The organism is Arthrobacter zhaoxinii (assembly GCF_024385505.1).
Lineage (GTDB): Bacteria > Actinomycetota > Actinomycetes > Actinomycetales > Micrococcaceae > Arthrobacter_B > Arthrobacter_B zhaoxinii.
On the sequence record NZ_JANFLT010000007.1, the window covers coordinates 114,716 to 172,386 of the forward strand.

Below are 57,671 nucleotides of genomic sequence, written 5' to 3' on the forward strand. Positions count from 1 at the left end.
CGTCGTATCCCCAGGACAACTCCTGCCCGCCGCGGGTGCGGGAGGTCAGCTGGTTACGCCGGTTGAACACGAGTACATGCTCGACCGCCAGTCCGTCGGGTCCGGTGTGGTCGCTGATCACCGCACGACGGTTTTGCAGGTCGCGGTTAATGGCGCCCAGCAGCTTTCCGTTGCGGGAGGTACTCGCCTCCCGTCCGGCTGCGTCATAGGTCCAGGTGGTGGTGTTGCCGTCCGGATCGGTCTGGGACAGCTGCCGTCCTGCCGGATCATAGGTGGCGGTGGTGACCCGGCCCAGCGGATCGGTGACGGCGTTGACCTTATCCGTGTCCGTATAGGTGCGGGTGGTGACCCCGCCCAGCGGGTCGGTGATCCGGATCAGCCGGCCACGGACGTCGTATTCGAACCGGGTCCGCCCACCGACACCGTTGACCGTCTCCACCAGTTCCCCGGCAGTGTTGTATTTAAAGCGGCGGGTCCCGTACCAGGAGTCCTGGGAAAAAGTCAGCCGGCCGGCCTTGTCGTACCCGTACCGGGCGGTCCCGCTTCCGGGGGCAACCCGTAGGACCAAGCGGCCGCAGGCGTCATAGTCGAATCTCTCCACCTCACCGGTGGGAAGGGTGCGAGCAACCACGCGCTGGTCGGCGTCGTAGGCCAGCTCGGTAACCGCGCCCAGCGGGTCAACGGTCTTCCAGGGCCGCCCGCAGACGTCGTACTCGTAGCGGGTGACCGCACCCGACGGCGCCGTGACCGAGGTGATCTTCCCCGCCACGTCACGGCCCAGGACAGTCAACCCGCCCTCGCCGTCAATCAATTCCACCGGGTTCCCGGCCGCATCGTAGGTGGTCAGCTCCGCGGACCCGTCCGCGGTTTCAGCCCGGACCGGACGCCCGTATTCGTCGAAGCTGTAGGTGGCGGAGGAGAACGCGTCGGCAAGGGTCGCAGTGCCGGACTTCCGGTCGGTGGTCACTTCTGCGCGCACACCGGTCGGGTCGACGACGGCGGCCAGGTTTCCGATCTTGTCGTACTCCCGGACCCAGTCGTGGCCGGCGGGGTCGGTGATGCCCGTCAGGCGGGAGAGGGTGTCGTGGGTGAACCCCCAGCGGGCACCGTCGGGCAGGACCGCCGCAACGACGTTGCCGAGTTCATCAAAGATGCGTTCCAGGCTGCGGCCCAGCGGGTCGGTCCTCCGGACCAGTTCCCCGTTGGCGGCGTATTCCACTTCGGTCCGGCCCCCGTCGGGAGCAACAGATGCGGTGATTCGGCCCGCAGAATCGTGTTCAAAGGACCAGACGGCACCGTCGGGGTCTTCCCGCCGGGCCAGGAGGCCCGCCTCGTTATAGATGAAGCGGGTCGCCGCTCCGGACGGGCTGACCGCGGAGACCGGGCGCCCGGCGGAGTCACGAAGGATCTGCGCGGTGTCCCCCAGGGCGTTGCGGGTGGCAATGAGATCGCCGTATTCGTCGTACTCGCACTCAACGGTCACTCCGGCCGGGTCCGTGATCCGGGTCAGAAGCCCGTCCTGCCAGCTGAGTTCCGTGCGGCCACCCAGCGGATCGCTGATCACCGCGGGGTCCCGGCTCAGATCATCGGCGTATTCATAGGTCACGACGGATCCGGATTCGGTGACCAGGGTGGTGATCCGGTCCTGCTCGTCCCACCCGTAGGTGAGGTCCGCCCCTTCCGGAGTGACGGTTCGGGTTTTCCGGCCCCGCGCGTCGTAGGCGTGGACGGTGACAGACCCGTCGCGTTCGGTGAGCGAGACCAGGTTGCCGTGCTTGTCGTAGGCCATCGACTGGCGCTGGTCATGGGAATCCAGGACGCCAACGAGGCGGCCCTTGGGATCGGCGATCCAGGAGTTGGAGCGGGTGCCGTCTTCATCCGAGACGACGGTGACCCGTCCGGGCAGGTAGGCGAAGCGGATGCGGCGGCCGTGCTGGGTGATCTGCAGGATCACCCGGTCCTGCTCGTCGTAGGTGTTCTCCGCTTCCAGGACCCCGGCGGCGGAGTAAACGGCGTCGATCAGACCCTTCCCGTTCCACCGGTAGGTCCGGGTTCCGGTTTCGGTGGTGACCGAAACGAGCCGCCCGGCGTCGTCATACCCGTATTCGGCCCGGCGCCCATCCGAGGCCCGGACCACGGCGGCCAAGCCGTTCACGTAGTCGATGTCCAGGAACCGGCCGCGCACATGGGAAAGGCGGGACACCTGGCCGGCGCCGTCGTCGTCGGTCTCTTCCCGGTGCACGGAGACCGTCCGGCCGGGGCCCGAACCGGTCCCAAGCCAGACACCGGCCAGGCTGTAAGCCCACCAGGCGCCCTGGTTGTCCCGGACCACAAGCAGATCGGTGCTGCCCTCGGGTACGGAAGCCAGTTCCGCGAATGCAGCGGCGCCGGCAGGTTCGCGGGTCAGCCAGTAATTCTCCCCCACCGCCCGGCCCCAGGCCTCGCCTTCACGCGGGAAGTCCACGGCGCGGCCGTCAGCCAGCACCCAGCGGCAGCCCTCATCCGAGAGCACCAGGTGCTGGTCCAGGACCGAGGCCCAGCCCGGGCCGAATACACCTGGAGTCTCCAGGCCTGAGGCCAGCGAGTTGTACATCCGGGAAAACACAAGGTTTGCGGCTGTTCCAGCGAAGCCCAGGTCGGTTTCGGGCTCGATGAAGTTACCCGTGGCCGTGTTCACCGGGTCACTGGCGTAGCCGGTGGTTGGTTTCGCACCCGAAGCGGTGGGCGGATCGATCGTCAGGGCTTGGCGGTTCGCGTCCACCCCAGCGGCTGCCAGCGCAGCCTCCAGGGCAGCATCCGAGAGAGTCGAGACGTCCCCGTTGCTCCCGGCAGATGCGAAAGCCTCTGCAAGGACGTCAGCCCACCGGGCATCGTTTTCATTGGCGTCCAGGTATTCCTTGTAAGCAAGGAGGACTCCGTCAGCGTCGAGGGTTGCCCAGGAGCAGAGCCCCCGGAACGAGGCCAGGTTGCCCTGAAGGCGGGATATGTCGGTCGCCAAGCCGGCGTCAAGCGCACGGGAGCCGGATGCGAAAGAGCGCAGGTTATCCGGTCGCGCCGAGGAGGTCCCTCCCCCGGATCCGCCGCCGGTCCCCAGCACCGGGACCTCCCTATACGCGATGAGGGGGGTGAAGGGGGTAAACACCGGTGCTTTGCCCGGCACCATATCGGGCATATCTTCCACCCCGAAGCGCTCGTCCCAGAACTTCTCCCAGCCGGAACGGGATTTGTATTCACGGACCCACTCGTTGGCTTTCGCACGGCGGGCATCCTCTTCATGGGCGAAGTGGATAAAGGTTCCTAAATACTCGGCCACTTTCCGCAGGGCCCGCTCAAGCTCGTGGGCATCCGTGTACGCCGTTGTGGTGTTTCTTTGAAATATCTCCGAAAAAAGTCCCTTGAAGTCCGCCCTCGCCTGGGTGACCTGGGTAACCCGGGAATATTTAGTCTGTTCCAGAGCGTCAGCGGCGTCCCTGAATGCCCGCTGCATCGTCTCCGCATGGACGTAGCTGAATCGCCCCCGGTGGGCCGTCTCCGCCGGCAACATAGGCATTTCAACTAAATCAATATCGACATCAGACATAATCAGCGCCCCCCACTGAACAAGAACTGGAATAGAACAACCACCAACACCGGTACACCCACGCTGGCATCAACCACGGTGGAAAGCGGCCCGCGGCAACGGGCCGGAAACGAACAGCGGTGCCGGGTTCCCGGCACCGAGGCCGGCAACGGCCGGGCAGCTGACGACCATAGCGGCGTCCGCTGCCCGGCCATTACCCGGCGATATGGACGCTCTAGGCGCCGCCGCCTGCGGAGAAGATGTTTTCCGAGATCTGCTGGAGCTGGGTACGCAGCTGCTCCAGCTCCTCCCGGGCCTTATCCAGGGCCGCCTTGGTTTCCGGCCACGTGGATCCGCGGAACTGCGTGGCCAGGGGGCCATCCCAGACGTTCGGATCGGAAAGAATCTTGCCCTGCGCATCCAGCGCTGCAATCTGTTCCGTGAAACCGCCGTTGATGATGGACTGAACCTGACCAATAGCAGTCTTAGCCTGCTCGGTAGACAACACACGTGACATAAGAATCCCCCTCTAGAGACAACATGTTTTCCGCCGGGCAGGAAAGCGCCGGCGACCGGACGGTCGTGACCATACCAACAATCGTCACCAAAGCCAACAAGATAAATTCCGCGGTTTTTCAGAGGATCTGTACGCTTCGGGAACCCATTATGAATAAGTAGCTTATTTTCGCCGTTTTACCCCTTATGATGCTCAAGGCACAGCGAACGCAACAGGGGGACGATTCACCATGCCTGGACGACCTAATACACTCATGCATAACCCGGGGCGCAGCGTTGCATCCCGCAGGCGGCTAGGCGCCGTTCTTGTTGCCATTGGACTGTTCGCCACCACGTCCTGCACCCAGGAACCTGAGCCGGAGCCGGTATCCAACCCAGTCAAACTCCTGCAGAACGTGCGGGTGGACCTGTCCAACGCTGCCGGTGTGGAGACCATCGAAGGCACCACCATCTCCGTCGCGGCGGACGGCACCTCTTCCGCCGAGGATGCGCAGTACAACACCGACGAGACGGTGGGTGAATTGCCGGTTCGGGTAAGCCTGCAGTACCGCGCCGGCGAGAAGTCCGGCTCCGACCTTGCCGAGCTCGAGGGCCACTCCGGGCCGGTCGAAATCAACCTCACGCTGGAAAACCTCACGGTCAAACCGCAGGTCATCGACTACGACGCCGCCGGCCGGAAACACTCCGAAACCGCCCTCGTGGGCGCCCCGCTGACCGTAGCTGCGTCCACCACGCTCCCCGGGGTACGGGCCGACGACGTCACTCCCGGTTCCGCTGACGGTACAACCGGCACCAACGGCGTCCTGAGCAGCACCGAGGACGGCGCAACCGTGGTGCAGTGGGCCACCGTGCTGGCGCCGCCCCGTTCCGGTGCGAGCGCCACCCTGCGTCTAGTTGCCGACGTCAAAAACTTCCAGGTGCCCGCCATTGAAGTGGCGGTCCAGCCCGGCCTCAATACGGACATGACCGCGGACGGCGTGGTTGCCGGTGCCTTCTCCTCCGGAGCCGGCTCCGAAATGGAGCTGCAGCGCCGCACCATCGATCTGGTGGCCGACGTTAACATCGTCCTGATCAAGGCCGGCTCCACCATCACCGAAGTCCGCAGGAACCTGCAGGAAACGTCGCAGACCCTGGGTGTCCGGACCGCCGAAGAACTCAGCAACAACTCCGAGTCCCTGGCATCAACCATGACAGGTCTGAAAGACCAGCTGACCGTCCTCGGCACCGATCTGGAAACCGCCACCAAGGGCACACAGTCCGTCTCGATGTCCCAGCTGCAGCAAACCGTCGCTGCCGTGGACTCCATGCTGGGCGACACCACCGCCGTGCCGCCCACAGTGACGGTCACCGGCGACGGTTGTGTGGCTGAGGTAGCCAAACCGCAGCAGTCCGCCAGCGTTTACGGCAGCATTCTGACCATGGCCTCGCAGCTCGACGCCTACGCGACGGTCAGCGCGGACTGCCGGAACTTCGTGGCCGGTGAACTCATAACCGCCATCGGCCCGGAGGAACCCACAGCGGATATATGCGAAACGGAACGGACCGAGGTAGAGGAAAAGGGCCGCGAGGCCGTTTCCATGACCTGCTCCCTCTTCGACTCCAAGGTGATAATCGACGGAGCGTTGGCGGGGCTGGTCACAAAGGGCGCAGAGCTCGTCGCGGAGCTTAATCCGGTGGTGGTCGAGACAGCGATCTCGAAGCAGAAGGTCTCCGCGGACACCCTGGCTGAAGCGCAGACCCAACTCACTGAGATCCTTGAAGGTCCGGAAACCCCCGACGCCTATGAGGATGCCCTGGCCAACCTTAAGAGCGCCATCGCGGACGCCGAGGCGAACACACAGGTTTCCGTGAAGGCCACCCGCGATGCATCGGCGGTGGCACGCAGCAGCATCGACGGCCTGCGGACGAATCTGGCCAGCATTGGCACTTTTGCCGAGGACGCACAGGATGAACTATCCGGCGGGCTGCCCTTGGACGGTTCCATGACGGACCAGAACCAGGCACTTGCCGAGCAGCTGTGCCGGATAGCCCGTGAAAACCCCCGCGATGGCCAGCTGTCCATCAGGGATGCTGAGCGCCTCCGCTCCTACCTGACCTCCGTTCCGTGCGAGGCAACAGACGAGGAAGGCAACCCCGCGGAGGAACTGGAACCTCCGCTCGGGTTCCAGGAACCACTGGACGTCCGGCTCACCGACCAAAATACTGCGTGGGCCGAGGTCCTTAAGCTGACGGACACCGCCAATCCGGACCAGGCCATCAGCCAGGCCTTCACGGCCCTGGATGCATCCATTAACGGCATCGACACCAAGCTGACCGAAGTTAGTGACGCTGTGACGGCCCTCGACGGTGTCGCCACAGACAACGTCACCGGCACCAGGCGCGGACTTGAAATGCTGAATAAGACGCTTACTGAAGCCGTCATGGCTTCCGCCGAGGTCCAAACGAACCTGCTGGAGGTGAAGGATGAGCAGACAGCGGTCCGCGACGGCGTCGAAAAGGCGTTGGCCGATGTTTCCGCGGAGACCGCGATCGAGGTACAAAAGGCCGTCGACACCCAGACCCGCCAGGTCACCGACATCGGCGATGAAAGCACCGAATCCGTCACCACCGCCTTCAACCGCTCCATTTCCGGCCTGAAGTCCACCTCCGACGACGTTGTCAAGGACGCCAAGGGAACGGTGGACAAGCAGCGCGGCGAGCTGAACGAGGAGGGCGAGGCCCTGGCCGCGGCCCTGTCCGAGAGCACCGAATCCGCGCTGGCAAGCATCGCGTCCCGCACAACAGGCTCCACCCGCGACGTTGAAGGCGCCAACGCCCTGCTGTCCGCAAGCCTGAACAAGGTGATGCTGGACCTGGGCGACCGCACCGTGAACGGCTCCGGCCTGCTCGGCTCCATGGCCACAAACGCCGCCAAGGCCGACACCGCCGACTACCAGCTGGCCCTGGCCGCGCAGAACGCCGAGGGGTACGCCAACATCCGGTCCCAGGACGTGGCGGGGCTGCTGCTGCGCCAGGCACAGTTCAAGGCCTCGCTCTCGGCCGTCGACGAACTGCCGGCCTTCCACCTCGAAGTGCCCAACGGGGCAACTTCGCAGACCCTGTACACGCTGACGATCGGCGGCGGCGAATGAACTCCCGGACCAAGCTCCTGACCCTGATCATTGCCGGGGTGGTGGTGGTTGCCGCAGCGGCGATCGTGCTGGCCACCACGCTGCACCGTCCCAAGGAGGTGGCCAAGCCGGACCCGGTGGCCGCCACGGTTCCCGTGGCGCTGGATGCCGAGGGCCTGCCGGAGAACTTCTCCATCGGCGTCGTGATGACGTTCGGGTCCTCCGGCGAGCCCGGCTCCGAGTACAACCGCGCGGCGCAGGGCGCCGTCGTCGCCGCCCATCGCTTCGCCCAGGACGGCGCCGACGTCGCCCTCCCGACCCAGAATGACAGCGGAACCGAAGACGGCGCACGCGCCGCGGTCCGTGCGCTTGCCGACCAGGGAGTGTCCGGCATTGTGGTGGCCAGCACCGGGCCGCAGGCCGTGGCCGCGGCGAAGGCCGCCGAGGAGCTCAACCTCCCCGTGATCCTGCCGTACGCCGAACCCGTGGACCCGGCACCTTCCACCTGGACCACGAAGCCTTCCGCCGCTTCCGTCGAGGGTGCGCTGGGTGCCGCACTGGCCGGGAAGACCCGGGTGCTGCTTGTGAACGACGGCGGCCCCGTCCCCGCATCGGTGCAGCCAACGCAGACGTTCAACCTCGGGGATTTCGAGAACGTTATGGCCGCGGCCCAGGCGGCTGCCGTCCAGACCGGCGACCAGCCGCTCCCTCTGGCCGAGGATGCTCCCGAAGGCACCGAGGCCATGAATGTTGCCGAGCCTGCGGATGCGGTGGTCGTTTCGGCTGCCACGCCCCAGCGGCTGGCACGGTTGGTCCAGGCACTGCAGTCCCGCAACGTTTCCGTCCCCCTGGTCCTTCCGGACGGAGCGAGCGCCCCGGCTTTTGCCACCGCGCTTGCCGAGCTGGATGGAACGGCCTCCGGACAGCTGGTCACGGTTGCCCCGGCCGGCGGCGACGGCACCGCCCTGCAGCAGGACGCGCAGGGGCGCGGAATGTCCGCCTTCCTGTCCGCAGTCCGTTTGGCTGCCGGCGAGTCCACGGTCCACAACCTGACCGTTGATGCCCCGTTCTCGGGGGATGCCTGGGCAGCGGACACCGCCAGCCACGATGCCGTCGTCGCCCTCGTGCGTGCAGCCGCCACCGCCGAAAGCGGGGATCCGGCAGAAGTGAGTGCAATGCTGCGCACCATGTCCTTCGGCCCGGGTGAGGGCATGGGAGGTCCCGCACTGAACTTCTCTCAGTCCAACGCGCTGGCCGTTGAGGCCGTCCCGGCCTACGCCTCCCCCCAGGACCTGGGGCTGCGGCCGGCCGATGAAGAGGCTCCCCGCCTCGTCTGGGTACCTGCTCCGGCAACTCCGTAACCATCCTGTCCCGTCTCCTCAACGGACGGGTCACTGTTCCACCATGGAAGGACCGCCCCGGTGCGTCTGCTGATCGATTTGGACGAGAGCCGCTTCGAGTGCGAGGTCGCGCACGCTGCGCCGGCCACCACACTGGCGGATCTGGTGGAGAAGGCCGGCGGACCCCGCCTTGAGCCCGGCGAGGCAGTGTTCATTGACGAGTCGGAGGTGCGCGCCTCCACACCCGTCTCTGAACTGGTCCTCCTGGAGGGCAGCCGCATCTCACGGGCACCCTGGCCTGTGCCTACACGCCTGCGTGGCTGGAGTGTGACGCTCGCCGGAGGCCAGCGGGCCGGCAGCGTGATCGAAGTGCCGCAGGGGCGCGAGATGCTCATTGGACGGTCACCCCACGCAGACCTCACTCTTCCCGCAGACAGTGCGTCCTGGGACCACTGCCGCCTGCGCCGGGAGGACGAGGGACTGCGGGTCTTGGACTGCGGCTCTACCAACGGCACGCTGGTCAACGGTGAAAAGGCCGGCGACGACGGGATCCTGGTTGAGGACACCGCCACGATCACGGCCGGCGGCACGGTACTTCTGCTGCGGAAGTCCCTGGAGGAGAGTCCCGCACCGGCACCCGGCACCCTGCACAACCTCACCCCGGCGGGAACGGCACCTTTCAACCGACCGCCCCGTCCCGGGAAGGCACCGGAGGGTGACTCCCTGGTTCCGCCGACTCGCAGGGACGTACCCCCGGCCAACAAATTCAGCTACATCACCGTGCTGGCACCGCTGGTGATGGCGGGCGCGATGGTCATGGTCCTGGGAAGCATGCGCTTCGCCATGTTCGCCCTGCTGAGCCCGGTCATGGCTATCGGAATGTGGTTCGAACAGAAGCGCCGCCACGACCGCGGCGTCAAGGAAGAGGAAGAGCGTTTCAACGGGGCAGTCGAGGAGTTTGAACAGCAGATCCGCACGGCAGCCGAGGCGGAGACCGCCCGGCGCCACCGGATGATTCCCGATCCGGCCACGGTGCTGCGGCGCCCCGCCCTTCCGGCCACCTCCCTGTGGCAGCGCCGTGCCGAGTCAGATGATTTCCTGGCCCTGCACGCCGGCACCGGCGACGTCCCGTGGAAACCCGAGGTGGACCGGAACGCAGCGCCCCGGCTCGATCCGAAGGTCAAGGACTCCCTCGCTGCCGCGCGGCTGCTTGCCGCACCCGTGCTCGTGGACCTGACCAACGCGGGTGTGGTGGGCATGGTCGGCCCCCGGGAGGGGGCACTGGCCCTCGCCCGGTCCCTGCTGGCCCAGGCCGCCGTCCACGTGGGCCCGGCTGACCTGACCATCGGCGTCTTCTGCGACGCCGGCCGCGCCGATGAGTGGGAATGGGCATCATGGCTGCCCCACACACGCCAGGCAGGCAGCAGCACCGGCCAGCGCTGGATGTCCGCGCACCGCGAGTCAAGCGTCGCCATGCTGCGCGCGCTCAAGGACACAGTCGAGGAGCTGCCGACGCCGGCCCTGCTGGTGGTCCTGGACTCCGAAGTCCTGACCGAGGGCCGGGACGCGCCGGCACGCGCGCTGCTCGGCATGGGCCGCTCGGAGCAGGGGTCGCGCTTCAGCTCGCAGCAGCAGCAGTCCCGGGTGGCCGGCATCGTGATCGCCACGTCTGAAGAGCAGCTGCCGGCTTCCTGCACCACGATCATCCGGGTGGGTGAGGACTCCGCGGCCACGCTGGAGCAGCCGGAGGACCTGACGCGGGTGGAGGACATCATCCTGGGCGGCCTGGACCGCGAGGAAGCGCTGCGCTGCGCCATGCGCGTGGCCCACTTTGAGGATCCGGAACTGAGCGTCCCGGGGGCGTCGCTGCCCTCGCTCGTGCGGCTTCCGGCACTGCTGGGCTACGAACGTCCGGACCCGGCCACCATCCGTCAGCTGTGGCAGGCATCCACAGGAATCTCCACCCCCATCGGCACCGGCGAGAACGGGGATCTCAGCCTGGATCTGGTCAAGGACGGCCCGCACGGGCTGGTCGGTGGAACCACCGGCTCCGGCAAGTCCGAGTTCCTCCGTTCCCTGGTGGCCGGCCTCGCGGCGCGCAACGACCCGACGCGCCTGAACTTCATCCTCATCGACTTCAAGGGCGGGGCCGCCTTCAAGGCCTGTGAACGCCTTCCGCACACGATCGGCACCATCTCCAACCTGGACGAGCAGCTCGCCGACCGCGCGCTGCTGGCCCTGGAAGCGGAAATGGAACGCCGCCAGCGGGTGTTTGCCGCGGCAGGCGAGGGCATCGACAACCTGAACGCCTATCTGGCCACGAACCCGGCCGAGCCCATGCCCCGGCTGCTCCTCGTGATCGACGAGTTCGCGATGCTCGCCAAGGACTTCCCCGACGTCCTCAAGGCCCTCGTCAGTGTGGGCGCCGTGGGCCGAACCCTGGGCGTGCATATGATCCTGGCAACCCAGCGCCCGGCCGGCGTCGTCAATGACGACATCCTCGCCAACACGAACCTCCGGGTGGCCCTGCGCGTGCAGAGCCGCGAGGACTCCAACAACGTCATCGGTGTGCCCGCCGCATCCGCGATCGGACGCGCGCAGATGGGCCGCGCCTTCGTGAAGCTGGGCCAGGACGACATCTCGCCCGTGCAGACGGCGCTCGTGACCGGCCGGGCCCAGCTCGGCGGCGGAGCGTCGGTGGATGTGCGTGAAATCCGCCAGTTCGGCGTCCCCGCTCCTGCAGCGGCACCGCCCCGGTCCGAGGTTTCCGACGAGAATGACCTGGACCTCCTGATCGAGGCCGTTGTCGAAGCCAACAGCGAAGCCGGGTACGCCCCGCCGCGGCAGGTCTGGCCGGAGGCGTTGGGTCATCGGGTGGAACTGGAGGGTTACCGCGCCGAACCGGAGGACGCCGAAAACACTGAAGAACCCGAAACACACGCCGACCCCGCCGCCCGGATCCTGCCGCGGGTGGGCGGTGTCCGCGGTTCCACAGTCATGGTGACGCTCATGGACGAGCCAGAACTGCAGCGCCAGTCCGCGGCCGGATGGGACATGTCCATCGGAAACCTGATGCTGATGGGCGTGGCCGGCTCCGGCACCACCACCACGCTGGCGTCGATTGCACTGGCCCTGGCCAAGGACACCGATCCGGCAGACGTGGACCTGATGATCCTGGACATGGGTTCCCGCGGACTCGAACCTCTGGCACGCCTGCCCCACACCGTGGCGTATGTGGGGACCGGAGGCGGTGCCAAGGAGCAGCAGGCCCGCTTCCTGCGGCACCTAAGCACGGAACTGGAACGCCGCCGCGCGGACCCGGACGGGCATCGCCGCACGGTGGTGCTGCTCGACGGCCTGGCCTCGCTCCGCGACGAATTCCAGGACTATGAAGGCCAGCAGCTGCTGGACCTGCTGTACCGCGCCTACGCGGACGGTCCCGCCCTCGGACTGTCCTTCGCGGTCTCCACCACCCGGGCCAAGGCCATCCCCACAGCCATGAACGAAGTGACCCTGCAGCGGTGGCTTTTCCGGCTGGCGGACACTTACGACTATTCCTCGCTCGGTGTCCGGGGCAAGCAGATCCCCGCCGAACTTCCGGGCCGCTGCGTGGATCCCCGCACGGCGCTGCAGATGCATGTGGCCACCCCCGGGATCGGCGTTGAAGCCGCCGTCGACCTGGTACGGCAGAGCTGGGCCGAAGCCCCGGCCAAGACCCCGGCGATCCGCCGCCTGCCCGGCAACGTCACCCTCTCGGAACTGGAGGTGGCGCCGCGGCTGGATTCCGAGCCCTGGCTCCTCCCGGTCGGTATCCGGGAAACGGACTTCGCCCCCGCGTATCTGGAAGTCTACGAGGGCGAGCACGTACTGATCGCCGGCTCTGCCCGGTCCGGTAAGTCAACACTGCTGCTCGCCCTGGCCGCTGCCCTGCAGGGAGCGGCCACCTCCCAAGGACCGGCGCAGGTCTGGGGTATCTGCGACCGCCGCTCGCCGCTGGCCACCGCGGATCTCGACCGGGTAGCGGTGGGCGCCGACGAGGTGCCGGCCCTGCTGGCTTCCCTGCGGCTTGAGCGAACCCCCGTTTTCCTGCTGATTGACGACGCCGAGCGTATTGACGACGCCGATCAGTCCATTACGGGACTGTTGGCTTCCGGACAGCCAGGGGTGTGCGTCATCGCGGCCGGACGGTCGGCCGACCTCAGAAGCCTGTACAGCCACTGGACCAAAACGCTTCGGAAATCCCGCCTTGGCGTGCTGTTGCAGCCGGATGTGGATTACGACGGTGAACTGCTGGGGGCCACACTCCCCCGCAAGGCGCCGGTAGCCCTGACCACCGGCCGCGGCTACATCGGGGTCGGCGGACAAGTCGCACTGATCCAGTCGATCAGCCCGGAGAGCGGTTCCGCGGCGGTGACCGCCTAGGATGCAGTGAGACCTTCAGAGACGGTCTCGGGAAAATCAGATCAACGGCGTTGGGGAGTACGGTATGCAATTCGCACAGACGGGGCAGGCGCTTGGAGCGTCGTACCGCTTCGGCGAGCGGGTGGGCTCCGGCGCCGTCGGCGAAGTCTGGACCGTCACCTCCGTTGATGGCCAGACGTATGCCGCCAAGGTCCTGCGGCCGGAACACGCCGACGATCCCTCGCTCGTGGAGCGGTTTGTCCGTGAGCGGTCCGTGCTGCTCGAGCTGCAGAACTCTGCCATCGTTACAGTGCGGGACATGGTCGTTGAGGGCGCGCGGCTGGCCATCGTTATGGACTACGTTGCCGGCGGCTCACTGCGCGACGCCGTTGCGAACCTTGGCCCGCTGCCCCCCGCAGATGCACTGAACGTCGCTGCCGAAGTGTTCGACGCCCTGTCCTTCGCCCATTCCCGGGGCGTGACGCACCGCGACATCAAGCCCGACAATGTTCTCCTCACCCGCCCGTGGACGCAGTGGGCTCCCGGCGACGTCCGGGTCTCCGACTTCGGCATCGCCGACGTCGTCGGTGAACGCATCCGCCAAACCACCGGCCTCATCGGCACGCCCCAGTACATGCCGCCTGAACTCATCACCTCCGGCAGATCGGGCCCGGCCGGCGACGTCTACTCCACCGGCGTCCTGCTCTACGAACTCCTTGCCGGACGGACGCCTTTCGCCGGACCGGGCACGGACTTCACCATCGCGTACCGCCATGTGTCCTCCCGCCCGCCCCGGATTCCGGTGGACGACGACGTGTGGCAGGTTCTGGATACCCTGCTGGCCAAGGATCCCGCCCGGCGTCCGACGGCGGCCGAAGCCGCGGCAACGCTCCGGCGTCTTGCACCCCGGCTTGCCGGGAACGCTCCGATGGACCGCGGTGAGGCCCCGGCGGAATTCGACGACGTCGAACGGCCCGCCACCATGGTCCGCGGCGCCTTTACCGACGCCGAGCTCACCGAGCTGGCAGCCGCGCCGCCGTCGGACGAGGACCTGGCAGTACCGGAGCTCGGGGAGGCGGGCAGCGCGACCATGGTGCGCGCCATGCCGCGCCGCGAGATACGCCCCGTGACCGAGACCGGCGCCGAGGAGGCCGCCGCCACCCCGTTCTGGCGGACCCGCAAAGCCCTTCTTCTGGGCGGAGGCGGGGTGCTGTTGATTGTGGCGATGATCGTAGGGTTCGTTGTCCTTACCCCTGAAGATGGTCCAAAGGACGAGGGCGCGGCTGCCGGGGAACGGCTCTCATCGCGGCTGCAGGATGTCACTCTGCCCACCGGCCTGACAATTTCCCGGGACGCCTCCTTCGAACCGTCCTCCGGTGAGACCCGCTTGACGGTCGGGTACGCGGCCCAGAAGGCTCCGCTGTCCGGAGATTTCCTTGAAGTCGTCCCGGGCCTGGCCGAAGGGGATGACTGCCCGGCCGTCACGTGGGACGGAGCCGAGGTGAACCGGAACCAGGGGTCGGTGACCGGCCTGGACGTTGACTGCGGCTGGAAGCTCTCCGGACTGGAAATCCCGGCCGGCGGCTCAGTGCAGGTTACCGCGACGGTCTCGGTGGCCCCGGAGGACCAGGAGGCGATCGACGCGTGGCTGCGGACCGGGTCCGAGGCGACCACGGCGGCGACGCAGGATGCGGAGGTCAAGAGCACGGCGTACCCGGTCCAGCGTCTGGTGGACGTGGAGGTGCGGACGGCGGCCCGTGTTGTGACACCCAGCCCGTTGACCATCACCCTGGTTCCGGTGTGGGCCAGCGGCGCCGACGACCTAAACCCGCTCTATGTCAGTCCCGCCACCGGCCAGCCGTCACAGATGCTGACAGCGGTGACGGGCGGCGAGGAGGGCCTGCGGTTCTCCGACGGGTGCGGCGGAGCACTCGCGGTGGACGGTACGGGGCTCACGGTCACTGCACTGCAGATCTCACCGCAGTGCACGGTCCGCGCCAGCGTCGGGAATTTCACCGAGCTGCAGTCCCAGAGCTTCGCCATCACGTCCCGCGAAAATGCGGGCGACTAACGCCCGCAGTCAGTCTATTTTTTCAAACGAGAAGGCTTCAGTCGTCATGCCCAGACGATCTGTTAGCCAAAGGAAGTTTTTGGAACCCGCTCCGATTTCAAAGGTAAAGCGCCCACCCGGTGTCAGCTCTGCTGCCACCGCTTCGTTGTTGGACTCATCAATGCCTTCCATCATTATTAGCTGGCCGCAGTCGGAATTTCTGATGATCACGCGCCAGGACGCCCCCACCCTATAACTGCCCGGCTCATAGCTTCCCTCCGCCTCTCTTACGGTGCACTCGATCGATCCCCGATGACCGGCATCCCATGCAGTGATCGTTAGAGGGCCACCGACGACTAGCAGGCCCAGAAAAACAACACCGAGCATCACCGTCCGGAGAAACCAGATCTGCCCCCGTGACAGCTCCGGAGACTTCCCCGGTGGATGCCCACTCGCGCGCTCAAAATTGTTGACCGTGTCCTCAGGCCGCGTATTGCGATCACCGCTCATTTTCGTCTCCCTGCTCTAGGGCACATTCCTCGGTACACCTACTGCATCTTCCGCGCCGCTAGCCGGAAAGTGCCCCGCCCCGAACCAGAAGCGTGTACGCGAGGTAACTCTCTATAAGGACTACCGCCAGCGGGACCAAGAGCACGAGGATGTAGTCACGGATCTCCACCGGCTTATCGACCCGGCGCTGCCTTTTCCTCAGTAACCGCCAAACGAGGGAGAGGAAGAGCAGCGGGGTAATCATAAGTGCCGGCAGCGGCAGTGTCGCGGTGCTGAGCCTGGAGGAGGAAGGGGTCCCCTCGGACATCCGGGTGTCCCAGGGCAGGGTCTGAAGGAGATAGATAGCTATTCCCAGAACAATCAGAAGAGCAACCGCATAACCAATATTGGTAACTCGGGCGATGCCCTTGCCAGTACCCCCGTTCGCTCCGATAGCAGTATCCGTCGATTTCACCCGCCGTTGAGACTTGAATTATTGTCCATCGTCCTACGATGCCTCCTGCTTGAATATGTGGAACCCCATTGATAATGCAGCTGACCGCTCGACGGTTGAGCGAAGAGCCGAGCTCTGCCCGCCCGCACATTTTCCCGGAAAGCGCACCACCCTCACCTCCGTGAGAATACGGCAGCGGATGTCTGCAGGGAGAGGAACCAACGGTTCAAACTCGACAGAAACGGCAAGCCTACTGACCAGTGCCAAATGGTGTAGAAAGTAGGAATGGCTGAAACCGGAGCAAGTGCACAAGACGCAACAGCTCCATGGGAAACCCGCGCGGGCCGGTCGGAGGAAGACCGGAAGAGTACGGCAGATGACCTGGACCTCTTCCTCGTGGAGCGGCTGCAGGACCTGACTCTTTCCAGCGTCACGGTGCAGGAGTTCCTCCACGAACTTGCGGCGCTGACCGCCAAGGCGTTCTCCATCCCTGCGAGTCCCGTCGAATGCGCCATGACCATCGCCCGGGACCACAAACCCGTCCGCGCGGCTTTCAGCGGCGCGCCCTCCGGCTCCCTGGACGACCTGCAGTACGACTTCGCCGAGGGACCCTGCCTCACCGCAATCCATGAACGGACCCTGGTGCACATCCCGGATCTGCACCGGGAAAAGCGGTGGGAGCAGTATGTAGGTGTGCTGGAGCAGGCCGGAATGCGTTCGGTCCTCGTTCTTCCGCTGGACCTCGAAACGGACGGCGTGGCTACCCTCAGCCTGTACAGCGCCCGCGCAGGTCACTTCGACACCGCGACGGTCGAGCAGATCCAGGACTTCGCCCGACGCATCACCAAGCCCGTTCGGTTGGCTGCCCGCCTGGCAGCCGGTGGTGAGCACTCCGCGGACCTGCGTGCCGCAATGGACTCCAGGACGGTTATTGATCTGGCCGTAGGGATTGTCATGGCACAGAACCGGTGCAGCCAGGATGAAGCCTTCACCATGCTGGTTTCCGCTTCCGGCAGCCGTAATATCAAACTTCGGCAAATCGCCGAGCGGGTGGTGGGTTCAGTCTCGGAGACTGAAGCGCAGACGCATTTCCGGCAATAGGACCTGAGGACTGCAGGATCAATGCCCGGACGGAAACCGTCCGGGCATTGAGCATTTTTTAGCGGATTACTCGCGGTTCAGCTTGTCCTGAACCGTGCCGGCAACCTTTTCCACGACATTGGGGATGTCGGTGGTGCCGTAGTAACGCGCATCCGGACGGGTGACGTCCGGCATGGGAGCCGTCGTCGTCGGCCCCTCGTGGTAGCTGAACTCGCCCTTGCCGTCCGGCGTGGGACCGGAGGCCCAGGAGCCCTCGGACGCATGCTTGCCGTCGGAGAAGTTCAGGTACTGGTAGGACAGCTCGCGGTGTTCCTTCTTGATCGGGAAGTTGCTCGGAACCGGAAGCAGCTCGTGGCCCTCTTCCTGCAGTTCCTTCGCAGCGGCCGTCCACATGTTCTGGTGCATCGTGTCCCGGGCCAGGAGGAACGCGAGCATATCGCGAACACCCTTGTCATCGGTCATGTGGTACAGGCGGGCGACGGCGAGGCGTCCCTGCATTTCGATGTTGGCGTTGGACGTGAAGTCAGCAAGCAGGTTGCCGCTGGCGGTCACGTAGCCACCGGTCCACGGGTTGCCGTTGCTGTCCACCGGACGGGCACCGGCACCGGCAACAATGGCGTGCTGTACGTCCATGCCACCGACTACTGCTGCGATCGTCGGGTCGGATTGGACGGCGTCATCGGTAATACCCAGGGGTGCCTTTTCCAGCAGCTGGGCGATCATGATGGCCAGCATTTCCACGTGGCCCATTTCTTCGGCGGCGATGCCGTAGAGCAGGTCACGGTACTTGCCGGGCAGGTGGGAATTCCACGACTGGAATCCGTACTGCATTGCTACGGTGATCTCGCCGTACTGTCCGCCGAGGACTTCCTGCAGCTTGCGGGCGAAAACAGCGTCCGGCTTATCGGGTGTGGCTGAGAACTGGAGTTCCTGCTTATGGAAAAACACTATGCACCTCCGCATATCAGGCCCGACATCGGTTGGGTCGCCTCTTATGGCGGCCCCGGGGGCCAGTAAGGGAAAACCTAGCCCAGCAGGCAACTCGTAAGCAAACTTAGTAATAGAATGGAATGGAATTGCCCGGCTCACAGCATTCCCTGCCGATCTCACAGGGCAGGCCATCATCAGTGCCGGGACCAGAGAGCGCAGCTAGGGGCGGACGATGGGTTTCGAGCAGGTGGAGCCGGAGCAACGGCAGTTGCTCAAGAAAGCGCTCGAGGACGCCAGGCTAAGCGTGCCCGAGGTTTGGCTGAAGTACTTCAGCATCGGCGGCGGGGCGGGCGAATACGAGGTGGATGCCTACATCAATTGCTCCCTGTCGCTCCCTCCCCTGCAGCGGGACATCCTCGCCCATGCGGCGAACGAGCTCATTGACCAACTGCCTGCGCGTCCGCGTGCACCCTCCAGCGCCGATGTGAGGCGGCGCCGGGCAGCAGAAGGGCCTCGTTAGGATGAAGCATGGACACCAACGAATCACAGCCCACCATTGCCCAGCTGCGTGCACGCCAGACCGACCTCGTGATGGCTTTGGCTACCGAGTCCCGCTCCGACCGCCTGCAGCAGTACAGTGACGAACTCGAGTTCCTCGTCAAGCACATCAACGAGCGCGAAAAAGCCGAAGCCGCTGCCGCATCAGAAACGGCTGCCGCCCCCTCCCCTGCCGCGGATACCGCCCACCAGGCCGACGGCGTCGAACAGCGCGAAGACGGCGTGGTGATTGAGCCGGGTTCCGATCTCGAGGCCGACGTCGACCGCGACAACCGCTAGTCCGGCACCGAGCGCTCAGTCCTCCCAGAAACGGCGAACGACGTCGGCAATTTCCTTGCCCTGCCGCCGGCCCGCCGCCACGGAGGGCCGGCGGGTGGAATCGAGCAGCATATTGGTGCCGAACGCCTGCAAGGCCTGTGCGTCAGCTTCGATCAACAACGGCTTTCCGTCCTTCCGGATGGTTTTCAGCGCCTGCGGCAGGGTGGGTCCGAAGGGGCTCTGCGGTGCCTCGAGTCCGCAGGAAACCACCAGCACCTTTGAATAGCCGGCAGCGACATCGGCATTGGTCCCTGACCGCATCCCGCCGTCCATATAGACCCGCCCGTTGATGTGCACGGGCGGCCACACCGTCGGAACCGTGCAGCTGGCGGTGACCGCCAGGCCAAGGTCCACGCCGGAGTCGCCGTCGAACACCCGGAAACTGCCGTCTTCAGCGTCCACCACGGTGACGCCCAGTGCCTTTTCCGGCCATGCCGGGTAAGGCACCAGCGAACGGATGCTGTTCACCCATGCCTCCTCGGTCAGCTGCGTGTCCGCTTTAAGCGCCAGCTGCCCCAGCCGTGCACGGGCGGCTTTCTCCCCGCCGCCGCCGAAACCGGCCGCACCCATCACGTTCATGAACCGCTCGCCGTCGAACGTGTCCGGTTCCTGGTAATCCGAGGCGCTGGTGCCTTCCGGAGCCATCTCCTGGGCGGCCATCGCCGCGGGCACCTGGCCGAAGCGCAGCGCCGTACCGACCACCGACCCCGCGGAGGTCCCCACCACCAGGTCCGCCTCGTTCAGGTCAATACCCTGATCCAGCAGCTCTCCCAGCAGACCGATCTCCCAGGCGATACCCGCAACTCCGCCGCCGCCCAGCACCACCGCACGCGTTTTGACCACTTGTAACCCCCTGGCTGACGCCGTCGAAGTGCTGTTCCTGTTCCCGCAGTGTAAGCCCGTCCTCCACCCGGTTACCGGACCGGCGTCATTCCGGGCTTGAATGGTTCCATGGCATTAAAAGTTCTGATGGTGGGCCGCAAGCACGAGGACTGGGTGGTTGACGGCATCCGCCGGTACGAAAAGCGGCTCAAGAAACCCTTCGACCTGACCTGGGTGCCCATTCCGCATTCGGCCCGCGAGGGCGACGCCGCCCGCCGGGAGGAATCCGAACGGCTGCTGGCGAAGGTCGGATCCGACTACGTGATCCTGCTGGACGAGCGCGGCAAGGCCATCACGTCACCGGCGCTGGCACAGACCCTGCAGAAGCCGCTGGACTCCTCACGCAACGTCACCCTGATCATCGGCGGGGCGTACGGCGTGGACTCGAGCGTCCATGACCGCGCCGATTTTGTCTGGTCCCTCTCTCCCCTGGTCTTCCCGCACCAGCTGGTCCGCCTGATCCTTGCCGAACAGGTGTACCGGGCGCAGGAGATTGCCGGCGGACGCCCGTACCACCACGAATAGCCAGGGGCCCGACGGCGCCCTCCCACGGCGTCGTGCGTGCCGCCGGCGCTGCGGCTGCACGGTAAAGTAGGAGCAGTTTTTCAGCAGTCCGGCAGGCTCCGCGCCGCGGCCGGCGGGACCGGAAAGGGAAGCATGCCCCAGCGCACCGACCCCTTCCGCCTGCTCCGCGCCGCCGTTGCCACTGCCGTCATTTTCGCGCTGGCCGCGGGTGCGCACCTGGCCGGCGGCGGGATGCTTCCCGATCCGATCCTCCTCATCGCCCTGGCGGCGTTCACCCTGGCCGGTGTCAGCATCACCGCCGGACACCGGTTCCGGCCCGGCAGCCTGATCCTGGTCCTCGGCGCCGCGCAGCTCGGCCTCCACGGAGCGTTCCGCGTCCTGACCTCCGGAGTCCAGTGCCTGCCCGGCGCGCCCGTGCATCACGGCGTCGCAGTTCTCTGCCCGGAGCCGGGCGCAGTTGCCGACGCAGGCGCAGCGCACCAACTGACCGGCCTCTCTTCACTGCATACCGACGCCGGCCCGGCACTGTTCCTCGCGCATCTGGCTGCCGTGGTGCTTTCCGCACTGGCGCTGGCCCGTGGTGAAGACGCCCTGCACGCGACGGCGGCGTGGCTGAGGCCGCTGTTCGCGCCCCCGGCTCCGGTTTCCCTGCCGGTCTTCCGCACAGCCGGAGCGATCACGGGCCCTGCCGCCGGCACCCCGGGCATGCGGTACTGCCCGGCACGCCCGCTGCGCGGACCGCCGTCGTACGCGTTGGCCTAACCTCTTTCCCTCACTTCCCCCGCCGCTGCTCTGCGGTCCCGGGCGCAGCTCACTGCGCCACCGAAAGGCTTTTTCCATGCGTACCTCCTCCTCCGTCCTCCTTGCCGCCGGCGGCACCGCCGCCCTGATGGCGCTCGGTCTGGGCCCCGCCGCCGCCCACGTGCACGTCACCCCTGACACCACTGCGGCCGGCGAATCCGCGCTGCTGACCTTCGACCTCTCGCACGGCTGCGAGGGCTCCCCCACGAAGTCACTGACGTTCACCCTCCCGGACGAGCTGGTGGACGCCACCCCCACGGCCCACGCCGGGTGGGACATCAAGAAGGTCACCGAGGAACTGGCCGAACCGCGGACCCTGCCCAACGGCTCGCAGGTCAGCTCCCGGACTCACCAGATTGTCTACACGGCCAAGGAACCACTCGCCGACGGCGTGCGGGACACCATTACCCTCGGGGTGGATCTGCCCGACGCCGAGGACACCACCCTTGCCTTCCCCGTGCTGCAGAGCTGTGAAAAGGGCGAGTCGGACTGGTCCCAGATTCCGGCGGCAGGCCAGACCGACCACGACCTGGACTCCCCCGCGCCGGCCGTGACCATCACGGAAGCGGACGACGACGATCACGGCGACCACGACGTCGATGACAGCCACGCCACCGCACCGGAACGCGCCTCCGCGGAGGACCGGAACGACGATGACGACGCCGCGGAGATTGCCGGCTACGTGGGACTCGGGGCGGGGCTGCTTGGCCTTGCCGCCGGTGTCACCGCGCTGATCCGCACCCGGGGCCGCAGCAGGGTCTAACCCTGCCGGCCGGGGCCGCGGACCCCGGACCGCACCCGTAACGGTTTCGCGTCAATCCGCCCCGCCCAGCGGGGCGGATTGACGCACCCCCGCCGGACGGCAATGGTGAGAGCATGATCACCTTGGTACCCGGCTCCACGTCCCCGAAAACTTCCCTGTCCCGCAAGGCACTCGCCCTTACGGCTTTGCTGGCCCTCTCCGGTTCGGTCCTTGCCGGATGCGGTTCCCGGGACGAGGAAGACGCCGCGGTATCCACATCCGCGTCACCCGCCGTTTCCTCGCCGGCTTCACCGTCGGTGTCCGCCGGTGACAGCGCCACTCCACCCGCCGCCGAGAGCGCCGCACCTTCCGCCTCGCCCGAAGCTGCCCCGGCTCCGTCACCGGCGGCCACGGACGGCGGAACAACAGCCGCCGGCCCCTGCACGGCTGACATGCTCTCCGGCACTGTGGAGAGTGTTGCCGGCGGCGCCGGAGCAGACGGCATTTCCCGTGTCCTGATGCTGACCAACGTCTCCGCCGACGGCACCTGCACCGTGTCCGGCTATCCCGGAGTCTCCTACCTTGACGCTGCCGGGCAGCAGGTAGGTGCGCCGGCCGCCCGCACCGAGGGTGCCGGGGCCCTCCCCGTGACCCTGGCGCCCGGCCAGTCCGCGGCTGCCGAGCTGCGGGAAACCGTGGCGCAGAAGTACGGCGGCTGCCAGGTGCAGGAGACCGCGTCCCTGCTGGTTTATCCGCCGGAGGACACTGCTTCCCTGACCGTCCCCTACCCCTCCACGGGATGCAGCAACGCGGACATCGAACTGCTGCAGGTAGGGACCCTGCAGGCCCGCTGATTTTCGGCCTGCAGCCGAACCCCCGGCGGCAGCGGCCAAACTGTCACCGGGGTGGGGAAGAATAGTGCCATGACATCGGCGTCTTCGGTGCTAGCCAAGTTCACCCCCGCCACCCGGGAATGGTTCGAGGGTGCCTTCACTGCGCCCACCCCGGCACAGGTAGGAGCCTGGGAAGCCATCTCCGAGCGGGCCAACGCCCTGGTGGTCGCCCCCACCGGGTCGGGCAAAACCCTGGCCGCCTTCCTCTGGGCACTGGACAGCTTTATTGCCTCTGCCGCCGCGGACCCCGCCGTTCCCGCCCAGCTGCCTCTGGCGGAACTGCCGGCCCCAAAGCCCAAAGGCCGGAAGCGGAACACCGAACCCAAGCGAAAAACCAAGGTCCTCTACATTTCGCCGCTGAAAGCCCTCGGCGTCGACGTGGAACGCAACCTCCGTTCCCCGCTGATCGGCATCACCCAGACCGCCAAACGCCTCGGACTTCCGGCACCGTCCATCACCGTGGGGGTCCGGTCCGGCGACACCCCGCAGAATGAACGCCGCGCCCTGCTCACCCGGCCGCCGGACATCCTCATCACCACCCCCGAATCTTTGTTCCTGATGCTCACCTCGCAGGCGCGGGAAACCCTGGCCGAAGTGGAAACCGTGATTGTGGACGAGGTCCACGCGGTGGCCGGCACCAAACGCGGCGCCCATCTGGCCGTGACGCTGGCCCGGCTGGACGCCATGCTGGATAAACCCGTGCAGCGGATCGGCCTCTCCGCCACCGTGGAACCGCACGAAACCGTGGCCCGGTTCCTCGGCGGAAACGCGCCGGTGCGGATCGTGGCGCCCCAGTCGCGGAAGAACTGGAACCTTACCGTCACCGTTCCGGTGGAGGACATGACGGATCTGGGCAACGCACCTACCACCGAGGACACCGTGGAGGGCGGCTATGCCCCGCAGGCGAGCATCTGGCCGCATGTGGAGGAGAAGATTGTCGACCTCATCGAGGCCAACCGCTCCACCATCGTGTTCGCCAACTCCCGGCGCCTCGCCGAACGCATCACCGCCCGGCTGAACGAGATCCACGCCTTCCGGCTGGAGGCTGCGCAGGCGGCCACGGGAACCGACGGGATCTCACCGCCCGTGTCCCTGCCCGTGTCGCCGGCGCATCCGCCGGCCCAGGTCATGGCGCAGGCCGGGGTGTCCGTGCTGCGCCGTGCAGACCTGGCGGTGGAGGACGAGACCCCTGTCCTGGCACGCGCCCACCACGGCTCCGTGTCCCGGGACCAGCGGGCCCTGATCGAAGACGACCTGAAATCCGGCCGGCTGCGCTGCGTGGTGGCCACCAGCTCCCTGGAACTGGGCATCGACATGGGCGCCGTGGACCTGGTGGTGCAGGTCGAATCCCCGCCCTCGGTCGCCAGCGGCCTGCAGCGGGTGGGCCGGGCCGGGCACCAGGTGGGCGAGATTTCCCAGGGCGTGATGTTCCCCAAGCACCGCGGGGACCTGCTGAACTCGGCCGTCACCGCCGAACGGATGCTCGCCGGGCAGATCGAACCGCTCGCCATTCCGGCCAACCCGCTGGACATCCTGGCCCAACAGACCGTGGCCGCCGCCGCACTGGGGTCCATCGATGTGGAGGAATGGTTCGACGTCGTCCGCCAATCGGCACCCTTTGCCGGCCTGCCGCGCTCCGCGTTCGACGCGACCCTGGACCTGCTGTCCGGGCGTTATCCCTCGGACGAGTTCGCCGAGCTGCGGCCGCGGATTGTCTGGGACCGCACCGAAGGCACCATTACCGGCCGGCCCGGTGCGCAGCGCCTCGCCGTCACCTCGGGCGGCACCATCCCGGACCGCGGCCTCTTCGGGGTCTATCTGGTGGGTGATTCCGAAGGCAAAAACAGCCGCCGCGTCGGTGAACTCGACGAGGAGATGGTGTACGAATCCCGGGTCGGGGACATCTTCGCGCTGGGCGCCACGAGCTGGCGGATCGAAGACATCACCCACGACCGCGTGCTGGTTTCGCCCGCCTTCGGCCAGCCCGGCAAGCTGCCGTTCTGGCGCGGGGACTCCCTGGGCCGGCCGGTGGAACTCGGCCGTGCCCTGGGCACCTTCGTCCGCGAAATGGCCGCCGCGGATGACGCCGCGGCACGGGAGCGGCTGGCCGCCGTCGGCCTCGATGAGTGGGCCGCCGGGAACCTGATCACCTACCTGCGGGACCAGCAGCAGGCCACCGATGTGGTGCCCAACGATCGGTCGCTGGTGGTGGAACGCTTCCACGACGAACTCGGCGACTGGCGGGTGGTCCTGCACAGCCCCTACGGCATGCCGGTGCACGCACCCTGGGCCCTCGCCGTCGGGGCACGGCTGCACGCCCGGTACGGGCTGGACGGTTCAGCCATGGCCTCCGACGACGGCATTGTGCTGCGGGTGCCGCTGATGGAGGACGAGCCGCCCGGCGCCGAACTGTTCCTCTTTGACCCCGAGGAACTCGACTCCATTGTCACCGCCGAAGTGGGCGGGTCGGCCCTGTTTGCCTCCCGGTTCCGGGAATGCGCGGCGCGGGCGCTGCTGCTGCCGCGGCAGAACCCGTCCAAGCGCACGCCCCTGTGGCAGCAGCGGCAGCGCTCCGCGCAGCTGCTGGATGTCGCCAAGAAGTACCCCACGTTCCCGATCCTGCTCGAAACGGTCCGGGAATGCCTGCAGGATGTCTACGATCTGCCGGCCCTGAAGGACATTGCGTCCGGCATTGAGCGGCGCGAAATCCGGCTGGTGGAAACCACTACGCCCTCGCCGTCGCCGTTCGCCCGCTCCCTGCTGTTCGGCTACATGGGCGCCTTCCTGTACGAGGGCGATTCTCCGCTGGCGGAACGGAAAGCCGCCGCGCTTTCGCTGGACCCCACACTGCTCAATGAGCTGCTGGGCCGTGCCGAACTGCGCGAACTGCTGGACGCGCGGATCATTGCCCGGATCGAGAGCGAGCTTCAGCGGCTGGCTCCGGACCGCCATGCCCGCGGACTGGAGGGCGTCGCAGACCTGCTGCGGCTGCTCGGGCCGCTGTCCGTGCCGGAGGTCGCCGCCCGTTTGCAGGCGGTGGAACCTGCCGACGACGGCGAGGGGGACGCGGCTCCGTCTACCGCCGCCCCGGAGGACGCCGAAGAGCTGCTCGAGCAGCTGGTCCGGGCCAACCGGGCCCTGAAGATCGGCATGGCCGGCAGCACCCGGTATGCCGCCATCGAAGACGCCGCCCGGCTGCGGGATGCCCTCGGTGTTCCGCTGCCGATGGGGGTGCCGCTGGCCTTCATCGAACCGGTGGCCGACCCCCTGGGCGATCTGGTCGGCCGGTATGCCCGCACTCACGGTCCCTTTACTGCCGTGGAGGCCGCCACCCGGCTGGGCCTCGGCGTCGCCGTCGTCACCGGCACCCTGCAGCGGCTGGCCGGTGAGGGACGCGTCGCGGAAGGTGAATTCCGGCCCGCCGAAACGCTGCTGCTGGACGCGGCGGACGGCGTTGACTCTCCTCCCCCGGCCACCGTCCCCGGCACCCCCGGCGGAACCGAGTGGTGCGACGTCGAGGTGCTGCGGCGGCTGCGGCGCAGTTCGCTCGCGGCCCTGCGCTCCGAGGTGGAACCGGTGGACCCCGCCACCTACGGGCGGTTCCTGCCGGCCTGGCAGAACGTAGGTTCGTCATTGCGCGGGCTCGACGGCGTGGCCACCGTGATCGACCAGCTTTCCGGCGTGCCGATTCCGGCATCGGCCTGGGAACCGCTGATCCTGGGCTCCCGGGTGCGCGACTACGCCCCGGCCATGCTGGATGAGCTGACCGCCACGGGCGAAGTGGTGTGGTCCGGCAGCGGCTCCCTGCCCGGCAACGACGGGTGGATTGCCCTGCACCTGGCGGAAAACGCGCCGCTCACACTCAATCCCGCCCCGGACTTCGAGCCCGGCGGCCTGCACCAGCGGCTGCTGGAGCTGCTGGGCAACGGCGGTGCGTACTTCTTCCGCCAGCTCGGCGACGGCCTCGCCGCGGACGGCATTGCCGAAACGGACGCGAACATCATCTCCGCCCTCTGGGAACTCGTCTGGGCCGGACGGATCAGCAATGACACCTTCACCCCGGTTCGGTCCCTGCTCTCGAGCGGCAAAACCGCCCATAAGCAGCGGGCCGCCACACCCCGCGCCCGCACCGCGCGGATGGGACGGCTGGGCCGGGCGCCCGGGGCGTCGCTGACGGGCAGCTCCATGCGGCTCGCGGCAGGCGGCGCATCGGCCCCGGCACTCCGCAACGCACCGCCGCTGGTCGCCGGACGGTGGAGCCTGCTCCCCGAAGTGGAAACCGACGCGACCCTGCATGCCCACGCCACGGCCGAGCTGATGCTGGACCGCTACGGCGTGGTCACCCGCGGCTCCGTGGCCAGCGAAGGCACGCCGGGCGGCTTCGCCCTGCTGTACCGGGTGCTGGCCCGGCTGGAAGAGATGGGCAGGTGCCGGCGCGGCTACTTCATTGAACAGCTCGGTGCAGCCCAGTTCGCGGTGCCCGCCACCGTGGACCGGCTCCGCTCCTTCTCCGAAGACGCGCAGCTGAAGCAGCCCGAACCGTCCGCCATCGCCCTGGCCGCCACCGATCCGGCCAACCCCTACGGTGCCGCGCTGCCCTGGCCCACGCTGGAGGGCGGGCACCGGCCCGGGCGTAAGGCCGGTGCACTGGTGGTCCTGGTCGACGGCGACCTGGCGCTGTATGCCGAGCGCGGCGGCAAGACGCTGCTGACGTTCACCGAGGAGCCGGCGGCACTGGAGCTCTCGGCCGCCGCGCTGGTGCGGATCATCCGGCGCGGTGCGGCGGAAAAGATGGCCATTGAGAAGGTCAACGGGACCGATATCCTCGACACCGAAGCGGCACGGGCGCTGACCGCCGCCGGTTTCTACACCACGCCGAAGGGGCTGCGCTACCGTGTCTGAATTGTTGACCCCGTGCACTGTCGAGCCGGGGAGGAACCGTGCCTGAGGGCGATACGATCTGGCGCGCCGCCCGGGACCTCAATGCCGTCCTGGCCGGCAAAGAGCTGACCCGGTGCGACATCCGTGTCCCCAAGTTCGCCACCACGGATTTCACCGGCTCCACTGTGCAGGACGTGGTGTCCCGCGGCAAGCATCTGCTGATCCGCGGCGGCGATCCCGTGGACGGCTGGATTCTCCACTCCCATCTGAAGATGGAGGGGCTCTGGCACGTCTACGCCCGCGGAGAGAAGTGGCGGCGTCCGGCGTTCAAGGCCCGCTGCATCCTCGAGACGGACACCCACCAGGTGGTCGGGTTCGATCTGGGGTTCCTGCGGGTGCTGGGCCGTAAGGAAGAGGACGACGCCGTGGGCTACCTTGGTCCCGACCTGCTGGGACCGGATTGGGACGCCGAGGAAGCGCTGCGCCGCATCTCTGCCCAGCCCGAGCGGCCCATCGGCCTGGCGCTGCTGGACCAGCGTAACCTCGCCGGAATCGGCAACATTTACCGGTGCGAGCTGTGTTTTCTGGCCGGCATCCATCCGCTGACCCCGGTCTCCGACGTGCCGGACCTGCCGCGGCTGGTGGACCTGTCCAAGCGGCTGCTGGAAGTGAACAAGGCCCGGTCCCGTCGGATCACCACCGGCGCCATGGGGCGGGACCAGCTCTGGGTCTATAACCGGGAACGGCGCGGCTGCCTGCGCTGCGGCACCAAGGTGACGCATGAGCTGCTCGGCGACAACGAGATGGAGCTGCGGGACCTGTACTACTGCCCGCACTGCCAGCCGTTTCCGGGTTAGCCCGGCAGCTCCGGGTTAGTCGGCGGAGGGATCGCTCCTCCCTGAAAGGTCATGGCCGGGCAGCTGTACTGCAGGGCCCCAAGCTGACCTTCATCGTCAACCGGGTGGGCGCGGGGATCGAGTCTGCAAAAGTTACCGTTCGCCGGATCGAGTCTGCAAGAGTTGCAGATTTATGGCCTGAAAATGGTAATTGCTGCAGATTCGATTTCCGATTCCCCGATAGGAGCGGGAGCTTCGGTGACAGAATGCTGCGCATGGCCAATCATCGGAACTCGCGCAACGGCGGTCTGCAGCTGTCCTCGACGACCATCAGCTCCCCGGATCCGCGGGCACTCGCCTCGTTTTACGCACGGCTGCTGGAGTGGGAGACGGTAGCGTCCGAGCCGGATTGGGTGGTCTTGCATAACCCGGCCGGCGGCCCCGGATTGTCCTTTCACATCGACGAACACTACGTCCGCCCGGTATGGCCCTCCGCCGAGGGCAGCCAGCAGATGATGATGCACCTGGACATCCGGGTAGACGATTTGGACCGGGGCTCCGCCCACGCCAGCGAATGTGGTGCCGTGGCCGCCGAGTATCAGCCCCAGGAGGATGTACGGGTGTTCCTGGACCCGGACGGGCATCCCTTCTGCCTTTTCGTGGATTGAGGGCGGGGCAACTCCGGCCGCGGGCTCCCTTATCTCAGCTGCCGGCCGGCCCGCCGGACAGCGTCGCTGATGCGGTGCAGCCGCTGCGAGTCCAGCTTCCAGGCCTGCCAGTACAGCACGACGTCGCGGTGGGACTCGGCATCGAGGAGCACCAAGGTCCCGTCGTCCAGGTCCGTGCCCAGCTGCAGTTCCGGGAGCATGCCCCAGCCGAGGCCTGCACGGACCGCGGCCAGGAACGCTTCCGAGGACGGAACGGTGTGCCGGGGCGGAAGGCCGTCAGCGCCGCGCGCCTGCAGGAACCGGCGCTGCAGATCATCCTTGGCGTTGAACTGCACCACCGGCATGGCGGCCCAGTCGACGCCGTCCTCCCGTACGAAGCGCCGGTGCAGGCCCGGCGCCGCCACCGGGAGGTAGCGCATGGCACCCAACGCCTCGACCCTGCAGCCGTTGACCGGTGCCGGATCGGCGGTGACCGCGCCGATGACGTCCCCCTGGCGCAGCAGCCGCGCACTGTGGTCCTGGTCTTCCACATGCAGGTTTAAGGTGCTGTCCGTCCACCCGGCTGCGTCGGAAAGGACCGGCACGAACCACGTGGCGAGGGAGTCCGCATTGACGGCCACCGGCGTCGTCGTCCGCAGTGAAGTGTCACCGGAGAGTGCAAAGCGGGCCTCCCCCTCCAGCAGCTCCACCTGCCGGGCCATGCGCAGCAGGACCGCGCCCGCCTCCGTCGGCGTGCAGGGCACCGCGCGGCGGACGACGACTTGGCCCACGGAACTTTCCAGCGCCTTGATGCGCTGGCTTACGGCGGACGGGCTGATGTGCAGCCGGTCCGCCGCCGCTTCAAATGTTCCCTCGTCGACGACGGCGGACAGCGCACGGAGATGCTCGAAGTTCATGAAGCAAACCTAATGCATCCTTCAAATCTTTCGTTTGTCTGAACCGCCAGTGGTGGTTACCGTCGAGGCATGTGGAGTATTTGGGTAACCGGCATGGTCACCGGACTGGGATTGATTGTCGCCATCGGGGCGCAGAATGCGTTTGTGCTGAGGCAGGGCCTGCGGCGGGAACACATCGGCGTCGTGGTTGCCCTCTGCATCATCAGTGATGCCCTGTTGATCTTCGGCGGCACCGCCGGGATCGGGGCATTGGTGTCCCGGTTCCCGGCGGTCCTGGAAATCCTCCGCTGGGGCGGCGCGGCCTATCTCACCTGGTGGGGTATCCGGTCCCTGATCTCCGCCGCCAGGCCTTCAGTGCTGGAGGCGCAGGCACCCCGGGCTAAGGGCACGGTCGTCCTGACCACGCTCGCTCTGACCTTCCTGAACCCGCATGTCTATCTGGATACCGTGGTGCTCTTGGGCAGCATCGCGAACCAGTACGGGCCGGACACCCGCTGGATATTCGCGGCCGGCGCCGCCGTCGGCAGCCTGATCTGGTTCACGGCGCTGGGCTACGGGGCCCGTGCGCTGTCGGGGGTGCTGAACCGGCCGCGCACCTGGCAGATTGTGGATCTGCTGATCGGCATGGTCATGCTGGTCCTCGCCGTCCGGCTGGTCTTGGGCTAACGGGGGTAAGCCTGAGCCAGCCTCGGCCAACCGAATTAAAGCCGTGTGGCCCTGACGCTGTAAAACGCGAAGCCCCAGCGACCGTCCGACACAGCATCCCACCGGGTGGTGCTCCTGTTACTTCCTGTTGTCACAGCAGCACCACCAGCAACAATGTCTGGGATGGCGTGCGGGCAAAGGGCAGCAGAACCTCCGCCTGCGCCTCCTGCTAGGCCCGCGGTGCGTGCGTGGCGGTGACCCAGCGCAGCAGCGAGTACAGCAGCTGCGAAGCGCCGGGCATAAAGCCGGATCCATGGTGGTAGACCGGGTCCATCGTGGTCACCAGCAGGCGGGCCGGCTGGTTCACCTCGTCCACGTACAGCAGTGAGCCGGACTCGGCGCCGTCCTCTTCCATCACCACCAGCGAGCGGGCCCCGGGGCGCGGATGCAGCAGTCCATGGTGGTGCCAGGACACGGACCACGGGGTGAAGAACTCCCACAGGGAATCCTCGGGCAGCCGCAGCCGGGTGCCGTTGTCCTCACCGGTGCGCCACATCCAGAACACCGTGGGGCGGAAGCTGTACCCGATGCCGGGCAGCCACTGCTCCACCTTGTTCTCCCCCAGCACGATGACGGTTTTTCCGGGGTCCTGCAGTGCCGCGAGGATCGCGGGCACAAAGCGGGCGAGCTGGCCCTGATGCAGCCGGTCGCTGACTATCACTACGTCCAGGCCTGCGAGCGCGGAGGGATCGGCGTCCGGCAGATAGACGGATTCCAGCCGGTAGGGTGCCAGGGCCGGATCGGCCAGGGTGCGCAGTGCCGGAAAGGTGCCGCCGTGGAGCAGCCCGATCCGCGGTGCGGCCTGCCCCGCCTCGCGAGCGGCGGCGGCCGGGCGGGTAGCAGCGGTGTCCGGGCGAGCGCCCGCGGCCGGGCGGATGCCGGCGACGGCAGCTACCGGTCCCGCTGGCTTCAGCTCAACCGTGTCCCGCACTCCGCCCCCGAGCCAGTCCACCAGGTTCGGGCCGAGCACCCGGGTGGAATATCCGTCATCGCTGAAGCTCTCCAGGTCATTGCCGCCGTGGACCAGCACCTCCCCGTTCCCCAGCGGATAGCTGTAGTCCAGCGGAAGCGCGTACTGCCCGATCCCGGTCACCAGGGAAGCTTCCGCAGGCAGATCCAGGTGATAGCCGCGGCCGTAGAACCCGGCGACGCCGATCTCCTCCAGCCGCTCATAGCTGTGGGTTCCGGGCACGCCGGTGCGGTAGTGCAGGTCCCGGTAGTCGATACCCTTCCAGACCGGGTGCGGAAAGACCGGATGCGGCCGGACGTCCTGCGGACCGCGGAATTCCAGCTTGCGCCAGGCCGCCAGCCCGTCGATGAACGGCTTCACCACCTGCCCGTTGACCAGCACCCGGCCGCCGGACCGGACGAATCCGGTCAGTGCGTCACGGTGCCTGCCGAGCAGGACGTGGTCCACTCCGCCGCTGATCACCAGCCCGTCCGCTGCAAGGATCCGGACCCGGGCGGCGTCGTCGTCGAGGTCGTAGGCGTCAACGTCCTCGATCGCGCCGCGCCAGGTGGTGTCGGCGGCACCGCGCATGGGGGTACCGCCGATTAGACGAAGAATCACGGGGTGTCCTTTCCAAAGGGGATTCGTAGTTCCACCGGTGTCGGCACCCCGACTGCACCGGGCACCGGGCAGGCCCGGCAGGACGGGCCAAAGTCCGGCACCGCGATCACGCGTTGCCCGGATACCGTGTCGACCTTCGGGGTGCAGATGGGCAGGCCGTAGACCTCGGACAGGGCCGCGCCGGTGAGCAGCTCCTCGGTGGGACCCCAGCGGACGTCATGGCTGCCGACAAACAGCAGCGCGTTGCGGGACACGTGCAGCGCGTGGTCGGGATGGTGGGTGGTCATGATGATGCCCATGCCCTCCGCAGCCAGTCCGGTGAGCACGCTCAGCACGCGGGACTGGTTGTTCAGGTCCAGTGCTGAAGCCGGTTCGTCCAGGATCAGCAGTTCGCAGCCGGAGGCCACAGCCCGGGCAATCAGCACCAGCTGCCGCTGCCCGCCGGAGAGGGTGGAATAGTCGCGTCCGGCCCAGCCACCCACGCCCACCCGCTCCATGGCGGCGTCGGCGGCGTCGTGGTCCTCGCGGCGCGGAGTCTGGTAGGCACGCAGGTGCCGGGTGCGGCCCATCAGCACCATCTCGGCGACGGAAAAGGACGGGCCGGCTCCGTGGTCCTGCGGCACGTAGCCGATGCCGGTGGCTCCGTGAACCTGGCCCTCCCGAGGTGCCAGCAGCCCGGACAGGCATTTGAGCAGCGTGGTCTTGCCCCGCGCGTTGGGGCCGAGGATGGAGAGGATTTCCCCGCGCTCCAGGGAAAAGCCGAGGTTCCGGAAGAGCCACGGGCGCACCCGGGAGTAGCGGAAGCCCAGATCGGTGGCCTGCAGAAGCGGCGCAGAGTCGGCCGAGTTTCCGGAAACGAGGTTCCCGGAAACCGCACCGGGCGTGGAAAGGGCGGTCATGAGAGTTCGGCTTTCTTCTGCGAACGGGCCAGCAGCAGCACAAACACCGGCGCGCCGATGATGGCGGTCAGGATGCCCAGCGGCAGTTCACTGCTGCTGATGGAGCGGCTGAGCGTATCGATGAGCATCAGATAGGTCCCGCCCAGCAGCAGCGACGCCGGCAGCAGGATCCGGTGGTCCGGCCCCACCCAGAGCCGGGCCAGGTGCGGAACCACCAGACCCACCCAGCCGACGGCTCCGGCCACCGCCACGGTGCCGGCGGTCATCAGGGCGACCGCACACAGCAGCACCACCCGCGAGCGGTGCGGATTCACACCCAGGGCGGCGGCGTCGTCGTCGCCCAGCGACAGGACATTGAGCCGCCAGCGCAGGGCGAGGACCACCACCGCACCCACGGCCACCGGGACGAGTGCGGTTAGCACTTTGTCATAGCTGGCGGCGGCAATGGAGCCGAGCAGCCAGTGCACAATCGAGGGCAGTTCGGAGTAGGGGTCGGCCAGGTAGGTCATGAAGGAAACCAGCGCGTTGAAGAACGCTGCCACCACAATCCCGCCCAGGACGATCATCAGCATCGCGTTGTCCCGGCCGCCCAGCCGGCCCAGCAGCAGGACCCCGGCGAGGGCGGCCAGCCCGAAGCCGAAGGCGCCGCCGACCATCCAGCCGCCGGACAGCCCGAGGGTCAGGACCAGCACGCCGCCGAAGGACGCCCCGGCGGTGACCCCGATGATGTCCGGACTGACCAGCGGATTGCGGAACAGCGCCTGCAGGCACGCGCCGCCGAGCGAAAGCGCACCGCCCACCAGGAAGGCCAGCAGGACGCGCGGCAGCCGGACGTCCAGGACCACGGTGGCTTCCTGTTCGGTCCAGGTCCGGCGGAGCATCCCGTCGCCGCCAAAGAGGGCGGTGACTTCGTTGAACAGGATGCGCAGGATTTCGTTCGGCGGCACCCAGAACCGTCCGGCGGCCATGGAGACCAGGGCCACTGCGCACAGGATCAGGGCGCAGAGCGGCAGGATGTACCGGCGGTGCCGGGACGACGACGTCGGCGCATCAGCGGCGGGAGAAGCGGCGGACACGGTGGGCACCTCAGCGGCGGAAGACGTCGTAGCCAACGCTGGCCCCGTTCAGGTCCAGCCGCAGGGCGGCGTCGATCTGGGCATCGGATACCTCGTACCCGTAGAGGTACGCGATCTTTTCCTTCATGGCCGCTCGCAGTGTGTTCGTGGCCCGGCCGGGATGGAAGACCTCCGCGGCCCACTGCCACATCAGCGGTGATTCGGCGCAGGGAACCTCCCAGCGGTACCCGCCCAGGGGTGCCTTGTAGACCCGGCGGTTCTTCACTGCCGACACGGATGCCAGGGCGGGATCCGCGTAGACCTCCGCCGGGGTGCGGGCGTCGAAGCCGCCCAGGGTGATGACTTCGGGGTCCCACTCGATCAGCTGTTCCGCACTGACCACGTTCTCCGCCGAGAGATTCTCCGCCGCCATATTCCGCCCGCCGGCCAGCTCCATCCAGTAGTGCATGTAGGAGGACTTGTTGGAAGCCGAGTAGCCGTCGCCGGACTGGCCCAAATGGACCACGCGTACGGGTTGTGAAACTGCGGAGAGTTCATCCTGCAGCCGGGCGATCTCGGTATGCATCCAGTCCACAATCTCGGTGCCGCGCTCGGGCTTGCCGAGGATGGTGGAGAACAGCGACATCCAGGTTTCCAGGTATTCCTGCGTGCCGTAGAGCAGGCAGACGGTCTTGAAACCGGCGTTTTCCAGCGGCTCCACGAGTCCGGCGCCCTGGTCCGCCCACTGGAACACGACGTCGGGTTCCAGCGCGGTGATGGTTTCGATGTTGGGGGTGAAGCTCGACGGCGAGATGGTGGTGGTGCTTTTCGATTCGGGGAACATCTCTCCGAACAGGCCCTGCCGGTTGGCCTGCAGCGTGGATTCGTTGATGCCTACGATCTTTGCGTAGCCGCCGTCCACCGCCGCCAGCATGGATGGGGAGGGAATGACCGTGGTGGCGATCTTCTGCACCGGGGCGTCGAAGGACACCTTGACGCCGCGCATATCCGTCACCGTAAAACCACCGGACCCTGCCGCACCGGCCGCGCCCGCAGTACCGACAGTGTCACGGGAGGAGCAGGCTCCGAGGGCAAGCGCGGCCAGGCCGAGCCCCCCGCCCAGCAGGGCGCGACGTGACGGAAATGCGGGAATGGTGGACCGGGACAACGGTGTTCCTATCGCTCAGGTAAGCCTCGCCTCAGCGAGGGATGACCTAAACATCAGAGCACACCGGAACGTATTACAGCATATTTATATGCCCTAATTATTGGGTGGGATATCTCACGCATTCCAGGGGCGCCACCCTGTTCCGTCCCGGAGTTATGATCACGCCCGCGCGGTAAAAACACCGCCGCCGGCTACGGCAGTTTCCCTGCCATCCGCTGGCGGATCTGCACGCTGGCGTCGTTCAGCCCGGTGATGCGTACTTCGGTTCCGCGCCGCCGGTATTTCTCCGTTACGGCGTCCAGGGCGGCCACGGTGGAGGCATCCCAGACGTGGGAGCCGCTCAGGTCGATGACCACATTCGGCGGGTCGAGGACGTACTCGAACTGCGAGTAGAGGTCATTCGAGGAGGCGAAGAACAGCTCGCCGTTGACCGTGTAGACGGCGGTGGCCTCGGCGTCGTTCCCGGTGAGCGTGCGGTCCACGGTGACGAAGTGCGCCACCCGGCGGGCGAACAGCACCATGGCCACAAGCACGCCGACGCCGACGCCGCTGGCCAGGTTGTTGGTCCAGACCGTCACGGCCACGGTGGCCAGCATGACGGCGGTTTCGCTCTTGGGCATCATCTTCAGCGTGGAGGGGCGGATGCTGTGCCAGTCGAAGCTGGTCACGGCCACGAAGATCATGACGGCCACCAGGGCGGCCATGGGAATGAGCGCCACAACGTCTCCGAGGACCACCACGAGGAGGAGCAGGAAGACACCGGCGAGGAAGGTGGAAATCCGGGTCCGGGCACCGGAGCCCTTCACGTTGATCATGGTCTGGCCGATCATCGCGCAGCCGCCCATGCCGCCGAAGAAGCCCGTGACAAGGTTGGCCGCGCCCTGGCCCCAGGCCTCCCGGGTCTTGTTGGAGCGGGTGTCGGTGACGTCGTCCACCAGTTTGGCCGTCATCAGCGATTCCAGCAGGCCCACAAAGGCGACGGCCAGCGCGTACGGGAAGATCACCTCCAGGGTGGCCAGGCTGAAGGGAACATCGGGCAGCAGCAGGGACGGCAGGCTGTCCGGCAGTTCGCCCTTGTCCCCCACGGTCGGGACGGTGACGGACGCGGCCACCGTGATCGCCGTGATGACGACGATGGCCACCAGCGACGCCGGCACCGCCGTCGTCAGCCGCGGCAGTCCGAAGACGATGAGCAGCCCAAGGGCCGTGAGCGGATAGACCAGCCAGGGCACGCCCAGCAGCTCGGGCACCTGGGCGATGAAGATGAGGATGGCCAGCGCGTTGACGAAGCCCACCATGACCTGCCGCGGGATGAACCGCAGCAGCTTCGCCACGCCGAGCAGGGCAAGCAGCACCTGGAACACGCCGGCGAGCAGCACTGCAGCAATCATGTACTGCACGCCGTGGGAGGCCACCAGCGGGGCGATCACCAGGGCGACGGCGCCGGTCGCGGCGGAAATCATGGCCGGGCGGCCGCCCAGGAAGGAAATGGTGATGGCCATGGTGAAGGCCGAAAACAGGCCGATCCTCGGATCCACCCCGGCGATGACGGAGAAGGCCAGGGCCTCGGGGATGAGCGCCAGCGCCACCACCAGCCCGGCCAGAACCTCTGTCTTGAGCAGCTTCGGCGAACGCAGGGTGCGCAGGACTGACTGGCGCTCCTCCGGCGTCAGCGCCGCCGTCGTTGGCGCCGCGGGCGACGTCGGCTTCGTCGGCTCAGAAGGAGAAAGAACTGGTTTGGTGGCCACCGGGCTCCGTTTCGGATGTGGTTTTCTGCGGCAGGAACTGCCTGGATGTTCAGACGAGCGGGCCCATCTGCGCTCAGGACAGCCCAGCCCAATTTAAGCCCGCCGGCGGGATATCCTGAAACCGTGATGCAGTCCCCTCTTCCCGTGCGCAACGGAGTCAACGCCACCCGCCTGCGCCTTCCCGGCGAAGGACCGTGGGACACCGCCATGGACTACGTCCTCGAGCGCTTCGGCCATGTAAACCCGGACGGCATTGTGGACCGGTTCAAGCGCGGTGAAGTGGTGGGCCTGGGCGGCATTCCGCTGACAGCCGCCACTCCCCTGACCGAGCACACCTTCATCTGGTATTACCGGGAGCTGCCGCCCGAAGAGCGGATCCCGGTGGAGATCGGCATCCTGCACCAGGACGACGACCTGCTGGTGGTCGACAAACCGCACTTCCTGCCGACGACGCCGGGCGGCATGTATGTGGCCGAGTCTGCCCTGGTGCGGCTGCGGGTCCAGCTGGAGATTCCGGACCTGATTCCCATGCACCGGCTGGACCGCATGACCGCGGGGGTGCTGCTGTTCTCCACGAACCCGGAGACCCGGGGGAAATACCAGACACTGTTCGAGAAGCGCCGGATCAGCAAGGAATACGAGGCGGTGGCTCCGGTCCGGGAGGACCTCGAGCTGCCGAGGATTGTGCGCAGCCGGATGATCAAGTCCCGCACCTATCTGCTGGCCCAGGAAATTGAGGGGGAGCCGAACGCGGAAACCCGGATCGAGCTGCTGGAGAGCCGCGGCGGGCTCGGCCGCTACCGGCTGCTGCCGCACACCGGCAAGACCCATCAGCTGCGGGTGCATATGGCCTCGCAGGGCATCGGGATCCTGAACGATTCGTTCTACCCGGAACTGCTGCCCCAGGCGCCGGACGACTATGCCAAGCCGCTGCAGCTGCTGGCGCGGTCCGTGCAGTTCACCGATCCGCTGACCCGCCAGCCGGTCGAGTACCGCAGCCAACTTTCCTTGGACGCTTTCCCAGGCGCCTAGGCCGTCCCTTTACGGCAGCCGGCCTTCTACAGCACCGTCCAGCGTCCGCGCATCCGCCGGAGCACGCGCAGGTCCTGTCCCTTTGCGACTTCTTCCACGGCCGCCCGCATGTTGATGGCGGCGCGGCGTGCCCGGGAGTTCTCCACGGACCATTCGTCATCCGGGACCGTAAAGCGGAGGGTGATCCGCGGAACCCCGGAAACGATGTCCAGCTGGTTTGCCTCCACATGGTGTGCCGCGGCCAGTGCAGCGACGGCTGTTTCCATCACAGCCTCCGGCGGGTTGCCCGGCTTCACTCCGAGGATGTTCAACTGGACGCGGAAGGAAGGCATGGATCCAGCCTAGTGCGGATGCCGGGGGTTCCTGCGACGCCGTTCAGCACCCGGACCGGGCACCCCGACCCGGTACCCGAAGGGCCGGACAAGCAGGAGCCGGACACAGACATGGGGCCCGGCGGCAGTCCGTAGACCACTATCGCCGGACCCCATGAGGGTTTGCGTTGTTGCTTGAGGGCTCGCCGGCCTAGACGTCGTCCGGGTTGAAGCCGGCCAGGGGGTCGCCGCCGCGGTGCGCGGGGTCGTCGCTGGCGTCTTCTTCTTCGCCTGCCATCGGATCGCCGAAGTCGACGTCATTGGCTGCCTCGCCGATGGTCGGCGCATCCGGCGGAATCTGCGTGTCGCCGGTCAGGAAGCGCTCTTCGGCCGTGTCGTCGCGGAGGGTCTGATCCGAGAGTTCACCGGGTTCGTTCAACGGTGCTTCCTCGCGGATCAGCGGGTCTTCCTGCCAGTTATCCGGGTTGTCTTCTGCTGCGCCGGGGTACGTGAGGTCTTCAGCGTCCACCAGTTCGTCCTGCTCCAGCAGCTCGTCTTCGGACACCACCGTCAGTTCGTCCGGCGTGGCAACCGCGGCTACGTCGTCGGCGAGAACCGGATCGTCGCCCAGTTCGGGATCAGGAATGCTCTGCTCGGTCATAAACCATGCCTTTCACGTCCGGTAAACCGGGCCGCCATCGATGCGGCCCATTTAGTAAGCCTACTGATCCTGAAGTCTCCATGCCACCCGGCGTCCGGCTTGGGGGCATCCGCGGTGACGGGCAGCTCCCGTGATGCCTGCGCCACCGGGGGCTCCGGAGGGGCCTGGAGGAAGGCGGCTTTAATATTTCCCGCGAGCTCTGCGAGCGCGGAAATTTCGTTGCCGCCGTTCCAGGCCCCGCAGGGGCCACAGAGGTGCCCCGCAGAGGCCAAGGAGAGGCCAAGGGGCCACACCTATCTCAGCGCCGACACCCCGGTAATGTCCCGCCCGACAATCAGCGTGTTGATTTCGTAGGTGCCCTCGTACGTGTAGATGGCCTCGGCGTCGGCGAAGATCTTGGCCATCCGGTAGTCGGTGACAATGCCGTTGCCGCCGAGGATGCTGCGGCCCAGGGCCACGGATTCGCGCATCCTTGCGCTGGCGTAGGACTTCGCCAACGCGGCCCGGGCCATGCCGCCGCTGGCCGCGCCGCCGTCGGCCGGTTTTTCCCCGGGCGCACTGTCCGTGCCGTCGGCCGCCGGGTATCCGCCGTGCTCAAGCTCGGTAACCCGTGCCAGCATTCCTGTGCTGGCCACGGCGTTGCCGAGGATGGACACCAGCTGCTGCTGGATCAGCTGGAACGCGGCCAGGGGGCGGCCGAACTGGAGGCGTTCGACGGCGTAGGCGCGGGCGACGTCGAAGGTGGCCAGCTGCGCTCCCACTGCCTGCCAGCCGACCATGATCCGGGAGCCGCGCAGCAGCTGCTTGGTGTCGTCGAAGCTTTCCACTCCGGCGAGCAGGTCCGCCGCGGGCACCCGGACGTCGGTCAGCACAATGTCGGCGTTCTGCACGGTGCGCAGCGCGGTTTTGTTTTCGATCCGGGTCCGGGTCACCCCGGGCAGGTTCGCGTCGAGCAGGAAACCGCGGGTGTATCCGGTCTCCGGCTCCCTCGCCCACAGGACCATGTAGTCACAGAAGGTTCCGTTGCCGATCCAGCGTTTGGCGCCGTTCAGCACCCACTCGTCGCCGTCGCGCACAGCCGTGGTGGCCATTCCGCCGGCCACGTCCGAACCGTGCTCCGGTTCGGTCAGCGCGAAGGCACCGGTGATCCGCAGCGCGCGGGCGTCGTCGAGCAGCCGGGCCTTCTGCTCCTCGGATCCGAAGGCATGCAGCGCTTCGACAAACAGGTCGTGGTGGACCATGAAGAACGTGGCGAGCGAGGTGTCTGCGCGCGTCATTTCCGAGATCACCAGGCCGGCAAACAGCGGCGAATACCCCTGCGCCACGGGCGTGGAGAGTTCCAGCTGCGCCAGCTTCGGCAGGAGGTCGGAGGGGAACCGCGCCTCGTTCCACCAGTCCGCGGCGTGCGGCTGCACTTCCTCGGCGAGGAACCGCCGGAGTTCGGCAAGTTTGTCTTTCTCGATGTCGGTGAGCAGGTCTTCGAAACCGTAGAAATCGGCGTCGGGCAGCTGGTCCAGTAGTGCGGGGCGGTTCGTCAAGGTCAGCGCGGTCCCATCCGGATGGCGCCGTCCAGGCGGATCGTTTCGCCGTTGAGCATCTGGTTTTCAATGATGTGGGCGGCCAGGGAGGCGTATTCGGTGGCGCGGCCCAGGCGTGAGGGGTGCGGCACCTGTGCCGCCAGGGAATCCTGGGCGGCCTGCGGCAGGCCGGCCATCATCGGTGTTTCGAAGATTCCGGGCGCGATGGTGACCACCCGGATCAGGTGGCGGGCCAATTCGCGGGCCAGCGGCAGGGTCATGGCTGCGACGCCGCCCTTGGACGCGGAGTAGGCGGGCTGGCCGATCTGCCCGTCGAAGGCGGCAACAGAGGCGGTGTTGATGATGACGCCGCGTTCCTCGGTTCCGTTGGCGGTGACCGGGTCCGTTTCGGCCATGGCGGCGGCGGCCAGGCGGGTGACGTTGAACGTGCCGATCAGGTTCACGCTGACTACGCGGGCGAAGTCCTCCAGCGGCAGGACGCCATCCCGGCCCAGCACCTTGCCCGGCGTCGCAATGCCGGCACAGTTCACGGCCACGCGGAGCGGTCCTGCTGCCATGGCTGCTTCGACGGCGGCCTGCATCTGGTCCGGGTTAGTGACGTCGCCGGGCACGAACCGGGCGTTGTCGCCGAGTTCCGCCGCGTAGGCAAGTCCCTCGGACTGCGGCAGGTCGACCAGGACCACGGAGGCACCGGCGTCGTACAACCGCCGTGCCGTTGCCCGTCCGAGACCGGACGCTCCCCCTGTAACTATGGCCGATGCGCCTGCGATATCCATGCGTTCCTCCTGGCTGATTGCTCGCCGGCAGTGTCGTCTATGTCACACCGGCAGTATCCGAGCCTACTGTGCCCCGGCTGGTGCCGCATCTTCGGCGGCTGGCATAGGGTTGGCGCATGCTCTTCGAGGATTCCGACGCCGATGACCGCGCCGAGGCAGCCGCCCGCACAGTGAGCACCGTGTTCGGGCGCCAGCTGGCCGGACTGCCCGGAACCCATCTGGCGGCCACCCGCCGTCCGGCTTCCCGGCTCCAGCAGCTGCGCCAGCCGTGGCATTACTGGTGGCAGGCGCATTATCTCGATGCCCTGATCGACGCAGCCCTGCGCGAACGCCGCACCGGCACGCCGTTCCGCGGGCCGGAGCACCCCTCGGCTGCGGACCTGGCACCGGCGCTGGTCCGGACCATCGGGCTGCGCAACCGGATGCGTTACACCAACCGTTTCTACGACGACATGGCGTGGCTGGCCCTTGCTGTCGGCCGCCTGAACGGATTGTCGGGTTCGCGGGACCGGCAGCGGCCCTACCGGAAGATTCTCTCCACCCTGAACGCAGCACTGGAATCCGCCCACACCCCCGAACTCGGTGGAGGCATCTACTGGAACAAGGACCGGAACTTCAAGAACACTCCGGCCACCGCTCCGGCTGCCCTGCATTTTGTCCGCACCGGGTCGCGGGACCGCGCCCAGGAGCTGGTGGATTGGCTGAACGCCACGGTGCTGGATCCGGAAACCGGCCTGTATCTGGACGGGGTCAAGGTGGTCCGGGGCCGTCCGCAGCTGGAAAGCACCGTGTTCACCTACAACCAGGGGCCCGCCCTGGGTGCCCTGCTCGAGCTCGGCGGAAGCTCGAACCTTGCCCGCGCTGCGGAACTGATCACCGCCGTCGACACCCATCTCACCGACGACGACGGCGCCTCACGCGTGCTGCGCACCCACGGCACCGGCGACGGCGGACTTTTCACCGGTATCCTGGCGCGGTATCTGGCCCAGGCCGCCGTGTCTCCCGCGTTACCGGAACCTTCCCGCCGCACGGCTGCCGCCCTCGTGGAATCCACGGCCCGGGCCCTGTGGGAGGGGCGGAGCAAACGCGCGGACTGGATCCTGTTTTCCTCCCGGCCGCTGCAGCCCGCAGCAGTGTCCTACCCCGGCGGCACCGCCGTCGAGCTTTCCACCCAGCTGCAGGCCTGGATGCTCCTGGAAGCCTCGGCGCGGGTGCAGCGGGCCGGGCTGGAGAATCCCTGAGGAACGCCTAGCCGGTCTTCAGCGGGTGCTGTGATGCGGCAGCCGCCGGGTCCAGGTCCGCGAGTGTAATCAGGTGCTGCGGGTGCTGCGGGAGCGGGAAACTGCGCTGCATATTGAGGTCGCTGTCCACATGCAGGACTTCGCCGGAATCCAGCAGCCGCCAGTTGGGGTTGGCGTCCATTTTCTCGGTGGCCACCAGCACTTCCGGCCGGTTCTCCTGGCGGATCTGGTCACTGTGGACGCTGATCCGGTTGCTGCGCTTCTCCCCCACCGGGCCCTGCGGTCCCTGCTGGAGGACGTACAGCGGATGCGTGTCGGGGTAGCGGACAGCCCACAGCTCCGTGGCGGTGGTGAGAACCAGGTTCACCGCGTAGAGCCGCAGGTTCTGCGCTATCCAGGTCAGCGTGGACGCGATGGCGGCGGAAACGTCTCCCCCGTTCACCCGGGCTGCCGCGGTGATGAGGGCAAAGACCCGCTCGCTGTCTGTCTCTCCCCTGACCAGGTGATACATCTCCAGCTGGCGCAGCCTGTCGTCGAGCTTGTCCAGGTCCTCCACCACCCCGTTGTGGGCCAGGAGGCGGTTGTCCTGCTCGAAGGGGTGCGTATTCACGGCCGTGTCCCCGCCGGTGCTGGCGTAACGTACATGCGCCAGGAAGGTGGTGCTCTCCAGCTCCCGCGCCTCTTTGGCGTACTCGACGTCCTCGTACGCAGCGATGGGCGCCTTATCCACTACCGGGCTGCCGTCAGGGGTGAAGGTGCCTATCCCGAAGCCGTCCGCTTCCTTACGGCTCTGCTGGGCCAGGCTGTCCGGGGCGGTGAGGAGCCAGAACGTTGCCCGGACCGGAGTTTTCCCGGCATGCATACCAAAGAGCCGGCACATGTGGACCTCCTGGGTGGTTTCGGACGGGCGTCAGTCCGGCTTCCGTTTCTGCGGATAGGGTGACCGGTGTTCGCTGAGCATCTGCACATAGTCCGCGATCCGGCGCTCGCGGCCGGCCTGCGTTTTGAGACCCTTGAGCCGGAAGTACATGGCAAAGCGGTTCTGGGACGTCAGGACGTCGAACATTTCCTGCGCGGCGGGAACGGCGGCAATGGCGGCCTGCAGGTCCGCCGGGATTTCCGCGGTTGCCGACCCGGCATAGGCGGCATCCCAGCGCCCGTCCACCTTCGCGCTGAGCACGGCATCCCGGCCTGCCGGATGCATCCTGCCTTCCGCTTCCAGCCGGCTGATGTGTCCGACGTTGCGCAGTGACCAGATGCTGCGCGGACCGCGCGGCTGGAACCTTTGGAGGTAGCTTTCTTCGTCGCGTTTGTCTGCCTGCGCGTCGATCCAGCCGAAGCAGAGCGCTTCATCGAGGGCCTGGCGGTAGGTCAGCTCCGTGACACTTCCGCCCTTCTTCCCCAGCACCAGGCGGACACCGGAGGACAGGCCGTAATTGTGCTCCAGCCACTCCCGCCATGCCCCGGCATCCGGCAGGAGAAGCTCCGGGAGCTCTCGTGTCATGGCCCCAGTCTAGGGAGGCGGCTGCCGGGCTGAAAGGGTCCGGACCGGCCGGAACCGGTTCCCGCCGGGTTCAGCCAAGGGCCGAAGCGCAGCGTGCCGTGTGACGCGCACGGGTCCTTTGAGGTAGAACACTCCTATGAACGTTCGTACTCCTGACCCGTATCCAGGCTGGCTTTCCGAGGAAGATCTCTATGAAGCCCGGCAGCGTCTGCCCATGGTCTACGTCGAGGCCGTGCCGGTGCGGTGCGACCCGCTGGGCTACGTCACGGAAGTGGGGCTGCTGCTGCAGGCAACCCCGGAAGGCCAGATGATACGGTCCTTCGTTTCGGGCCGGGTGATGTACCGCGAGACCATCCGCGGTGCCCTGCTGCGCAACCTGGAGAAGGATCTGGGGCCCATGGCACTGCCGCAGCTGCCGCCCACGCTGGTGCCGTTCGCCGTCGCCGAGTATTTCCCCTCCCCCTCCCAGAGCGGACTCACGGACGAGCGCCAGCACGCCGTCGCGCTCGCGTATCTGATTCCGGTGACCGGTGAATGCAATCCCCGCCAGGACGCACTGGAATTGTCCTGGCTTACCCCCGACGAAGCCCTCAGCCCGGCCATTTACGCCGAGTTCTCCGGCGGCCGGGGAGACCTGCTGCGGCAGGCGCTGGCCTCGGCCGGCTGGGGACGCTGAAAAAGGCGCCGCTGCAAGCTTTATATACTGAAGGTTCTGGGGAGCCGAGGTCCAATCATGAAGGAATCCAATGTCTGAGAGCCTGCCGGAAACGTACGCGTTCCGGGTCAACGCGGAACTGCTTGCCCCCGGACAGATCCTTGTCCCGGGTGAGGGTGCCGCAGAACCACTGGCTCCGGTAGCCGGAACCAGTGTGGAGGCCGATGATTTCGGCGTCCCCGCACTCGTTATCGCCAAGCTCGATGACGGAACCTCGCTTCGGCTGGCCTACGGCTCCGCCGTCCGCGTGCAGGCCCCGGCACCGGAGGGCGCGCCGTCGGACGCTGTCCGGAAGGTGCCTTCGGAGGAAGACAACGCCGCCGACATCATCGCCGACGCTGCGGCGGCGCATCCGGATAACCGTGCCGTGCAGGAAATTGCGGCGCGGCTCGAGCGCGGGCTGAACGTGAAATCCGGCAGCCACCTGCAGGATGTGCGCGACCTTGCCCACATTCTCTTCATCGATCTTGGTGATGCGGAGAATTCCCTGAAGGTCTGCAACGTCATCACCGGGCTGCCGTTTGACGGGAACTTCGGCCGGTGGAACTGGATCCAGGGCGTCCTGGCCCTGGCGGCGCACATCACCCATGAGGCCGGCGACGCCGAGAGCGCCGCCGCGTACAGCCACGCCGTGCGTGCTGCGGACAAGTCCGAAACGGACCCGATGAAGGCGAAGCTGGCGGCGGAACTGCTGCAGCGCCAGCTGAACGAACCGAACCTCTACGACCGCGAAATCCACCGCGCCGCTGAGGCCGGAAATGACAAGAACGAACGGGAATGGCGGGTCCTGCGGCTGAACGCCCTGCTATACCTGCGCTCCCACGGAGGGTCGCAGACGCTCTCCGACGCCGAACTGGACCGGCGCATCCGCACCGAGCTGATCGCCGTACGCGGCTAGTCCTGCTGCGCCTGCTTCCGGAGCAGGTGTTGCTGCCGTAGGTGCGCGGCCACCACAACGGCCATGCCGACGACGGCGCCGATCAGGGTTTCGATGCCGCGGTCCCGGAGCAGCTCCATGGGGTTGCTCGGGTGGGCCAGCTCCGTGCTGACCAGTGCCAGCGGGGTGACCACCACCTGCGCCAGGGCGTACTGCCGGGCAATGAACATTTCCGCGCCGAACTGGCAGGCGGCAATCACCAGGACCATTTGCCAGGGCTCCAGCCCCGGAAGCAGGATCAGTGCCGTCAGCAGGAGGCCGCCGAATGTCCCGAGGATACGCTGCAGGCCGCGGTGGACCCGGTGGCGGACGGTCGCGCCGATCAGCGGAACGGTGGCGGCCACCATCGCCCAGTAGTTGTGGCCGACTCCCAGCAGCGTGGCGATGGACCCGGCAATGACGGCTGCCCCCGCGTACTGCAGCCCGTCGCTGTAGATGAGGCGCCGCTGGGCTGCGGAGAACCGCGGGCGCTCGGGCTTGTTCCATGCGGTGCGGTACCGCCGCACCAGCATTCCGGAAAGACCCACCAGGAGGGAAAAGACCACGGTCAGGACGGCAGCGAGCATGCCCTGCCAGAGCGGGGGCTGGTTCGGAACCGAAGAGATCGCTGCGAAGGCAAAGATGTGGAACAGCGAGCCGACGGGGCGCAGCCGCCAGAAGCCCGTGACCACGGTCCCCAGCCCGGCGACCGCCGTCGTGCCCACCACGGTTCCCCAGGCGTCGAGGTCCAGGCGTGCACTCAATGCCGCCGCCAGAATCACGGCAAGCATCAGCGCTCCGGCGCGGCCCTGATGGCCCAGGCGCTGGCGGTGCGGTTCGTTCCGGCCGTAAATTCCGGTGAAGGCGCCGAACGTCGCGAAGATGGCGAGGTCGAGCCGGCCCAGGAAAAGCACGAGGAAAAGCGGCGCTCCGATGCCGATGGCGCACCGGATAGCCGCGTGGTGGTCATTGTTCGCCGGAGCGATCCTGAACATCTCTTGCAGGTGCGTCAAGGGGAAGGCCTCTGCCTTTCGTACCGCCGGCACTTTCGTTCCGTTGGAATAGGAGGGGTGCGGGCGTATTTCATCCGGTTCGTCACCGGGTTCAATTTCCGCCCATCCAACCTATCCCCGGGGAAGAGCAGGGCTGAATAAATGTGCTGCATCTCCCAAGTGCGGCACCCGGCGGGAAGTCTGCTCCGGGTAGGGCAAAATGGAGGGGTGTCTTCCTCAGCCTTTTCCTTCACCCTCGGTAAGCGCCTGCGCGAAACCGCCCCTGCAGCGGCCGAACAGCGAGTCGAGGCGAACGGAGGCGGCTTCCAGGGCCGTACCGGCACCATTTCCACCCCGCACGGCGAAATCAAGACTCCGGCGTTTATCGCGGTAGGCACCAAGGCGACGGTCAAGGCGGTTCTTCCCGAATCCGTCGCCGAACTGGGCGCCCAGGCGGTTCTGGCCAACGCCTACCACCTGTATCTGCAGCCCGGTCCGGACATCCTCGATGAGGCCGGCGGCCTGGGGAAGTTCATGAACTGGTCCGGCCCTACCTTCACCGATTCCGGCGGGTTCCAGGTCATGAGCCTGGGTGCCGGGTTCAAGAAGGTCATCAACATGAACGCCGACGGGACCACGCATGCCACGGGGGCGGACGACGACGTCGCGCCCGGCAAGGAACGCCTGGCCCACATTGACGACGACGGCGTCTGGTTCAAGTCCCACCTGAACGGCGATCGGCACCGCTTCAGCCCGGAAATCTCGATGCAGGTGCAGCACAAGATCGGCGCAGACATCATGTTTGCCTTCGACGAGCTCACCACGCTCATGAATTCCCGCGGCTATCAGGAAATGTCCCTGGAGCGGACCCGGTTGTGGGCGCTGCGCTGCCTTGCCGAGCATCAGCGGCTGACCGGGGAACGCGCCGACAAGCCCTACCAGGCGCTCTTTGGAGTACTGCAGGGCGCCCAGTATGAGGACCTGCGCCGCAAGGCAGCCCGGGACCTCGGTGCCATGGACTTTGACGGCTTCGGCCTGGGCGGTGCCTTTGAAAAGGAAAACCTCGGCACCATTGTCCGGTGGTGCACGGAAGAGCTTCCGGAAAACAAGCCCCGCCACCTCCTGGGCATTTCAGAGCCCGATGACATCTTCACGGCCATCGAAAACGGTGCCGACACGTTCGACTGTGTTTCACCGACCCGCGTGGCCCGGAACTCGGCGTTCTACACGCCGTACGGCCGCAAGAACCTGTCCAATGCCAGGTTCAAGCGGGACTTCGGGCCGCTGATGGACGGCTGCGACTGCTACACCTGCACCAACTACACCCGCGCGTACATCCACCACCTGTTCAAGTCCGACGAGATGGTCAGCCACACACTGATTTCCATCCACAATGAACGCTTCACCGTGAAGCTCGTGGACGATGCCCGCCTGGCTATCGACGACGGCACATTCTTCGACTTCAAAGCCGAGGTGCTGGGCAAGTACTACAGCGGCAAGTAGCTGAGTTCCCGGGTATTCACCCGGGAACTTCCTGCTCTACCTACCGCTGCAGTCCTGGCCTGGAGCTGAAACGGCTGCTAGGAATTGTCCGGCTTTGCCTGGGTCGATTCATCCTCTTCCAAGGCAGGCTGGGCATCCCGTTCCTCGTCTCCGGGCTTCGAATCCTCCTGCGCGTCCTCAATCATTACCCGGGTGACTTCGTCGTTGAATTCCTCCCGTGTTCCGGCCAGGTTTTCGTCGACTGCCTTGGCACCGGGGTTCGGGACTGGTTCTTGGTTGCTCATGTTTGCTCCTGCCGTACTGGGGACGTGTTACGCGTGCGTCCCCCAACCTTTGCACATCGGGAAAGGGATTTCCTCCGCTCCCGGCAACGAACGCGCTACACCGCCACCGGCTCCAGCGCAGCCTCGTCATAGGTAGGCTCGCGCTTTTTGATCGCCCGGATGACCATGGCCGTGACCGGCACAAAGAGGTACTCAATCAGTGTCTTGTAGAGGAAACCGAACAGGACGTAATTGAGGAACCCGCCGGCGTCGGTAATCCCGATCACCGGAGCCGCAATGGCACAGAAAATCAGGGTATCGGCGAACTCCCCCACCCCGGTGGAGGCCATCAGCCGTCCGGCCAGCGCCTTCTCCCGGAACCGATCCTTCATCCGCGTGAGCACCAGGGAGTTGAGCAGCTGGCCGGCAAGGAACCCGAGCAGGCTTGCCGCCACAATCTGCCAAACCGGTCCCAGCGCCGCCTCCAGCGCGGCCTGCTTTTCCAGGCCGTAGGCGTCGTTGAATCCCGGCAGCGCAATGATCACGGCAAAACTGACGACGGCGAGAAGCGCCATCGCAAAGCCGGCGAAGATGGCCCGGCGGGCGGCTTTGAAGCCGTACACCTCGCTCACCACATCACCCAGGATGTACGCGAGCGGGAAGAGGAAAAACCCGCCGTCGGTGACAATGTCCCAGCCGCCGGGAAGGGAAAACTGCACGCCCTTGGTGGCGCCGATATTCGAAATGACAATGACCACGCACATCAGGGTGAGGATCAGGTCGTACTGGGAGCTCCCGCGGGAGGCGTAGGCTGCGGCGGTTTTCACAGCTGCCCGTGGCTGTGCATTCATGGCATTTTCCGTTCGGTTAGTGGTTCGCCTGGCTTTCGCCGGCTGTATTAGCACTGTGCCCGCTGCCCCGGGCAGCCCCGCAGGGCCGCATCCATTCTGCCACGGCCGGTCGGAACGCGGCGCATACTCCTTTTTGAACACGTTCAAAAGATGTGGTCTACTGAACGCTGGAAATACTGCATAAGGGAGCATCATTGGCCGCCACCGCCAAGAGCGAACAGACGCGCCGGCTCCTCATCGATACGGCACTGCGCCTCTTTGCCTCACAGGGCTACGAAAAGACCACCATGCGCGCCATCGCGCTGGAGGCAGATGTCTCCGTAGGCAACGCCTACTACTATTTCCGTTCCAAGGACGACCTCATCCACGAGCTGTACCGCTCCCTCCAGGATGAGCACCGCTCGCTTGCGCTGCCGCAGATCCGCGAGGGGCACAACCTGGGCGAGAACCTGCTGGCCATCTTCTCCTCGGGCCTGACCACCATGGAGCCCTACCACGCCTTCGGCGTACATTTCCTGCGCGACGCCATGGCACCACACCGCCGCGACGACGCCGCCGTCGGGCGCGGCAAGTCCATCGCGATGTTCCGACAGGCGGTGGCGAGTGCCCGCCCGCAGCCGCCCGTGGCGCTCCGCAGCGACCTGCCCGAACTGCTCTGGCTGATGCACATGGGCATCACCTTCTTCTGGGTGTACGACCGCTCCCCCGGGCAGCGCAGGTCCCACCGGCTGGCCGCCAACCTGGCGCCGCTGATGGCCAAACTCGTCATCCTGTCCCGACTGCCGGTGGTCCGCAGCATTCTGGAAGACGTGGTCCACCTGCTCCGCGGCGTCCGGCGGGACGGATAGCCGGCACCGGGTGCGGCACGACGCCGGCGGCCCGCCGTCACGGGGCGTCTCACATGGGTGGCCGGTTTCGGCGGTTTGGGTGGAAGATAGACCCATGTCTGCAAACACACACACTTCTGCGCCCTCCGCTCCGGCCGTCACGCTCACTATCGCCGGCTCGGAAGCCACCGGCGGGGCCGGTGCCCAGGCCGATCTGAAGACCTTCCAGGAACTGGGCGTCTACGGCATTACCGCACTGACGTGCATTGTGTCCTTCGACCCCAACGACTCCTGGAACCACCGCTTCGTGCCGGTCGATCCGCAGGTCATCACCGATCAGCTCGAAGCCATCACGACCGCCTATGACCTGGACACGGTCAAAATCGGCATGCTCGGCACCCCGGCGACCATCGACGTCGTCGCCAAGGCACTGCAGGCCCAGGATTGGAAGAACCTCGTGCTGGACCCGGTGCTTATCTGCAAGGGCCAGGAACCGGGCGCCGCGCTGGACACCGACAAGGCACTCAAGGCCCAGATCCTTCCGCTGGCCACCTTCGTCACTCCCAACCACTTCGAGTCCATGTCCCTGTCCGGCATGGATTCCATTGAGACCGTGGAAGACCTGAAGGAAGCGGCCCGCCGCATCCATGACGCCAGCGGAGCCGTGGTCCTGGCCAAGGGCGGCGTCCGGCTGGAAGGCGACGACGCCGTCGACGTCTTTTACGACGGCAAGACCATGGAGGTGCTGCGGGCGCCCAAGGTGGGCGAGGTAGCCGTCAGCGGCGCCGGCTGCACCCTGGCCGCGGCTATCACCGCCGAACTGGGCAAGGGCGCCACCCCGCTGGAAGCGGCCAAAACCGCCAAGGCGTTCGTCACCGAAGGAATCCGCAACCGCGTGTCCTCCAATGCTCCGTTCGACGCACTGTGGCAGGGCAACGCCGGGCAGGGTCCGGCCCTGTAACTACCGCCCTCCGCGGAAAAGAAGAACGGAAAGAGCCTTCCCGGCAAACGGGAGGGCTCTTTTTGTCATGGGGGGGGAATACATCCGAACGTCAAAGCGCGGTAATCGCCAACCGGAACGAAATTCTGAGTTACAGGTGCGGAAAAATACATCCTGAGTCGGCAAATAACAAGGGTCGAACAAGTAATTCGACAATGTGAACACCAACCTTTGCACCGCACGATTGGTCCTCTATGGTGACCCTACGGCTGCATGGATTTGGGGGCCGTTACGTGCACGCTGACACTCCTTACGGGGGTTGGAGGCACAACGGAAAACCTGCCGCAGTGTGTCAGCAGCCGTGCAATTGTCTCCTGGACATGCCCGGTAGCGCTCGGTGGACTGTTCAAGGAGCGCAATGAGATTGTCCATCCATCACAAACCCGGCGCGGTTGTCACTGCCGCATTCGCCGGGATCGCACTCACAGCAGGCTTGGGAGTGGGCCTTCCAGCCCAGGCCACCGAGGCACCCGTTAACGGCGCGTCCGAACTGGCCGAGGGTATCCCGGTCCAGCGGTTCGCTGAGCAGAAGGTATCCCCCAGCCTGCGGGACGCATCCGGCAAGGTGTCGGTCTACGTGCAGTTCACCGGCGAAGGCGCCTTTGAACAGACACAGCCCGATGCAGTCAAGGAAGGCAAAGCGGAGCCGGTGGTGAACAAGCCGCTGGTCGAAGAGATCCGCAGCGACATCACCTCCCAGGCCGAATCCGTGGCGCAGGAAGCTGCCGCGAGCACTCTCTACACCACCACCAACACCCTCCCCGGCACCGCCATTGTGGGCGACGCAGAGGCCATCCGCGATCTGGCAGGCCGTGCGGACGTTGCCCGCATCACCAAGATCGTGCCGAAGCACATAGACAACAAGGGTGCAGACATCGACACCCGTGCCCTGAACACCTGGGTGGAGCGTCAGCAGACCGGCGAGGGCATCACCATCGCTGTCCTGGATACCGGCATCGACTACACCCACAGTGACTTCGGCGGCCCCGGTACCCTCGAGGCCTACGCAGCAGCGCAGGCATCAGCCACCATTCCCACCGCTGAAAGCGGTCTTATTGATCCCGCTAAGTTCATCGGCGGCTACGACCTCGTGGGCGATGACTACGACGCCAATCCCACCTCCCCCACCTACCAGCCCGTTCCCCGGCCGGACCTCAATCCGCTCGACTGCGGCGGACACGGCAGCCATGTGGCCGGTACCGCAGCCGGGTACGGCACCAACAACGACGGCTCCGCTTTCCGCGGCGACTACTCCACCCTCACGGCGGAACAGGTCGATTCCATGCGGATCGGCCCCGGCTCAGCCCCGGATGCCCAGCTCGTGAGCATCCGTGTCTTCGGCTGTGCCGGCTCCTCCGAGGTGGTTGGCCAAGCGCTGGACTACGTGCTGGACCCCAACGGTGACGGCGACTTCTCGGACCGTGCCCAGGTAGTGAACATGTCCCTCGGCTCCGACTACAGCCCGGTGGACGATCCCGAGAATGACATCGTCAACAAGCTCACCGAACAGGGCATCCTTTCCGTCGTCGCTTCAGGCAACGCCGGCGATGTCTATGACATCGGAGGTTCCCCCGGCAACGCAAAGTCGGCTCTGACCGTCGCAAGCACCATCGGTACCCGGATCACTCTCGACCGCGCCGACGTCATCGCCCCGGCCGGATCGACCGAACCGGCCGCAGCCGTTGCCGGCCAGTACTCCTCCAACTTCAACTACTCGGCAGTTACGGAAGCACAGCTCACCGGCGATGTAGTGATGGCTCCGGCAGACAACCGCTTTGGCTGCAACGCCTTCCCGGCCGGCTCCCTGACCGGGAAATGGGTCTGGATCCAGTGGGAAGAAGACGGTGCTTTCCCCTGCGGTTCGGGGGTCCGGTTCAACAATGCCCAGGCCGCCGGAGCCACCGGCGTGGTGCTCGATTCCCCGCGTTCGGTCTTTGAATCGGGTATCGGCGGAAACACCGCCATTCCCGGCATCCAGCTCAACGCCGAATCCTCGGACCGGCTGCGTCCGGCCGCCGAAGCAGGAGCACTGACCCTGCACCTGTCACCGGCCTACATGGCCACCACCAGCGCCCCGTCGGGTGTCGGTGACACTGTCAGCCCGTTCACCTCCCGCGGAGTGCACGGTTCCAACGGAATCGTGAAGCCCGACGTCGCGGCGCCAGGTTCGGCCATCGGATCAGCCGCCGTCGGCTCCGGCACCGGTGCAGCAGTCAGCAGCGGCACGTCCATGGCCACCCCGCATGTGGCCGGTATTGCGGCCCTGCTCTACGCGGCTACGGATTTGAACCCCTACGAGATCAAGACCGCCATCATGAACACCGCAACGCATGACCTGCTCACGGCAAGCGGTGCCGTTCAGGGGCCCAACCGGGTCGGTGCCGGCCGGGTAGATGCCCTTGATGCGCTGAATAACAAGGTCTTGGCGTACGCCACAGAGGATCCGGCTCTGACCAGCGTCAACTTCGGTGTGATGGAGCTGGGCAAGGAGGCCCTGGTGCTGACCCGCCAGGTCACGGTGGAGAACAAGTCCGACCGTCCTGTCTCCTACAACGTCAGCTACCTGCAGGCGTCCACCATGCCCGGCGTCGTCATCAGTACCACTCCCTCGGTGAACGTGCCGGGCAACGGCAAGGCCACCGTGGACGTGACGTTGAGCATTTCCGATCCGGCTGCGCTGGCCAAGACCATTGACCCCGCCGCTGACACCGAGCAGCTGGGTATTTCCCGGCAGTTCCTGGCTGATGTGTCCGGCCGGGTGCAGTTTGCCGGCAACGGCACGCCCACATTGCGGGTTCCCGTCTATTCGGCTCCAAAGCCGACGTCGGAGATGAGTGCGGGCAAGGAAATTGCCTTCGCTGACTCCGAGGCACTGAAAAGCACCGTGACACTGCAGGGCCGCGACCTCATCCAAGGTACGGGTGCCTCACGCTACCTGTCCCTGGTTTCGCCCCTGGTCCTCGGCGCGGAGAGTCCGCGGCTGGACTCCGTGAAGATGGATTCCATGTACGCCATGGACGTACAAGCGGTGGGTGCATCTTCCACGATTCCGACGCTGAAGGCTGCCGGCGGCGATCTTCAGACGTCCGTCGTGAACTTCGGTGTCAGCACCTGGGCCAACTGGCCCATGCTGGGCGGTGCGTTCGAGATTGACGTGGAGATCGACACCAATGGTGACTCGGTCCCGGACTTCGTCACCCTCACGTCCCGTGCGGCCGACGTGGACCTGGTCCTGGCTACGACTTACCGTTTGAACGCCGACGGGACCGCAGTAGCCGTGGACCAGACCGGTGCCAACGGTGTTCAGGGCGGCACTGATACCAACACGTTCGATACCAATGCGGTTACCCTGCCGGTTTCGGCAACGGCACTGGGCCTGGATGTCAACGCGGCCTCGGCACCGTTGCGGTACCGGGTCACCACCTGGAACCCGTACAGCGTGGATGAGCAGGGCGAGAGCGTTCCTGTCGACACCACCGAGTACGTCCCGTTCGATGCCGCCAACCCGGCATTGACCTTCGCCGGCGCCACACCGGATAGCCTGTTCGCAGACGTCAACGGCGGCACAATCGATGTCACCCGCAGCGCCGGCACCACCGACGCGAAGGCGTTGTTCCTGCACCTGCACAACGCCACCGGTGACCTGAGCGGCACCAACGGTGACGGCGGCAAGGCGGAAGTGGTCCCGGTCAAGGTACCGGCCAAGGTGGTTCCGGTCCCGACGCCGACTCCCACCTCTACGGCAACACCGAAACCGACGGCGACGCCGAAGCCGACTCCCACCAAGACGGCTACGCCTAAGCCCACACCGACCAAGCCCAGCAAGCCGACCAAGCCCACGCCGGCCAACCCGGTCAGCGCGGTCAGCAAGTGCTCGGGTTCGGGTGCCGAGATTGCGGTCACGGTCAAGAACACCGGGACCAAGCAGGTCAATGCGACGGTGAAGTCCAGCTACGGCACCGCGACGGTGAACAAGCTGGATCCGGGCAAGAGCAAGTCGGTGGTCATCAAGACCCGCCAGTCCTCCATCAAGGCAGGCGACGTCACGGTCAACCTCACCTCCACCGGTAAGGGCAAGGTCGAAAAGGCCACCTACAAGGACCGCTTTGAAGCCCAGAAGTGCAAGGGCGGCAACGGTCACGGCGGCGGCCACGGCGGTGGCCGCGGCTAGGACATGACCTAGCAACCCAATAGAGCAGCGGGCTCCGGTGGACATCCGGGGCCCGCTGCTCTTAGTTTCGAAGTCCTCCCGCGCCTACTTCAGCAGCCGGGACATCCGCCGGTCCGCCAGCAGCTTGCCCCCGGTCTGGCAGGTGGGGCAGTACTGCAGCGAGGAATCGGCGAAGGCCACCTCGCGGACGGTGTCACCACACACCGGGCAGGGCTCGCCGGTCCGGGCATGCACCCGCATGGCCTGGCGCTTGGAGTCCTTCAGCTCCGCCGCAGGACGGCCGGCGGCATTCTCGATCGCGGAGTCCAGAACGGCGCCCATCGCTTCAAACAACCTCTGCACTTCGTCCGTCCCCAGCTTGGCGCCGATGGCAAACGGTGACAGGTGCGCTGCATGCAGGATCTCGTCGCTGTAGGCATTGCCGATCCCCGCGATGACCGACTGGTCCCGCAGCAGTCCCTTGATCTGGCCGCGGTGCGAAGTCACCAGTTCCGTAAAGGCCGCCGCACGGACGTCGAGCGCTTCGGGACCCAGCCGGGCAATCCCCGGAACGTCCGCGAGGTCCCGAACAACGTAGACCGCCAACGACTTCCGAGTGCCGGCTTCGGTGAGGTCGAAGCCTGGCTCGGCCGCACCCTCACCGGAGGCAGCAAACCGGACCCGCAGGGCCATCGGCCCCCTGCCCGGGCGCAGATGTCCCGGCTTCAGGGCATCGGACCAGCGCAGCCAGCCGGCCTTGGCCAGATGCATCACCAAGTGCACGCCGCCGGCAGTGAGGATCAGGAACTTGCCCCGCCGTTCGACGTCGGACACCGGACCCGCGTACAGCTCTTCCAACGGTACCGCCGCGGTCTTCAGCACCGGGAAGGACAGCACCTCGACGTCGGCAATCACCGCGGCCGGCGCGTTGGGCGGCAGCAGCTTGGACCTCAGGAAATCGGCCAGTCCCTGCACTTCGGGCATCTCGGGCATGGCTACACCCTAGCCGCGGAACCGGCTTCGCGTCATTGCTCCGAATGCGCCTGCAGGAAGGAATACACCTCGGTCTCATCCACGCCGGGGAAGGCACCGGGCGGCAGGGCGGCGAGCAGGTGCGAATGCGCCCGGGCGCTGGGCCAGGCGAACCCGGACCACTCCGAGGCCAGCTCCCCCGGCGGGGTACGGCAGCAGTCCGGATCAGGACAGCGGGACTTGGACCGCGCGGTGGTGTCCCGGCCGCGGAACCACTTCACGTGCTGGTACGGGACCCCGATGCTGAGCGAGAACTTGCCGGCCGATCCCCGTTCAATCCGGGCGGTGCACCAGTAGGTGCCGGCCGGGGTGTCGGTGTACTGGTTGAACGCACTGAACTGGTCGGGCACCGAAAACACTTCCCGCGACGTCCAGTACCGGCAGATCGGCTGGCCCTCGATGGCACCGGTGTGGTCGGCGGGGAACGTCACGCCGTCGTTCTCATAGGCCTTGTAGACGATCCCGCTCTCGTGCACCTTCTGGAAGTGGGTGGGGATGCCGAGATGCTCCGTGGCGAGGTTGGTGAACCGGTGGGCGGCCGTTTCATAAGAGACCGCGAAGGCATCCCGGATGTCCTCCACGGCTATTTCCTTGGCGGCCTTGGCCCGCTGCAGGAATTCCACCGTGGCCTTCTCCGGCAGCAATAGGGCGGCGGCGAAGTAGTTCGTGGCCACCCGCTGGCCCAGGAACTCGCCGTAGCTGCTCGGCGTCTGGTGCTGAAGTACGTAATGGCCCAGGGCCTGCAGCAGCACCGACCGCGGATCGTGGTCCGAGCGCTGTGACTGCGTCAGGTAAATACGCCGGTTCTTCAGGTCGGTGACGGAGCGGGTGGAGTGCGGCAGGTCGTTCACGTGGTGGAGGCTGAACCCCAGGTGCGCGGCGATATCGGCGATCACGTGCTGCGACAGCGGGCCGGACGTGTGCCCCACCGAGTCCAGCACCTTCTGCGCCTCGGCCTCGTATTCCGGGAAGTAGTTGTTCCGCTCCCGCATCATGGCCCGCAGCTCTCCGTTGGCCCGGCGCGCCTCCTCGGGGGTGGCCATCTGGTCGTTGAGCCGCCGCTCGAGCTCGGCCTGCAGGCCCACCAGGGATTCCAGGACGTCGGTCGGCAGCCGTGACCCGATCCGCACCTTGGGCAGGCCGAGGGAGGCATACAGCGGTCCGCGCTGCGCCCGCTCGAGTTCGATTTCCAGGGCGGCACGCCGGCTCGGCGGCTCGGCTCCCAGCAGCGAGTCGATGCTGACGTCCAGGGCCGCCGCCAGTG

At 66.7% G+C, this 57,671-nt stretch carries 46 protein-coding genes (2 of these 46 running past the window's edge); 23 read left to right on the top strand and 23 right to left on the bottom strand.

Features of this window, described 5'->3' with window-relative positions; all coding sequences use genetic code 11:
• On the bottom strand, positions 1 to 3,313 hold the 5' portion of the coding sequence (locus NNX37_RS15565; RefSeq protein ID WP_255793660.1) for a DUF6531 domain-containing protein. The gene continues 1,955 nt to the left of window position 1, outside the view; 3,313 of the gene's 5,268 nt are visible here — the first part of the coding sequence; its start codon is at positions 3,311 to 3,313; the stop codon falls past the left edge of the window.
• A 481-nt stretch (positions 3,314 to 3,794) separates the two neighbouring features.
• Positions 3,795 to 4,076, bottom strand: coding sequence for a pyrophosphorylase (locus tag NNX37_RS15570; RefSeq protein WP_255793661.1), 282 nt, complete (start codon positions 4,074 to 4,076; stop codon positions 3,795 to 3,797).
• Between the two features lie 253 nt (positions 4,077 to 4,329).
• Here NNX37_RS15570 and NNX37_RS15575 point away from each other — a divergent pair, with 253 nt between their 5' ends.
• The 4 genes from NNX37_RS15575 (at position 4,330) to NNX37_RS15590 (ending at position 14,997) form a co-directional block, all read left to right on the top strand.
• Positions 4,330 to 7,206: a hypothetical protein gene (locus NNX37_RS15575; RefSeq protein WP_255793662.1), complete on the top strand. Its 2,877-nt coding sequence runs from the start codon at positions 4,330 to 4,332 to the stop codon at positions 7,204 to 7,206.
• Positions 7,203 to 8,546: a type 1 periplasmic-binding domain-containing protein gene (locus tag NNX37_RS15580; RefSeq protein WP_255793663.1), complete on the top strand. Its 1,344-nt coding sequence runs from the start codon at positions 7,203 to 7,205 to the stop codon at positions 8,544 to 8,546. The genes NNX37_RS15575 and NNX37_RS15580 overlap by 4 nt, the downstream gene beginning before the upstream one ends.
• Positions 8,547 to 8,606: 60 nt before the next feature.
• Positions 8,607 to 12,947, top strand: coding sequence for an FtsK/SpoIIIE domain-containing protein (locus NNX37_RS15585; RefSeq protein WP_255793664.1), 4,341 nt, complete (start codon positions 8,607 to 8,609; stop codon positions 12,945 to 12,947).
• Positions 12,948 to 13,011: 64 nt separating this feature from the next.
• Complete coding sequence (locus NNX37_RS15590; protein WP_255793665.1) at positions 13,012 to 14,997, top strand: serine/threonine-protein kinase; 1,986 nt, start codon at positions 13,012 to 13,014, stop codon at positions 14,995 to 14,997.
• Between the two features lie 9 nt (positions 14,998 to 15,006).
• Here the strand turns inward: NNX37_RS15590 and NNX37_RS15595 are convergent, their stop codons facing one another.
• Together NNX37_RS15595 and NNX37_RS15600 are read right to left on the bottom strand one after the other, a co-directional pair.
• Positions 15,007 to 15,486, bottom strand: a complete 480-nt coding sequence (locus tag NNX37_RS15595; protein WP_255793666.1) for a hypothetical protein — start codon at positions 15,484 to 15,486, stop codon at positions 15,007 to 15,009.
• A 58-nt stretch (positions 15,487 to 15,544) separates the two neighbouring features.
• Positions 15,545 to 15,940 (bottom strand): hypothetical protein, encoded by a 396-nt coding sequence (locus NNX37_RS15600; RefSeq protein ID WP_255793667.1) that lies wholly within the window; start codon positions 15,938 to 15,940, stop codon positions 15,545 to 15,547.
• 264 nt (positions 15,941 to 16,204) lie between these two features.
• Here NNX37_RS15600 and NNX37_RS15605 point away from each other — a divergent pair, with 264 nt between their 5' ends.
• Entirely contained in the window at positions 16,205 to 17,020 is an 816-nt protein-coding gene (locus NNX37_RS15605) for a GAF and ANTAR domain-containing protein (protein ID WP_255793668.1), read from the top strand.
• A 66-nt stretch (positions 17,021 to 17,086) separates the two neighbouring features.
• Here the strand turns inward: NNX37_RS15605 and NNX37_RS15610 are convergent, their stop codons facing one another.
• Complete coding sequence (locus tag NNX37_RS15610; RefSeq protein WP_255793669.1) at positions 17,087 to 17,968, bottom strand: manganese catalase family protein; 882 nt, start codon at positions 17,966 to 17,968, stop codon at positions 17,087 to 17,089.
• Between the two features lie 214 nt (positions 17,969 to 18,182).
• On the opposite strand from NNX37_RS15610, the gene NNX37_RS15615 reads away from it, so the two are divergent.
• Both NNX37_RS15615 and NNX37_RS15620 read left to right on the top strand, forming a co-directional pair.
• Positions 18,183 to 18,470, top strand: coding sequence for a hypothetical protein (locus NNX37_RS15615; RefSeq protein WP_255793670.1), 288 nt, complete (start codon positions 18,183 to 18,185; stop codon positions 18,468 to 18,470).
• Between the two features lie 8 nt (positions 18,471 to 18,478).
• Positions 18,479 to 18,787, top strand: coding sequence for a hypothetical protein (locus tag NNX37_RS15620; RefSeq protein WP_255793671.1), 309 nt, complete (start codon positions 18,479 to 18,481; stop codon positions 18,785 to 18,787).
• Positions 18,788 to 18,802: 15 nt separating this feature from the next.
• On the opposite strand, the gene NNX37_RS15625 is transcribed toward NNX37_RS15620, so the two are convergent.
• Entirely contained in the window at positions 18,803 to 19,669 is an 867-nt protein-coding gene (locus NNX37_RS15625) for a patatin-like phospholipase family protein (protein ID WP_255793672.1), read from the bottom strand.
• A gap of 108 nt (positions 19,670 to 19,777) precedes the next feature.
• Between NNX37_RS15625 and NNX37_RS15630 the strand changes: the two genes are divergently transcribed.
• The 7 genes from NNX37_RS15630 (at position 19,778) to NNX37_RS15660 (ending at position 29,054) form a co-directional block, all read left to right on the top strand.
• Positions 19,778 to 20,233, top strand: a complete 456-nt coding sequence (locus NNX37_RS15630; RefSeq protein WP_255793673.1) for a 23S rRNA (pseudouridine(1915)-N(3))-methyltransferase RlmH — start codon at positions 19,778 to 19,780, stop codon at positions 20,231 to 20,233.
• A 132-nt stretch (positions 20,234 to 20,365) separates the two neighbouring features.
• Positions 20,366 to 20,995, top strand: coding sequence for a hypothetical protein (locus NNX37_RS15635; RefSeq protein WP_255793674.1), 630 nt, complete (start codon positions 20,366 to 20,368; stop codon positions 20,993 to 20,995).
• A 76-nt stretch (positions 20,996 to 21,071) separates the two neighbouring features.
• Entirely contained in the window at positions 21,072 to 21,797 is a 726-nt protein-coding gene (locus tag NNX37_RS15640; RefSeq protein WP_255793675.1) for a YcnI family copper-binding membrane protein, read from the top strand.
• A 113-nt stretch (positions 21,798 to 21,910) separates the two neighbouring features.
• Positions 21,911 to 22,630 carry a DUF4232 domain-containing protein gene (locus NNX37_RS15645; RefSeq protein ID WP_255793676.1) on the top strand — a complete coding sequence of 240 codons (720 nt, stop codon included), beginning with the start codon at positions 21,911 to 21,913 and terminating at the stop codon, positions 22,628 to 22,630.
• A 69-nt stretch (positions 22,631 to 22,699) separates the two neighbouring features.
• Positions 22,700 to 27,571 (top strand): ATP-dependent helicase, encoded by a 4,872-nt coding sequence (locus NNX37_RS15650; protein WP_255793677.1) that lies wholly within the window; start codon positions 22,700 to 22,702, stop codon positions 27,569 to 27,571.
• Positions 27,572 to 27,609: 38 nt separating this feature from the next.
• Entirely contained in the window at positions 27,610 to 28,407 is a 798-nt protein-coding gene (locus tag NNX37_RS15655) for an Fpg/Nei family DNA glycosylase (RefSeq protein ID WP_255793678.1), read from the top strand.
• Positions 28,408 to 28,661: 254 nt separating this feature from the next.
• A complete protein-coding gene (locus NNX37_RS15660) occupies positions 28,662 to 29,054 on the top strand; it encodes a VOC family protein (protein ID WP_255793679.1) in 393 nt (130 codons plus the stop codon).
• Between the two features lie 29 nt (positions 29,055 to 29,083).
• On the opposite strand, the gene NNX37_RS15665 is transcribed toward NNX37_RS15660, so the two are convergent.
• A complete protein-coding gene (locus tag NNX37_RS15665; protein WP_255793680.1) occupies positions 29,084 to 29,950 on the bottom strand; it encodes a LysR family transcriptional regulator ArgP in 867 nt (288 codons plus the stop codon).
• A gap of 69 nt (positions 29,951 to 30,019) precedes the next feature.
• Here NNX37_RS15665 and NNX37_RS15670 point away from each other — a divergent pair, with 69 nt between their 5' ends.
• The gene (locus tag NNX37_RS15670; RefSeq protein ID WP_255793681.1) at positions 30,020 to 30,616 is read left to right on the top strand and encodes a LysE/ArgO family amino acid transporter; all 597 of its coding nucleotides are present in this window, start codon (positions 30,020 to 30,022) and stop codon (positions 30,614 to 30,616) included.
• A gap of 208 nt (positions 30,617 to 30,824) precedes the next feature.
• On the opposite strand, the gene NNX37_RS15675 is transcribed toward NNX37_RS15670, so the two are convergent.
• The 5 genes from NNX37_RS15675 to NNX37_RS15695 form a co-directional block, all read right to left on the bottom strand.
• Entirely contained in the window at positions 30,825 to 32,225 is a 1,401-nt protein-coding gene (locus NNX37_RS15675) for a hypothetical protein (protein ID WP_255793682.1), read from the bottom strand.
• Positions 32,222 to 33,124 carry an ABC transporter ATP-binding protein gene (locus NNX37_RS15680; RefSeq protein ID WP_255793683.1) on the bottom strand — a complete coding sequence of 301 codons (903 nt, stop codon included), beginning with the start codon at positions 33,122 to 33,124 and terminating at the stop codon, positions 32,222 to 32,224. Before NNX37_RS15680 ends, NNX37_RS15675 begins: the two co-directional genes overlap by 4 nt.
• Complete coding sequence (locus NNX37_RS15685) at positions 33,121 to 34,200, bottom strand: FecCD family ABC transporter permease (RefSeq protein ID WP_255793684.1); 1,080 nt, start codon at positions 34,198 to 34,200, stop codon at positions 33,121 to 33,123. The genes NNX37_RS15680 and NNX37_RS15685 overlap by 4 nt, the downstream gene beginning before the upstream one ends.
• 10 nt (positions 34,201 to 34,210) lie before the next feature.
• Entirely contained in the window at positions 34,211 to 35,347 is a 1,137-nt protein-coding gene (locus tag NNX37_RS15690) for an ABC transporter substrate-binding protein (RefSeq protein WP_255793685.1), read from the bottom strand.
• Between the two features lie 191 nt (positions 35,348 to 35,538).
• Positions 35,539 to 37,095, bottom strand: a complete 1,557-nt coding sequence (locus NNX37_RS15695; RefSeq protein ID WP_407079977.1) for a SulP family inorganic anion transporter — start codon at positions 37,093 to 37,095, stop codon at positions 35,539 to 35,541.
• A 126-nt stretch (positions 37,096 to 37,221) separates the two neighbouring features.
• On the opposite strand from NNX37_RS15695, the gene NNX37_RS15700 reads away from it, so the two are divergent.
• Entirely contained in the window at positions 37,222 to 38,127 is a 906-nt protein-coding gene (locus tag NNX37_RS15700) for an RluA family pseudouridine synthase (RefSeq protein ID WP_255793710.1), read from the top strand.
• A 26-nt stretch (positions 38,128 to 38,153) separates the two neighbouring features.
• Here NNX37_RS15700 and NNX37_RS15705 read toward each other — a convergent pair whose 3' ends face one another.
• The 4 genes from NNX37_RS15705 to NNX37_RS15720 all read right to left on the bottom strand — a co-directional run bounded on the left by NNX37_RS15705 (position 38,154) and on the right by NNX37_RS15720 (position 41,413).
• Complete coding sequence (locus tag NNX37_RS15705; protein WP_255793686.1) at positions 38,154 to 38,459, bottom strand: hypothetical protein; 306 nt, start codon at positions 38,457 to 38,459, stop codon at positions 38,154 to 38,156.
• Positions 38,460 to 38,649: 190 nt separating this feature from the next.
• Positions 38,650 to 39,099 carry a hypothetical protein gene (locus NNX37_RS15710; protein ID WP_255793687.1) on the bottom strand — a complete coding sequence of 150 codons (450 nt, stop codon included), beginning with the start codon at positions 39,097 to 39,099 and terminating at the stop codon, positions 38,650 to 38,652.
• Positions 39,100 to 39,392: 293 nt separating this feature from the next.
• Positions 39,393 to 40,637 (bottom strand): acyl-CoA dehydrogenase family protein, encoded by a 1,245-nt coding sequence (locus tag NNX37_RS15715; protein WP_255793688.1) that lies wholly within the window; start codon positions 40,635 to 40,637, stop codon positions 39,393 to 39,395.
• A 2-nt stretch (positions 40,638 to 40,639) separates the two neighbouring features.
• Complete coding sequence (locus NNX37_RS15720; RefSeq protein WP_255793689.1) at positions 40,640 to 41,413, bottom strand: SDR family NAD(P)-dependent oxidoreductase; 774 nt, start codon at positions 41,411 to 41,413, stop codon at positions 40,640 to 40,642.
• Between the two features lie 116 nt (positions 41,414 to 41,529).
• On the opposite strand from NNX37_RS15720, the gene NNX37_RS15725 reads away from it, so the two are divergent.
• Positions 41,530 to 42,654 carry a glycoside hydrolase family 76 protein gene (locus NNX37_RS15725; RefSeq protein ID WP_255793690.1) on the top strand — a complete coding sequence of 375 codons (1,125 nt, stop codon included), beginning with the start codon at positions 41,530 to 41,532 and terminating at the stop codon, positions 42,652 to 42,654.
• A 7-nt stretch (positions 42,655 to 42,661) separates the two neighbouring features.
• Here the strand turns inward: NNX37_RS15725 and NNX37_RS15730 are convergent, their stop codons facing one another.
• Positions 42,662 to 43,534, bottom strand: a complete 873-nt coding sequence (locus NNX37_RS15730) for a class II glutamine amidotransferase (protein ID WP_255793691.1) — start codon at positions 43,532 to 43,534, stop codon at positions 42,662 to 42,664.
• 30 nt (positions 43,535 to 43,564) lie between these two features.
• Positions 43,565 to 44,158, bottom strand: coding sequence for a YdeI/OmpD-associated family protein (locus tag NNX37_RS15735; RefSeq protein WP_255793692.1), 594 nt, complete (start codon positions 44,156 to 44,158; stop codon positions 43,565 to 43,567).
• Positions 44,159 to 44,294: 136 nt separating this feature from the next.
• Between NNX37_RS15735 and NNX37_RS15740 the strand changes: the two genes are divergently transcribed.
• Entirely contained in the window at positions 44,295 to 44,834 is a 540-nt protein-coding gene (locus NNX37_RS15740; protein WP_255793693.1) for an NUDIX hydrolase family protein, read from the top strand.
• Between the two features lie 70 nt (positions 44,835 to 44,904).
• On the top strand, positions 44,905 to 45,771 hold the full coding sequence (locus NNX37_RS15745) for a DUF6707 family protein (RefSeq protein WP_255793694.1): 867 nt from the start codon (positions 44,905 to 44,907) through the stop codon (positions 45,769 to 45,771).
• Here NNX37_RS15745 and NNX37_RS15750 read toward each other — a convergent pair.
• On the bottom strand, positions 45,768 to 46,802 hold the full coding sequence (locus NNX37_RS15750; RefSeq protein WP_255793695.1) for an FUSC family protein: 1,035 nt from the start codon (positions 46,800 to 46,802) through the stop codon (positions 45,768 to 45,770). The genes NNX37_RS15745 and NNX37_RS15750 overlap by 4 nt on opposite strands.
• 141 nt (positions 46,803 to 46,943) lie before the next feature.
• Between NNX37_RS15750 and tgt the strand changes: the two genes are divergently transcribed.
• Positions 46,944 to 48,284 carry a tRNA guanosine(34) transglycosylase Tgt gene (gene tgt, locus NNX37_RS15755; protein ID WP_255793696.1) on the top strand — a complete coding sequence of 447 codons (1,341 nt, stop codon included), beginning with the start codon at positions 46,944 to 46,946 and terminating at the stop codon, positions 48,282 to 48,284.
• 77 nt (positions 48,285 to 48,361) lie between these two features.
• Here tgt and NNX37_RS15760 read toward each other — a convergent pair whose 3' ends face one another.
• Positions 48,362 to 48,568, bottom strand: coding sequence for a hypothetical protein (locus NNX37_RS15760; protein WP_255793697.1), 207 nt, complete (start codon positions 48,566 to 48,568; stop codon positions 48,362 to 48,364).
• A 95-nt stretch (positions 48,569 to 48,663) separates the two neighbouring features.
• Positions 48,664 to 49,398 carry a queuosine precursor transporter gene (locus NNX37_RS15765; RefSeq protein WP_255793698.1) on the bottom strand — a complete coding sequence of 245 codons (735 nt, stop codon included), beginning with the start codon at positions 49,396 to 49,398 and terminating at the stop codon, positions 48,664 to 48,666.
• Between the two features lie 194 nt (positions 49,399 to 49,592).
• Between NNX37_RS15765 and NNX37_RS15770 the strand changes: the two genes are divergently transcribed.
• From NNX37_RS15770 to NNX37_RS15780, 3 genes are all read left to right on the top strand, one after another.
• Complete coding sequence (locus tag NNX37_RS15770; RefSeq protein ID WP_255793699.1) at positions 49,593 to 50,246, top strand: TetR/AcrR family transcriptional regulator; 654 nt, start codon at positions 49,593 to 49,595, stop codon at positions 50,244 to 50,246.
• A 94-nt stretch (positions 50,247 to 50,340) separates the two neighbouring features.
• Positions 50,341 to 51,186, top strand: coding sequence for a bifunctional hydroxymethylpyrimidine kinase/phosphomethylpyrimidine kinase (thiD, locus tag NNX37_RS15775; RefSeq protein ID WP_255793700.1), 846 nt, complete (start codon positions 50,341 to 50,343; stop codon positions 51,184 to 51,186).
• A gap of 397 nt (positions 51,187 to 51,583) precedes the next feature.
• A complete protein-coding gene (locus NNX37_RS15780; protein ID WP_255793701.1) occupies positions 51,584 to 55,396 on the top strand; it encodes a S8 family peptidase in 3,813 nt (1,270 codons plus the stop codon).
• Between the two features lie 84 nt (positions 55,397 to 55,480).
• Here NNX37_RS15780 and NNX37_RS15785 read toward each other — a convergent pair whose 3' ends face one another.
• Positions 55,481 to 56,368 carry an Fpg/Nei family DNA glycosylase gene (locus tag NNX37_RS15785; protein ID WP_255793702.1) on the bottom strand — a complete coding sequence of 296 codons (888 nt, stop codon included), beginning with the start codon at positions 56,366 to 56,368 and terminating at the stop codon, positions 55,481 to 55,483.
• 32 nt (positions 56,369 to 56,400) lie between these two features.
• On the bottom strand, positions 56,401 to 57,671 hold the 3' portion of the coding sequence (locus NNX37_RS15790) for a helix-turn-helix transcriptional regulator (protein WP_255793711.1). The gene runs 178 nt beyond the window's last position; only the last 1,271 of its 1,449 coding nucleotides appear in the window; the start codon falls outside the window, past its right edge — the gene reads right to left on this strand; the stop codon is at positions 56,401 to 56,403.

What these genes read in the sequence shown, in the direction of transcription:
- NNX37_RS15615 (WP_255793670.1), top strand. Translation starts at nt 18,183, where the DNA reads ATGGGTTTCGAGCAGGTGGAGCCGGAGCAACGGCAGTTGCTCAAGAAA.
- NNX37_RS15745 (WP_255793694.1), top strand. Translation starts at nt 44,905, where the DNA reads ATGTCTGAGAGCCTGCCGGAAACGTACGCGTTCCGGGTCAACGCGGAA.
- NNX37_RS15670 (WP_255793681.1), top strand. Translation starts at nt 30,020, where the DNA reads ATGTGGAGTATTTGGGTAACCGGCATGGTCACCGGACTGGGATTGATT.
- NNX37_RS15660 (WP_255793679.1), top strand. Translation starts at nt 28,662, where the DNA reads ATGGCCAATCATCGGAACTCGCGCAACGGCGGTCTGCAGCTGTCCTCG.
- NNX37_RS15730 (WP_255793691.1), bottom strand. Translation starts at nt 43,534, where the DNA reads ATGTGCCGGCTCTTTGGTATGCATGCCGGGAAAACTCCGGTCCGGGCA.
- NNX37_RS15705 (WP_255793686.1), bottom strand. Translation starts at nt 38,459, where the DNA reads ATGCCTTCCTTCCGCGTCCAGTTGAACATCCTCGGAGTGAAGCCGGGC.
- NNX37_RS15665 (WP_255793680.1), bottom strand. Translation starts at nt 29,950, where the DNA reads ATGAACTTCGAGCATCTCCGTGCGCTGTCCGCCGTCGTCGACGAGGGA.
- NNX37_RS15645 (WP_255793676.1), top strand. Translation starts at nt 21,911, where the DNA reads ATGATCACCTTGGTACCCGGCTCCACGTCCCCGAAAACTTCCCTGTCC.
- NNX37_RS15605 (WP_255793668.1), top strand. Translation starts at nt 16,205, where the DNA reads ATGGCTGAAACCGGAGCAAGTGCACAAGACGCAACAGCTCCATGGGAA.
- NNX37_RS15640 (WP_255793675.1), top strand. Translation starts at nt 21,072, where the DNA reads ATGCGTACCTCCTCCTCCGTCCTCCTTGCCGCCGGCGGCACCGCCGCC.
- NNX37_RS15760 (WP_255793697.1), bottom strand. Translation starts at nt 48,568, where the DNA reads ATGAGCAACCAAGAACCAGTCCCGAACCCCGGTGCCAAGGCAGTCGAC.
- NNX37_RS15780 (WP_255793701.1), top strand. Translation starts at nt 51,584, where the DNA reads ATGAGATTGTCCATCCATCACAAACCCGGCGCGGTTGTCACTGCCGCA.
- NNX37_RS15580 (WP_255793663.1), top strand. Translation starts at nt 7,203, where the DNA reads ATGAACTCCCGGACCAAGCTCCTGACCCTGATCATTGCCGGGGTGGTG.
- NNX37_RS15720 (WP_255793689.1), bottom strand. Translation starts at nt 41,413, where the DNA reads ATGGATATCGCAGGCGCATCGGCCATAGTTACAGGGGGAGCGTCCGGT.
- thiD (WP_255793700.1), top strand. Translation starts at nt 50,341, where the DNA reads ATGTCTGCAAACACACACACTTCTGCGCCCTCCGCTCCGGCCGTCACG.
- NNX37_RS15575 (WP_255793662.1), top strand. Translation starts at nt 4,330, where the DNA reads ATGCATAACCCGGGGCGCAGCGTTGCATCCCGCAGGCGGCTAGGCGCC.
- NNX37_RS15595 (WP_255793666.1), bottom strand. Translation starts at nt 15,486, where the DNA reads ATGAGCGGTGATCGCAATACGCGGCCTGAGGACACGGTCAACAATTTT.
- NNX37_RS15700 (WP_255793710.1), top strand. Translation starts at nt 37,222, where the DNA reads ATGCAGTCCCCTCTTCCCGTGCGCAACGGAGTCAACGCCACCCGCCTG.
- NNX37_RS15735 (WP_255793692.1), bottom strand. Translation starts at nt 44,158, where the DNA reads ATGACACGAGAGCTCCCGGAGCTTCTCCTGCCGGATGCCGGGGCATGG.
- NNX37_RS15630 (WP_255793673.1), top strand. Translation starts at nt 19,778, where the DNA reads ATGGCATTAAAAGTTCTGATGGTGGGCCGCAAGCACGAGGACTGGGTG.
- NNX37_RS15765 (WP_255793698.1), bottom strand. Translation starts at nt 49,398, where the DNA reads ATGAATGCACAGCCACGGGCAGCTGTGAAAACCGCCGCAGCCTACGCC.
- NNX37_RS15650 (WP_255793677.1), top strand. Translation starts at nt 22,700, where the DNA reads ATGACATCGGCGTCTTCGGTGCTAGCCAAGTTCACCCCCGCCACCCGG.
- NNX37_RS15785 (WP_255793702.1), bottom strand. Translation starts at nt 56,368, where the DNA reads ATGCCCGAGATGCCCGAAGTGCAGGGACTGGCCGATTTCCTGAGGTCC.
- NNX37_RS15725 (WP_255793690.1), top strand. Translation starts at nt 41,530, where the DNA reads ATGCTCTTCGAGGATTCCGACGCCGATGACCGCGCCGAGGCAGCCGCC.
- NNX37_RS15590 (WP_255793665.1), top strand. Translation starts at nt 13,012, where the DNA reads ATGCAATTCGCACAGACGGGGCAGGCGCTTGGAGCGTCGTACCGCTTC.
- NNX37_RS15570 (WP_255793661.1), bottom strand. Translation starts at nt 4,076, where the DNA reads ATGTCACGTGTGTTGTCTACCGAGCAGGCTAAGACTGCTATTGGTCAG.
- NNX37_RS15680 (WP_255793683.1), bottom strand. Translation starts at nt 33,124, where the DNA reads ATGACCGCCCTTTCCACGCCCGGTGCGGTTTCCGGGAACCTCGTTTCC.
- NNX37_RS15740 (WP_255793693.1), top strand. Translation starts at nt 44,295, where the DNA reads ATGAACGTTCGTACTCCTGACCCGTATCCAGGCTGGCTTTCCGAGGAA.
- NNX37_RS15710 (WP_255793687.1), bottom strand. Translation starts at nt 39,099, where the DNA reads ATGACCGAGCAGAGCATTCCTGATCCCGAACTGGGCGACGATCCGGTT.
- NNX37_RS15620 (WP_255793671.1), top strand. Translation starts at nt 18,479, where the DNA reads ATGGACACCAACGAATCACAGCCCACCATTGCCCAGCTGCGTGCACGC.
- tgt (WP_255793696.1), top strand. Translation starts at nt 46,944, where the DNA reads ATGTGCTGCATCTCCCAAGTGCGGCACCCGGCGGGAAGTCTGCTCCGG.
- NNX37_RS15635 (WP_255793674.1), top strand. Translation starts at nt 20,366, where the DNA reads ATGCCCCAGCGCACCGACCCCTTCCGCCTGCTCCGCGCCGCCGTTGCC.